Annotated in this window: 44 protein-coding genes and 1 pseudogene; 16 read left to right on the top strand and 29 right to left on the bottom strand. The window is 60.7% G+C overall.

The window, feature by feature from the left end; translation table 11 throughout:
- Window positions 1-81: 81 nt before the first annotated feature.
- Window positions 82-2,145, bottom strand: coding sequence for a transketolase (gene tkt, locus ACODSV_RS24450; protein ID WP_150054241.1), 2,064 nt, complete (start codon window positions 2,143-2,145; stop codon window positions 82-84).
- A 173-nt stretch (window positions 2,146-2,318) separates the two neighbouring features.
- Between tkt and ACODSV_RS24445 the strand changes: the two genes are divergently transcribed.
- Complete coding sequence (locus ACODSV_RS24445) at window positions 2,319-2,543, top strand: HP1242/YdcH family protein (protein WP_150054242.1); 225 nt, start codon at window positions 2,319-2,321, stop codon at window positions 2,541-2,543.
- A 163-nt stretch (window positions 2,544-2,706) separates the two neighbouring features.
- Here ACODSV_RS24445 and solA read toward each other — a convergent pair whose 3' ends face one another.
- The 6 genes from solA to hglS form a co-directional block, all read right to left on the bottom strand.
- Complete coding sequence (gene solA, locus ACODSV_RS24440; RefSeq protein ID WP_150054243.1) at window positions 2,707-3,876, bottom strand: N-methyl-L-tryptophan oxidase; 1,170 nt, start codon at window positions 3,874-3,876, stop codon at window positions 2,707-2,709.
- Between the two features lie 13 nt (window positions 3,877-3,889).
- Window positions 3,890-4,789 carry an EamA family transporter gene (locus ACODSV_RS24435; RefSeq protein ID WP_150095405.1) on the bottom strand — a complete coding sequence of 300 codons (900 nt, stop codon included), beginning with the start codon at window positions 4,787-4,789 and terminating at the stop codon, window positions 3,890-3,892.
- A 2-nt stretch (window positions 4,790-4,791) separates the two neighbouring features.
- Window positions 4,792-5,649, bottom strand: a complete 858-nt coding sequence (locus tag ACODSV_RS24430; RefSeq protein ID WP_150054245.1) for a methyltransferase — start codon at window positions 5,647-5,649, stop codon at window positions 4,792-4,794.
- Window positions 5,650-5,651: 2 nt separating this feature from the next.
- Complete coding sequence (locus ACODSV_RS24425) at window positions 5,652-6,080, bottom strand: pyrroline-5-carboxylate reductase family protein (RefSeq protein WP_190300970.1); 429 nt, start codon at window positions 6,078-6,080, stop codon at window positions 5,652-5,654.
- Window positions 6,081-6,262: 182 nt separating this feature from the next.
- The gene (locus tag ACODSV_RS24420; RefSeq protein WP_150054247.1) at window positions 6,263-6,460 is read right to left on the bottom strand and encodes an NAD-binding protein; all 198 of its coding nucleotides are present in this window, start codon (window positions 6,458-6,460) and stop codon (window positions 6,263-6,265) included.
- A 189-nt stretch (window positions 6,461-6,649) separates the two neighbouring features.
- Window positions 6,650-8,026, bottom strand: coding sequence for a 2-oxoadipate dioxygenase/decarboxylase HglS (gene hglS / locus ACODSV_RS24415; protein ID WP_150095404.1), 1,377 nt, complete (start codon window positions 8,024-8,026; stop codon window positions 6,650-6,652).
- 289 nt (window positions 8,027-8,315) lie between these two features.
- On the opposite strand from hglS, the gene ACODSV_RS24410 reads away from it, so the two are divergent.
- Both ACODSV_RS24410 and ACODSV_RS24405 read left to right on the top strand, forming a co-directional pair.
- A complete protein-coding gene (locus ACODSV_RS24410; protein WP_150054249.1) occupies window positions 8,316-9,725 on the top strand; it encodes an OprD family outer membrane porin in 1,410 nt (469 codons plus the stop codon).
- A 68-nt stretch (window positions 9,726-9,793) separates the two neighbouring features.
- Window positions 9,794-12,430, top strand: a complete 2,637-nt coding sequence (locus ACODSV_RS24405) for an MGH1-like glycoside hydrolase domain-containing protein (protein WP_150054250.1) — start codon at window positions 9,794-9,796, stop codon at window positions 12,428-12,430.
- A gap of 127 nt (window positions 12,431-12,557) precedes the next feature.
- On the opposite strand, the gene ACODSV_RS24400 is transcribed toward ACODSV_RS24405, so the two are convergent.
- Window positions 12,558-12,872, bottom strand: coding sequence for an SCP2 sterol-binding domain-containing protein (locus ACODSV_RS24400; protein WP_150056565.1), 315 nt, complete (start codon window positions 12,870-12,872; stop codon window positions 12,558-12,560).
- Between the two features lie 56 nt (window positions 12,873-12,928).
- Window positions 12,929-13,639 (bottom strand): histidine phosphatase family protein, encoded by a 711-nt coding sequence (locus ACODSV_RS24395; protein ID WP_024075066.1) that lies wholly within the window; start codon window positions 13,637-13,639, stop codon window positions 12,929-12,931.
- A gap of 195 nt (window positions 13,640-13,834) precedes the next feature.
- On the opposite strand from ACODSV_RS24395, the gene sohB reads away from it, so the two are divergent.
- On the top strand, window positions 13,835-14,860 hold the full coding sequence (gene sohB, locus ACODSV_RS24390) for a protease SohB (protein ID WP_024075067.1): 1,026 nt from the start codon (window positions 13,835-13,837) through the stop codon (window positions 14,858-14,860).
- A gap of 111 nt (window positions 14,861-14,971) precedes the next feature.
- Here sohB and ACODSV_RS24385 read toward each other — a convergent pair whose 3' ends face one another.
- Window positions 14,972-16,480 carry an MFS transporter gene (locus ACODSV_RS24385; protein ID WP_150095264.1) on the bottom strand — a complete coding sequence of 503 codons (1,509 nt, stop codon included), beginning with the start codon at window positions 16,478-16,480 and terminating at the stop codon, window positions 14,972-14,974.
- Between the two features lie 150 nt (window positions 16,481-16,630).
- On the opposite strand from ACODSV_RS24385, the gene ACODSV_RS24380 reads away from it, so the two are divergent.
- Entirely contained in the window at window positions 16,631-17,527 is an 897-nt protein-coding gene (locus tag ACODSV_RS24380) for a LysR family transcriptional regulator (protein ID WP_024075069.1), read from the top strand.
- On the opposite strand, the gene dhaL is transcribed toward ACODSV_RS24380, so the two are convergent.
- From dhaL to ACODSV_RS24345, 7 genes are all read right to left on the bottom strand, one after another.
- Window positions 17,484-18,131, bottom strand: coding sequence for a dihydroxyacetone kinase subunit DhaL (gene dhaL, locus ACODSV_RS24375; RefSeq protein WP_024075070.1), 648 nt, complete (start codon window positions 18,129-18,131; stop codon window positions 17,484-17,486). The genes ACODSV_RS24380 and dhaL overlap by 44 nt on opposite strands.
- Before the next feature lie 3 nt (window positions 18,132-18,134).
- Window positions 18,135-19,136 (bottom strand): dihydroxyacetone kinase subunit DhaK, encoded by a 1,002-nt coding sequence (locus tag ACODSV_RS24370; protein WP_069076368.1) that lies wholly within the window; start codon window positions 19,134-19,136, stop codon window positions 18,135-18,137.
- Between the two features lie 65 nt (window positions 19,137-19,201).
- Window positions 19,202-20,317, bottom strand: coding sequence for an MDR/zinc-dependent alcohol dehydrogenase-like family protein (locus tag ACODSV_RS24365; RefSeq protein ID WP_150055435.1), 1,116 nt, complete (start codon window positions 20,315-20,317; stop codon window positions 19,202-19,204).
- A gap of 26 nt (window positions 20,318-20,343) precedes the next feature.
- A complete protein-coding gene (locus ACODSV_RS24360; RefSeq protein ID WP_069076369.1) occupies window positions 20,344-21,099 on the bottom strand; it encodes an SDR family oxidoreductase in 756 nt (251 codons plus the stop codon).
- A gap of 149 nt (window positions 21,100-21,248) precedes the next feature.
- Window positions 21,249-22,256: a substrate-binding domain-containing protein gene (locus ACODSV_RS24355; RefSeq protein WP_024075074.1), complete on the bottom strand. Its 1,008-nt coding sequence runs from the start codon at window positions 22,254-22,256 to the stop codon at window positions 21,249-21,251.
- A gap of 36 nt (window positions 22,257-22,292) precedes the next feature.
- A complete protein-coding gene (locus ACODSV_RS24350; RefSeq protein ID WP_024075075.1) occupies window positions 22,293-23,270 on the bottom strand; it encodes an ABC transporter permease in 978 nt (325 codons plus the stop codon).
- The gene (locus ACODSV_RS24345; protein WP_150054445.1) at window positions 23,267-24,754 is read right to left on the bottom strand and encodes a sugar ABC transporter ATP-binding protein; all 1,488 of its coding nucleotides are present in this window, start codon (window positions 24,752-24,754) and stop codon (window positions 23,267-23,269) included. The genes ACODSV_RS24350 and ACODSV_RS24345 overlap by 4 nt, the downstream gene beginning before the upstream one ends.
- Before the next feature lie 283 nt (window positions 24,755-25,037).
- On the opposite strand from ACODSV_RS24345, the gene rpiB reads away from it, so the two are divergent.
- The 3 genes from rpiB (at window position 25,038) to ACODSV_RS24330 (ending at window position 28,390) form a co-directional block, all read left to right on the top strand.
- Window positions 25,038-25,499: a ribose 5-phosphate isomerase B gene (rpiB, locus tag ACODSV_RS24340; RefSeq protein ID WP_016969738.1), complete on the top strand. Its 462-nt coding sequence runs from the start codon at window positions 25,038-25,040 to the stop codon at window positions 25,497-25,499.
- 63 nt (window positions 25,500-25,562) lie between these two features.
- Entirely contained in the window at window positions 25,563-26,543 is a 981-nt protein-coding gene (locus ACODSV_RS24335; protein WP_024075078.1) for a sugar-binding transcriptional regulator, read from the top strand.
- 278 nt (window positions 26,544-26,821) lie between these two features.
- Window positions 26,822-28,390, top strand: a complete 1,569-nt coding sequence (locus ACODSV_RS24330; RefSeq protein ID WP_024075079.1) for a TerC family protein — start codon at window positions 26,822-26,824, stop codon at window positions 28,388-28,390.
- Between the two features lie 19 nt (window positions 28,391-28,409).
- Here ACODSV_RS24330 and ACODSV_RS24325 read toward each other — a convergent pair.
- Window positions 28,410-28,700, bottom strand: a pseudogene (locus ACODSV_RS24325) (thioredoxin family protein); the annotation flags it as partial.
- A gap of 451 nt (window positions 28,701-29,151) precedes the next feature.
- On the opposite strand from ACODSV_RS24325, the gene ACODSV_RS24320 reads away from it, so the two are divergent.
- The 8 genes from ACODSV_RS24320 (at window position 29,152) to ACODSV_RS24285 (ending at window position 35,883) form a co-directional block, all read left to right on the top strand.
- The gene (locus ACODSV_RS24320; RefSeq protein ID WP_024075081.1) at window positions 29,152-30,000 is read left to right on the top strand and encodes a transporter substrate-binding protein; all 849 of its coding nucleotides are present in this window, start codon (window positions 29,152-29,154) and stop codon (window positions 29,998-30,000) included.
- Window positions 30,001-30,052: 52 nt separating this feature from the next.
- Window positions 30,053-30,715: an amino acid ABC transporter permease gene (locus ACODSV_RS24315; RefSeq protein ID WP_150054446.1), complete on the top strand. Its 663-nt coding sequence runs from the start codon at window positions 30,053-30,055 to the stop codon at window positions 30,713-30,715.
- Between the two features lie 11 nt (window positions 30,716-30,726).
- Window positions 30,727-31,389 (top strand): amino acid ABC transporter permease, encoded by a 663-nt coding sequence (locus ACODSV_RS24310; protein ID WP_069076372.1) that lies wholly within the window; start codon window positions 30,727-30,729, stop codon window positions 31,387-31,389.
- The gene (locus ACODSV_RS24305) at window positions 31,386-32,168 is read left to right on the top strand and encodes an amino acid ABC transporter ATP-binding protein (RefSeq protein ID WP_102624555.1); all 783 of its coding nucleotides are present in this window, start codon (window positions 31,386-31,388) and stop codon (window positions 32,166-32,168) included. Before ACODSV_RS24310 ends, ACODSV_RS24305 begins: the two co-directional genes overlap by 4 nt.
- A gap of 26 nt (window positions 32,169-32,194) precedes the next feature.
- Window positions 32,195-32,584, top strand: a complete 390-nt coding sequence (locus ACODSV_RS24300; RefSeq protein ID WP_012723821.1) for a RidA family protein — start codon at window positions 32,195-32,197, stop codon at window positions 32,582-32,584.
- A gap of 291 nt (window positions 32,585-32,875) precedes the next feature.
- A complete protein-coding gene (locus ACODSV_RS24295) occupies window positions 32,876-33,640 on the top strand; it encodes an IclR family transcriptional regulator (RefSeq protein WP_024075084.1) in 765 nt (254 codons plus the stop codon).
- Between the two features lie 9 nt (window positions 33,641-33,649).
- On the top strand, window positions 33,650-34,858 hold the full coding sequence (locus ACODSV_RS24290; RefSeq protein WP_150055363.1) for an amino acid deaminase: 1,209 nt from the start codon (window positions 33,650-33,652) through the stop codon (window positions 34,856-34,858).
- A 116-nt stretch (window positions 34,859-34,974) separates the two neighbouring features.
- Window positions 34,975-35,883, top strand: coding sequence for a sugar kinase (locus ACODSV_RS24285; protein ID WP_150056588.1), 909 nt, complete (start codon window positions 34,975-34,977; stop codon window positions 35,881-35,883).
- A 124-nt stretch (window positions 35,884-36,007) separates the two neighbouring features.
- On the opposite strand, the gene ACODSV_RS24280 is transcribed toward ACODSV_RS24285, so the two are convergent.
- The 11 genes from ACODSV_RS24280 to ACODSV_RS24230 all read right to left on the bottom strand — a co-directional run bounded on the left by ACODSV_RS24280 (window position 36,008) and on the right by ACODSV_RS24230 (window position 51,074).
- Window positions 36,008-36,283: a peptidylprolyl isomerase gene (locus tag ACODSV_RS24280; RefSeq protein ID WP_010564624.1), complete on the bottom strand. Its 276-nt coding sequence runs from the start codon at window positions 36,281-36,283 to the stop codon at window positions 36,008-36,010.
- A 43-nt stretch (window positions 36,284-36,326) separates the two neighbouring features.
- Complete coding sequence (locus ACODSV_RS24275) at window positions 36,327-38,864, bottom strand: PAS domain-containing hybrid sensor histidine kinase/response regulator (protein WP_150095491.1); 2,538 nt, start codon at window positions 38,862-38,864, stop codon at window positions 36,327-36,329.
- A gap of 143 nt (window positions 38,865-39,007) precedes the next feature.
- Window positions 39,008-40,960, bottom strand: coding sequence for an acetoacetate--CoA ligase (locus ACODSV_RS24270; protein ID WP_024075088.1), 1,953 nt, complete (start codon window positions 40,958-40,960; stop codon window positions 39,008-39,010).
- 192 nt (window positions 40,961-41,152) lie between these two features.
- Window positions 41,153-41,926 carry a 3-hydroxybutyrate dehydrogenase gene (locus ACODSV_RS24265; protein ID WP_150056522.1) on the bottom strand — a complete coding sequence of 258 codons (774 nt, stop codon included), beginning with the start codon at window positions 41,924-41,926 and terminating at the stop codon, window positions 41,153-41,155.
- 7 nt (window positions 41,927-41,933) lie between these two features.
- Window positions 41,934-43,325 carry a GntP family permease gene (locus tag ACODSV_RS24260; protein ID WP_024075090.1) on the bottom strand — a complete coding sequence of 464 codons (1,392 nt, stop codon included), beginning with the start codon at window positions 43,323-43,325 and terminating at the stop codon, window positions 41,934-41,936.
- Between the two features lie 291 nt (window positions 43,326-43,616).
- Window positions 43,617-45,014 (bottom strand): sigma-54 interaction domain-containing protein, encoded by a 1,398-nt coding sequence (locus ACODSV_RS24255; protein ID WP_102625545.1) that lies wholly within the window; start codon window positions 45,012-45,014, stop codon window positions 43,617-43,619.
- Window positions 45,015-45,136: 122 nt separating this feature from the next.
- Entirely contained in the window at window positions 45,137-46,708 is a 1,572-nt protein-coding gene (locus tag ACODSV_RS24250) for an ABC transporter ATP-binding protein (protein WP_024075092.1), read from the bottom strand.
- A 10-nt stretch (window positions 46,709-46,718) separates the two neighbouring features.
- Window positions 46,719-47,741 (bottom strand): ABC transporter permease, encoded by a 1,023-nt coding sequence (locus ACODSV_RS24245; RefSeq protein WP_024075093.1) that lies wholly within the window; start codon window positions 47,739-47,741, stop codon window positions 46,719-46,721.
- Window positions 47,741-48,802, bottom strand: coding sequence for a microcin C ABC transporter permease YejB (locus ACODSV_RS24240; protein WP_150053898.1), 1,062 nt, complete (start codon window positions 48,800-48,802; stop codon window positions 47,741-47,743). Before ACODSV_RS24240 ends, ACODSV_RS24245 begins: the two co-directional genes overlap by 1 nt.
- Window positions 48,802-50,661, bottom strand: a complete 1,860-nt coding sequence (locus tag ACODSV_RS24235; protein WP_024075095.1) for an extracellular solute-binding protein — start codon at window positions 50,659-50,661, stop codon at window positions 48,802-48,804. The genes ACODSV_RS24240 and ACODSV_RS24235 overlap by 1 nt, the downstream gene beginning before the upstream one ends.
- A 131-nt stretch (window positions 50,662-50,792) precedes the next feature.
- Window positions 50,793-51,074: a peptidylprolyl isomerase gene (locus ACODSV_RS24230; protein WP_069075821.1), complete on the bottom strand. Its 282-nt coding sequence runs from the start codon at window positions 51,072-51,074 to the stop codon at window positions 50,793-50,795.
- Window positions 51,075-51,311: the final 237 nt, after the last annotated feature.

The following is a 51,311-nucleotide window of genomic DNA, read 5'->3' as shown; positions in this document are numbered from 1 at the left end:
TCGCAGCCCAACGCGGGGCAAGCCCGCTCGCCACAACAAGCCCGCTCGCCACAGGAGGTCGTGGGGCCGCCCACATTTTGCTCAGCGTTGCGTCAGTTGGATCTGCGCCCTGGCCTGTTTCACCACGTTCTCTGTAGTAAACCCGAACTTCTCCTGCAACTTCGCCAGCGGTGCCGACGCGCCGAAGCTGTTCATCACCACCTTGGCGCCGGTCTGGCCGACATAGCGATCCCAGCCCAGGGGGCCGGCCTGTTCCACCACGACCCTGGCCTTCACGGCCGGCGGCAGCACGCTGTCGCGATAAGCCTGGTCCTGGTCTTCGAACAGCTCCCAACTGGGCATTGAAACCACTTGCGCGGCAATCCCTTCAGCCTTGAGCTGTTCATAAGCCTCCACGGCAAGGCTGACTTCACTGCCCGTCGCGATCAGGATGACATCCGGCGCTTCAGCCCCCGCCAACACATACGCGCCTTTGGCCGCGCCGGACGCCGCCGCATATTTACTGCGATCCAGCGTCGGCAGTGGCTGTCTCGACAACACCACGCAGCTCGGCCGATGGGTTTGCGCCAGGGCGACTTTCCACAGCTCCAGGGTTTCATTGGCGTCACCCGGGCGCAGGGTCAGCAACCCCGGCGTGGCGCGCAGTTGGGTCAGATGCTCGATGGGCTGGTGGGTCGGGCCGTCTTCACCGACGCCGATCGAGTCATGGGTAAACACGAATATCACCGGCAATTCCATGATTGCCGCCAGGCGGATCGGCGGTTTCATGTAGTCGCTGAACACCAGGAATGTCGAGGTATACGGCCGCAAATACGACAGCGCCATGCCATTGGCAATCGCGCCCATGGCGTGTTCGCGGATGCCGAAATACAGGTTGCGCCCGCTGTAGTCGTCGGCACTGAAACGCCCGGCACCGTCGAAGGTGAGGTTGGTCTTGGTCGACGGCGACAAGTCCGCCGAGCCGCCGAGCAGCCAGGGGATTTGCTGGGCAAACGCATTCAATACTTCGCCGCCGGCGGCACGGCTGGCGATGCCCTTGGCATCGCTGTCGAAGTGGGGCAAGTGCTTCTGCCAGTGTTCCGGCATTTGCCCGGCACGCATGCGGTGCAATTCATCGGCCAGCTCGGGCTCATACTGTTCGAGCAGCGAAAGGTGTTCGAGCCATTTTTCATACAGTGGCTCGCTGCGCTCAAGCAACGCATCACGCAACGCCGTGCAGGCTTCATCGGGTACCAGGAAGCTTGCATCCTGTGGCCAGCCATAGGCGGCCTTGGTCAGGCGGATTTCCTCCTCACCCAAGGGTTCACCATGGGCGGCGGCGGTGTTGTGCTTATGGGGCGAGCCATAGCCGATCACACTGTCGACCACGATCAGGGTCGGCGCGCCCCGGTTGCAATGGAAGGTCTCCAGGGCACTGGTCAGGGCTTGCAAGTCATTGGCATCGGTCACGTGCAGGGTATGCCAGCCATAGGCCTGGAAGCGCTTGATCACGTCTTCGCTGAATGCCAGCTCAGTGTGGCCCTCGATGCTGATGGTGTTGTTGTCATAGATCCAGCACAGCTTGTCCAGCTTCAAATGCCCGGCCATCGATGCCGCTTCGCCACTGATGCCCTCCATCATGTCGCCGTCGCCACACAAGGTGTACACGTTGTAATCGAACAGTGTCTTTTCTTCGCGATTGAAGCGCGTGGCCAGCCAGCGCTCAGCCATTGCCATCCCGACACTGTTGGCGCAGCCCTGGCCCAGGGGGCCGGTGGTGGTCTCGACCCCGGTAGTCATACGGTATTCCGGGTGCCCAGGGGTCTTGGAGCCCGCCTGCCGAAACTGCTTGATATCGTCCAGACTGATCGCGGCCTGCCCGGTACGCTTGCCCTCGGCATCCATCTCCACCACGCCCGCCAAGTGCAGCAATGAATACAGCAACATCGATGCATGGCCGACGGATAACACAAAGCGGTCACGGCTGGGCCAGTCGGGGTGCTGGGGGTGATAGCGCAGGAAGCGGCTCCACAAGGTATACCCGACCGGCGCCAGGCCCATGGGCGTGCCCGGATGGCCGGAGTTGGCCTTTTGAACGGCGTCCATGGCCAGGGTACGAAGGGTGTTGATGCATTGGGTGTCGACAGCGCTGGCAGCTTGATTCATGAACCGGTCTCCCTCAAGTGGCGATCTACAGTGGAGGGCAGGGCGCGGCAAAGGTTTGATCCCATTGCCCAGGTTGCGACGAACGGGACTGGTTTGCCGGCAAACATGACAAGACCCCTTGGAATGGGCTAGCTTCAAGGGCGTAGCCATTGATCAACTTGCGGAGGTAGGCCATGCCAGTGAAACACGACCTGTATCAGGACTTGGGGTTGAGCAAGGACGAAGTCGACGGGCGCCGGGCACAAAATGCCCGTTTGAACGCGCTGTTTGATAAATACAACGATGTTGACGAATTGGTGGTGAACGCTGAAAAGGCAGCCGGCAGCGATGACGAGATAAAGAAGCTGAAGGAAAGACGCTTGTTGGTTAAAGATGAGATCAAGGATTTGCTGAAGTAACGGGCGATCCGTTCAATGAGGGAGCGAGCCAATCGCTCCCTTGCACATTTTTTCAGAATTGACTGGAAGACACCCCGATCCCCGCTACCTATGATGCCCTCGCCCTCCCGGCTCCGGGGACCGTTGCGGCGCAGGATTGCGCTGATGGGCCGGGTGGGCACTTTCAGGGTTTATTCGATGTCAAGTCGAATCGGTCGGCGGAAAACGCTTCTAATGAGACATGTGGCTGTTGCCCAACGGCCATGTTTGCAAGGGCATCCCCAATAGCAGGTGCAAATTTGAATCCGTGCCCTGAGCAAGCGGATGCAAAATAAGTTGATCTCAAAGCTTTGGATTTTCCGATCAGGAATGACTCATCAGGGCTAAGTGTATAGAAGCAGTTTTTTGCTTGTATCGGTGAGCGCTCTAGATTCGGGAATAAATTTCCAACGATCTCAGATATTTCTTCTAAATACTTTGTTTTCACGGGAATGTTTTCCCATTGAGGGTTGGCAGGCGTTTGCTGTCTGTTGTGAAAGCCAATTTTCACTCCAGGTTCGTTGCTGATGATTGAGGGTACGCCATAAATAAGACTTTCATCTTGGTGTTCGTATAAAAAAATTGGAAAATGGTCTGGGGAGAATAGCTTCTCGAAATCGTTTTTCGGTTTGAACCAATATATCGGGACTTGACGGGGTTCTATACAGTGCTTGATCTCCCGCAAGAGGTGGGTGGCAATCCACGGCCCCGCTGTGACGATCACCGATTTGGCAAAATAAGTGCGCCCGCTTCGGGTGCCTAGACGCATCTGCGGCCCATCATTCTCAAGAGTTAAGACGCTGTTACCAAATTCAATAGTCGCGCCACCGCGAACAGCCTCGTTGAGCATCCCCAATCGGGCATCGCAAGCGGATATTGCGTATGCCCCGGGCTCGAATACCGTCTGCATCTTATTCGGCAGATTAAATGCTGGAAAGTGATGCTTGGTTTTAGACTCACTCCATACTTCATGCTCTATTCGTCCTTCCCTGGCGGTATTAATGCTTCCTGCGACCACTCGGCTGGACTGAGGCCCGACGAAAATTCCTGCTGTTCGAAATAGCAGTTTTCTCTGAATCAACCGCTCTAGCTCATGCCATAACACGTCGGATTGGTTAAGTAGCGGAAGATAGTTTTTGCCTTCCCAATAAGCACGACGAAATATTCGGGAGCCTCCTTGTGACGATCCATAGCTATGAGTGGGGCCTGAAGCGTCAATTCCCAATACACGAGTACATTTTGGAGTGACTCTCCATAACGCGGCAGTCCCCATAATGCCAAGACCGATCACGATGACGTCGTAAGTGTTTCTCATGTTGAAGGTCTCTTTATTTTTTGGGTCGGCGAGCCACAGTCATATCGTAAACAAGAGGTGAGGCTAGTATGCCCGCAGTCGTAATGATTAATGTCAGCGATAAAGTGGGCAGGCTTTTTTCGTCGGAAAGCCAGCCAATAGTGAGCAGTGTGAGGGGGAGTGTGAATTGTAAAAGGCCAGTGAGGGATAATGGTATTTTTCCCGTGGCGAAGGAAAATATTAATAAAGGTATGACGGATACTAAGCCTGCTAGCCAGATTAGCGGGGCCGCGCGGGAGGGGAGTTCATTTGGCCATATAATAGAGAGGTCAAATACCCAGATGGCGAATGCCAGGCAGGTGGTTAGAAAAACTGTCTCCACAAACAAACCGTTGACTGCGTTTAATGAGGTGGATTTTTTGATGTATGTGTACAAACCCCATGTCGCCGCAATCAATAAATAGATCCAATGGTTTAAGTCTTTACTGAAAATCATCAAAAAAGCTATTGCGCTCAACGCGATGAGGACGGAGAGGGCTTTATGGGGTGTCATTCGCTCATGGTAAACCAACGCTCCCAATGCAATTGATATGAAGGGGGCTAGTAGATAGCCAAGTCCGCTTTCTAAGATGTATCCGTTGATTGAAGACCAAATGAAAACTCCCCAGTTGATGAGAATGAAAAAAGAGGCGATGCAATGTGTTGCAATTAGTCTTGCTGTGAATATTTTGGTTTGGTTGAAACGTCGAAAAATCAAAAGAAGTAAAGTGAGGATGGCGCAGGACAGTGCGACCCTGTATGCGACCAATGTGGTAGGTTGTATGTCGTTAAGCGCTCTCCAGTACAGAGATGATGCCCCCAGAAAGAGATTTGCCAGCCCAGACAAAGCTATCGCCAGGCAATGTCTTGAAGGGGGCGTTAGTTGTGTTTTCATTTTTATTTTGTACGATGAAAAAATTCAATGATTTCATATGACCAGAAAATTTCGCCATTTTTATCTATGGAGTAGGCGGCCATGTCCTGCTTTGACCAATGCTCAAACTCTTTATTCAGGGCGTTGCTTATCATGCGCCAATGATCGGAATAATAGAGGAGTGGAAGTGTATGACGTTCCATTAATCTGTAAGCCAGCGGAGGAGTATCCTGGTGGCTTTGGTTGTACTTGCTCAAGACATCACTTATTCCTACCATTGAGTTGAATCCCACAACAGCTGTGCCGGTGGGACTAAGATATCTGGGAAGGTCATGGAGAAATCGCCTGATGACTTCCTCACCATAAAACATCGATTGAATAGGCATCTCTCCTTCCTGTTCAATGGATTTCAATCTTTGAGTGAGCGAAGCGGAGGGCGTTCGCCACCCGGGCGGGTTAAAAATGATTGTTTGGAACTGTCTTTCAGGGAGGCTGCTGAATAGGTCGCTTGTCAAAAAGGAGATCGCATGTTGATGGAAGTTCATGCGTTCATGCATTTTGGCCTGCTCAATAGAGTGTTCGGATATGTCTGTGGCCGTAATGTCATGGTTTCCAAGTTTTCGCATCAACAAGGCATGAACGCCACTGCCCGTACCGACGTCCAGAATACGTTTGTCTGAAAAGCTGGAATCGAATTTTCGCATTAAGTAATGGCCAAGCCTGATACCTGCAAGGCTTACTTTAAAAACGTTAGGTGAGTGAATAAAGTCTAGGCTTTGGCCTAGGCCAAAGTAAATTTTATAGGTGTCGTCCAGATGTTTCGGATTGTCACTGTTCAGAGAGTGTCGTCCTACTAACCCGTGATCAATAAGTCCTAGCATCTCTATTCTCTCCGTCCTAGTTCTATCGAGCGAATGCAGGAGCGTTTAAGTCCCTCGACGATAGTGTCGCGCAGCTGCATGTGATTAAAAAACTCAATTGCTCGCTGTGTCGTTCCTCCTCGTGTCATCACCCTTTCACAAAGCCTCATTGGTGGTTCCTTGCTGTGCTCCAGTAACGCGCAAGTGCTGCGCAATACTTGGAGTGTTATTGATGTGGCGCTTGCTTTATCAAAACCTGCAGTTATAGCGTACTCAATAAGCGCTGCTGCAAAATATGAAGTGTATGCCGGGCCGCCGCCGACCAAAGCAGTTGCGCTATCAAGGAGTTTTTCATCATTCACTGAAAGTGAGTTGCCAAGTTTGGAGAATAAGTCGTTAGTTACAGTGTCGTTTGCATGCGTGGTTTTAAGGGCGGAGATCAAGACGGTCATGCCTTGGTTGAGACTGCACCCAAGGTTAGGTATTGCTCGATATACTTGTGAGCTTTCTAAGTGGGTTGTGAGTTCTTGGATACTGATCCCGGCCATGACTGAAATTATGATGCCTTGATACTTTACAATAGCGGGGTTGCTTTCTACGAACTTCAAGAAAGTCTGGGGCGGGATCGCTAGGATTACGACGTCTGATGTATTGGGGGGGGTGGTTGATTTTCCAGTGTTGGAATGCTTGCCTCTATCAATTCGGCGCGGCGACGGGGGTCAGGTTCGACGACTGTTATCGACATGTCCGGACTGGATCGTTTTAACCCTCGTGCGATTGCACTGCCCATAGGACCGCCACCGACGATCACAATATTCGTAGCTGCTGGCATGATGTTTTCCGTCCGGCACGATTAGCGCTGTTGTATTGGCTACCTATTTTCAGCTTACGTGTCGAATTGGATTTATATCAAACCATAGACTTCCTAAAACAATGTAGGTCGTTTCCCATGGCGATATTGTTAGGCCGCACCCGACTCTGAGGGGAGGTGGAGTAATGTGAGCCGGGTGGGCATCCTATTTCATGCCAGCAGCGTTCCTATGCACTCATCCACGGAACGCTGCTGCGTCTCCTCATACAACTTCAACTCATCAATCGTCTGGCGCCCCAGTGCCTTCTCGAATTCAGCCTGGTTCGAATTAGCCGCGTAGTGACTCTGCGCCGCATCCCCCAGGTTTGATTGAAAGATCCCCGCCGCACTCACTGGCAGAAAATCTTCATATACCAACGGCTCTACCGCCACGTGACCGGCGCTGGCCAATGCTTCCAGCGTGCGCGGCTGGTCGGCCTGGCCGCGTGCCGCCAGGCCCTTGTCGGTGACGAAGTAGCGGAAGTACGCGAGGCCTTGCTCGCGCATCTGCGTGTGGTCATCGGGGAAGGCCTGGAAGTGCTGCTCCATCAATTGCACATAACGCTCGGCGTTGGACTCGTTCGGGAATGCGCCGAGTTCATCGCGGGCAGCGTTCAGCAGTTGGTCGTACAGGGCGCGACCTTTGGGCGTCAGCGCGACGCCGCGTTGTTCAATTTCACCGAAACGCGCGCTGTGGCTGCCTTGGGCGTCGGTGAACGCGATGGCTTCATCGAGGGCCTTGAAGCTGGTCTGGCGCAGCAGGATCGGGCAGCGGCGGCGCGGCGGGCCTTCGATCACTGCCTTGGGGGTAATGCCCTTGCCAGGCATGGCGGCCTGGACCTGGTCGATGTCCAGGGTGCGCGGGGTCAGGTGGTTGATGTGCGGGCCCTTGAACGCCACCACGTCGGCGATCAGGCGGTGCTGGTCGCTGAGTTGCTGGTACTGCGCGGCGGTCACGGTGGCGGTGTGGTGCCAGCGGAAGGTCTCCAGGGCCTCGCGGATGAATGCGTCGGCATCCGCTGCGCCGAGGCCACCGTCCTGTTCCGCTTGCTCGATCAGGGCGAGGGCCGCGGGGGTGAAGATCGAACGCTTGGCCAGGGCACTTTCGGCGAAGGCGCGCAGGTCGGGATTTTCGATCAGCTCCAGGCGCAGCAGCGAGGTGAACACGCGGAACGGGCTGGTTTGCAGCGCGCTTTCATGCACCGCGCGAAACGCGGTGGAGTACACCGGCACGCCGGCCGGGGTCAGGTCGTAGTAACCCACCGGCTGCATGCCCATCACCGCGAACAGGCGGCTGATGGTGGCCAGTTCCTCGGCGGTGCCCAGGCGGATGGCACCGTGGCGCTCCATGTCCAGGCGCTGGATTTCCCCGGTGCGCTGCAATTGCTGCGCCAGGCCCGGGTCGCTGTCGAGCACGCGGGCGTTGATCTCGGCCACCAGCGTCATCAGCGCGCCGTACAGCGGAACTTCATCTCGGTACATATCGGACATGGCCTTGGAAAAGCCCTTGCGGATCTCGTCGGGGCTGACATGTGCGGTGGTGTGCATAGAAAAATTCCTGATGGCTATGGCGATGAGGGTGGCCTTCGCCTGGATTTTGTTGAGCGGCAGGCGCGCTTGCAAACGAAGATTCCTCTGGACTTCATTCTGCAAATGAATGAGATGACGTGAATATGACAAAAATCAGCAACGGATAAATTTCATTTTCCAGGGTTTTTCCTAACTAATTCTTCACGGAGTCCGCCCCGGCCGGCGTGAAAGAATCGTCACGTTTGTAAGGATGAAAACGTCATTTCGCACATCGCACATATAAAAAAACATTTAGGGGCCGCAGTTAATGAAAATTTCTACACTGGCGCTGTCGATCACCGCCGCCGTTCTTGCACAACAGGCATACGCCGATGATTTTGGACTCGGTTCCCTGGGAACCGGCAATGGTCATAGCGGCTTTCTCGAAGACAGCCATGCGTCCGTCAGTTCGCGGACCATGTACTACAGCGCGGATAACCGCTCGGGGACCAACAACGATCTGCGCGAAGCCGCGACAGCGCTGCGCTTTGACTACAAATCCGGTTTCACCCAGGGCACCGTTGGTGTGGGTTTTGACGTCATGGCCTTCGGCGCCCTGCGCCTGGACGGTGGCGACGGCCACACTGCGGGCGCCGGCCTGTCGGGTAACGGCAACAGCTTCTTCCCGACCAAGAACAACGGCACCGAGCCTGCCGACTCATTCGGTCGTGCCGCGGGTAACGTGAAATTCCGTATCTCCCAGACCGAGTTGCACGTCGGTGGTGGCTTGGCGCCGATCCTGCCTATCTTGGTGTCGAACGACAGCCGCGTTGCCCCGCAAACCTTTGACGGTGGCATCCTGACCTCGAACGACATTCCCAACGTGACCTTCACCGGTGGTGAGCTGAACCGCGTCGAAGGCCGCGCTTCCAGCAACTCCACGGGCCTGAGCGTGGCCGGTGGGACACGCGACAGTGACAGTTTCAAATTCGGTGGTGTGGACTACAAACCGTTTGGTTCGTCCGATAACGTCATCGCAAAAAACCTGACGCTTCAGTACTACTACGCCCAACTGCAAGACTTCTACAAACAGAACTACGTCGGCCTGGTCCACGTGCTGCCCTTGGGCAATGACCAGTCGTTCAAGACCGACCTGCGCTACTTCGACAGCTCCAGCGACGGCAAGAACGGCGAGACCGGCTATCAGTTCAACAACAACGGCGGCTACGCCAGGCACGCCGGCGAAGTGGACAACAAGACCTACAGTGCGGCGTTCACCTATCAATTGGGCGGCAGCAGCCTGATGCTTGGGCACATTGGTGTGGGGGATGACGGCGGCTTTGTGTGGGTCAACCAGGGCAGCCTTGCCGACCCACAGGCGCAAGGTGCCGGTGGCAGCGACTTCTATCTGTTTACCGATGCGGTGGTTGGCCAGTTCTCCCGTGCGGGCGAGCAGGTCAACTTTGGCCAGTACTCGTATGACTTCAAGGCCTACGTGCCTGGCTTGCGAGCGTCCGTGGCTTACCTGGACGGTTCGGATATCAAGTCGAAGGTTGCCGGTGGCCCTGACCAGAAAGAAAACGAAGCCGACTTCCGTCTGGACTACGTCGTACAGGCAGGTCCTCTGAAAGGCTTCGGTACCACCTTGCGTACCGGTACCTATCACGGCAAGAACACCGGCACCGCCGACCAGGACCAAACCCGCCTGATCTTCAACTACACGTACGCCATCTTCTAAGTCTTCATGTGCCCTGGGCGTCGTTGGGTTCTACACTGCTGTGCACCTGGCAGGCGATGGAGGACCCAATGACGGCGACACCCGGCACCCGGATACTTGAAACGACTGAAGGCCAGCGCCTGGCGACGCAGGATGCCGAGCGTTGGCGCGAGTGGGGCCCTTACCTGAGCGAACGCCAATGGGGTACGGTGCGCGAAGACTACAGCGCAGACGGCGACGCCTGGGCCTACTTCCCCCATGAACATGCCCGCAGCCGCGCCTACCGGTGGGGTGAGGATGGCCTGGCCGGTTTCAGCGACAAGGCACAACGCTGGTGCCTGGGCCTGGCGCTGTGGAACGAGCACGACGCCATCCTCAAGGAGCGGCTGTTTGGCCTGAACAACGCCGAGGGCAACCACGGTGAAGACGTCAAGGAACTGTACTTTTTCGTCGATGGTGTACCGAGCCATGCCTATATGCGCATGCTCTACAAATACCCCCATGCTGCCTTTCCCTATGCCGACCTGATCGCCGAAAACGCGCGGCGCGGGTTGGGCGATGCCGAGTATGAAATCCTCGATACCGGCGTGTTTGAAGACAACCACTATTGCGACATCAGCGTCGAATACGCCAAGCACCAGCCCGACGATATTTTCATGCGCGTCACCGTGCATAATCGCGGCGACCAACCGACACGCCTGCACGTGTTGCCGCAGGTATGGGCACGCAATGACTGGAGCTGGACCTTGGGTGCGCCCAAGCCAAGGTTGACGCTGGACGGTGACCGTGTGCTGGCCCGTCATCATGAGCTGGATGACCGGCATCTCAGTGCGTGGGGCCGGGATGGCGTCGAATGGGTGTTTTGTGAGAACGAGACCAACGTTTCCAAGCTGGACGGACAATCGGCGGCGGGGCCATTCAAGGACGGCATCAATGATTACGTCGTGAATGCTGTGCAATCGGCGATCCGCCGCGACTCGGGCACCAAGGTGGCCGCGCGTTTCATTCTCGAACTGGCAGGGCTGGAAAGCCAGAGCCTCTACCTGCGTTTTGCCCCCACGGATGCGCCCGAGGTCAACGCCCGCAAGCTGTTCGAGCTGCGGCGTCAGGAGGCCGACGACTTTTATGCCGCCTTGCAGCATGGCATTACCGATGAAGACGCGCGCAACGTGCAGCGCCAGGCCCTGGCCGGGTTGCTGTGGTCCAAGCAGCTTTACTATTTCGACGTGAACCAATGGCTCGACGGCGACCCGGCCCAACCCGCGCCGCCGCCCGAGCGCCTGCATATCCGCAATACCCATTGGCGGCACCTGTCCAACTTCGACATCCTCTCCATGCCCGACACCTGGGAATACCCGTGGTACGCCTCCTGGGACCAGGGCTTTCAGGCCGTGGCCATCGCGTTGATCGATCCGGGGTATGCCAAGCAGCAGTTGTTGTTGCTGGTGAAGGACCGCTTCATGCACCCCAACGGCCAGTTGCCGGCCTACGAATGGCGCTTTGATGATGCCAACCCACCGGTGCATGCCTGGGCCAGCTGGCGCGTGTATCAGCAGGACAAGGCGTTGAGCGGCGTCGGCGACATGGACTTCCTGGAACGGATCTTCCACAAGCTGCTGTTGAATTTTTCCTGGTGGGTCAACCGCAAGGATGCCGAGGGGCGCAACCTGTTCCAGGGTGGGTTCCTGGGGTTGGACAATATCGCCTTGTTCGATCGCTCGGCCACGCTGCCGCCGGGTTACCAGCTGGACCAGGCCGATGGTACGGCATGGGTGGCCGCTTATGCGCTGGACCTGATGCGGATCGCGCTGGAGCTGGCCAAGCGCAATGGGGTGTACGTAGACATCGCGGTGAAATTTTTCGAGCACTTCCTGTATATCGCCGGTGCCATCAACCGTGTCGATGACAGCGCCGAGGGCCTGTGGGATGAGCAGGACCTGTTCTTCTACGACGTGCTGCACCGCCCCGACGGCCAGAACGAACCGGTGCGCCTGCGCTCCATCGTTGGCCTGATGCCGTTGTTCGCCGTGCTGGTGCTGGAGCAGCGTGAGCATGAAGGTCTCGAAGGCTTGCGCGAGCGCTTGCTGGGTTTCATGCGCCATCGGCCGGACCTGGCCAAGCTGGTGTCGCGCTGGAATGAACCGGGGCAGGGCAATCGGCTGTTGCTGGCGTTGCTGCGCGGTGAGCGTACCAAAGACCTGCTGCGGCGCATGCTGGATGACGATGAATTTCTCTCGTCGTTTGGCGTGCGCTCCTTGTCCAAGGCGTTCGCCGAACAACCCCTGGCATTGAAGATGAATGGCAACACGCTGTGCGCCCGTTACCAGGCGGGCGAATCCGATTCACGCTTGTATGGCGGCAACTCCAACTGGCGCGGGCCGTTGTGGATGCCGGTGAACTACATGCTGATCGAATCGCTGCGCGAATTTCATCGGTACTACGCGGATAACTTCTCGGTGGAGTACCCGACGGGCAGTGGTTACCTGTCATCCCTGGAGGACGTCGCCGACAGCCTCAGCCAGCGGCTGACGCGCTTGTTTCTGCGTGACGAAAACGGTTCGCGGCCCTCGATGGTCGGGTACGCGCAGCTGGAGGCGGACCCGGCCAGCCGTGACCTGGTGTTGTTCCATGAGTATTTCCATGGCGAAACCGGGCGTGGGTTGGGCGCGTCCCATCAGACGGGGTGGAGTGCGTTGGTGGCGCTACTGCTGCAACCCAGAAACTAAATACCACCGCAGACCCAATGTGGGAGGGGGCTTGCCCCGATAGCGGTGTGACAGTCAACTGAGAGGCGACTGAAAACCGCTATCGGGAGCAAGCCCCCTCCCACAGGGATTCAAGATTGCCCGTGAATCAGGAAGGGAACAGCTCGCTCAGCTTCATGGCCAGCATCATGTCGCCTTCGGTACGCAGCTTGCCGCTCATGAAGGCCTGCATGCCGTCGGTGGAGCCGTTGACGATGCCTTCCATGGTTTCTCCGTCCATGACCAGGGTCACTTGGGCGTCAGGGTTTTCGCCTTCCAGCAGTTCGCAGGTGTTGTTCTTCACCACCAGCGAGAAGTTCTGGGTGTCGTCGATACGGAAACCGAATACCAGGTCCAGGCCGTTGGCGGCGTCTGGGTTGAATTTGGCTTTCATTGCTTCTACGGCTTTAGCTACTTCAGTCATGGTTTCGATCCTTTAGGGTAGAGTCCAGTGACCTTGGGGTCACGGTGGGCCACAACTCATCGGAAGGTGATGAGCTGCGGCGCCTTCAACAGTTGCAAGTGGGTATGACTGTTGAAGGAAGCCAGTGCCACCTCGCGCCCGCGGAATTTCAGCTGGTTGAGCGAGGTGTTAACAATTTGCCAGTTCAGTTCGAACGCCTGGGCGGCAGGCATCCGGGTAATCAGGTGGAGCAGGGCGGTGATGGTGCCGCCGGAGGTGAACACGGCGATCTTCTGCGTGTTGTCCGCGGCTTCAAGAATGCGTTGCAGGCCTCCCTGGACGCGCTCCACGAAGCCCAACCAGCTTTCCAGCCCCGGCGTGTCATAGGTGCCGGCCAGCCAGCGCTCGATGATCAGGGCGAAGATGCGTTGGAACTCGCTGCGGTTCTGTGCCGCGTTGCGCAGGATCTCCAGGGCGTCGGGTTCGCTGCCGAGCAGGTCGGGCAGCAGGGCACGGATGATCGCGTCGGCGTCGAATTCGTTGAAGGCGCTGTCGGTTTCCACAGCAGGGACAGGCAGGCCGAGGGTGCTGTATTGATCGAAGGCAGCAGTGGCCGTGTGCTGTTGGCGGCGCAGGTCGCCGGCTATGCAGCGGTCGAACACCAGGCCCATGTCCGCCAGGTGGCGACCGAGTACTTGCGCCTGCTCCACGCCGACGGGCGACAGCACGTCATAGTCGTCTGCACCGAAGGAGGCTTGGCCATGTCGAATCAGATAGATGCTGCCCACGTCCGTTTTCCCGGTACGTTGAAAGTCTGGCGAGGTTATGAGGATGGCTTCGAGCTGTCAATGAAAAAACATACGCTTGTTTTAAAAGTGCGTTAGAGCACCGCGCTGCTGGCGGTTTGAGCACTGGCTCCCCGGCGGTCCCGTCGGTATGCTTGGGCAATCAGCGCCTGGCGCAGTGCATTTTTAAGGAGACACATGGATTTTCTGGCTGAATACGCAAGCTTTCTGGCGAAGACCGTCACCCTGGTGGTCGCGATCCTGGTGGTACTGATCAGCTTCGCGGCACTGCGCAGCAAAGGCCGTCGCAAGTCCGCCGGCCAGTTGCACGTCAGCAAACTGAATGATTTCTACAAGGGGTTGCGTGAGCGCCTGGAGTCGACCCTGCTCGACAAGGACCAGCTCAAAGCCCTGCGCAAGTCCGAAAGCAAAGCCGAAAAGAAGAAGGGCAAGAAGGCCCCTGAGGCTAAGCCACGGGTATTCGTGCTGGATTTCGACGGCGACATCAAGGCCTCGGCCACCGAGAGCCTGCGCCATGAAATCACCGCATTGCTGAGCCTGGCCACGCCCAAGGACGAAGTGGTACTGCGCCTGGAAAGCGGCGGCGGCATGGTACACAGCTACGGCCTGGCGTCGTCGCAACTGGCGCGGATTCGCCAGGCGGGCGTGCCGTTGACCGTGTGCATCGACAAGGTTGCGGCCAGCGGCGGCTACATGATGGCGTGCATCGGCGAGAAGATCATCAGCGCCCCCTTTGCCATCCTTGGCTCCATCGGTGTGGTGGCGCAGTTGCCCAACGTCAACCGCCTGCTGAAAAAGCACGACATAGACTTTGAAGTACTGACCGCCGGCGAATACAAGCGCACCCTCACCGTGTTTGGCGAAAACACCGAGAAGGGTCGCGAGAAGTTCCAGGAAGACCTGGACATCACCCATCAGTTGTTCAAGAACTTCGTGTCGCGCTATCGCCCGCAACTGGCGATTGATGAAGTGGCGACCGGAGAGGTGTGGCTGGGTGTTGCCGCGCTCGACAAGCAGTTGGTCGACGAGCTGCAAACCAGCGACGAATACCTGGCGACCAAGGCCAAGACGGCCGAGGTGTTCCACTTGCACTACGCCGAGCGCAAGAGCCTGCAAGAACGCGTCGGCCTGGCCGCCAGCGGCTCGGTGGACCGTGTGCTGCTGACCTGGTGGAACCGCCTGACCCAGCAACGTTTCTGGTAAGCCTCTTAGGGGATAGGTAATACCTGTGAGGGGGCTTGCCCCCGATGGCGGTGGTTCAGTCACAGTTGCATTTACTGACACACCCTCATCGGCGGCAAGCCCCTCCCACATTCAGTTCGGTGTGGGTATCGGCTTGCGCATCAACCTTCCTACCACCAGCGCCCCGAGCAGCCCCAATAACCCTGCCACCCACAACACCTTGCTGAACCCACCCACAAACGCCTGCCGCGCCAGCGGTTGCACCGCCACCCGTGCCGCCTCCGGCAACCGGCCCAACGCCGCTGACATATCCCCGGCCACCACCCGTGAAGCAATGTCGGCTGCCTGGCCTTGCCACTGTGCGTCGAGGCTGGCGCGCAACAACTGTTCGCTATGGCTGTTCAACAGCGCTCCGTACACGCCGATCGCCAGCATGATCGCGCTGAACCGCATGGTGGTACTCATGCCCGAGGCCATCCCCGCGCGATCCCGTGGTACGCAGGCCATGATGTTTTTCTGTGTGTCGCCATTGAGGAACCCTGCTCCCGCGCCGGTGACCGCAATGGCCAGGGCGAAGGGCAGGTAGCCGCCCACATTCACCGCCCACGCGCTCAACAGGTTGCCGCTGCCGACCAGCGTCAAGCCGGCCGCCATCATCGTCGCCGGCGCAAAGCGGCCTGCCAGGCGCGCACCGATGCGTGGGCAAATCAGCATGGTCAGGGCAAATGGCAACATGCCCAGGCCCGAGGCAATGGCGGAGAACCCCAGGCCGTTTTGCAGGTAAAACGGTAGCAGCGTCATCATCACCTGGGCGCAGCCGGCATAGGCGAACATGCCCAGCAAGGCGCCAATAAAGCGCGGGTGACGCAGCAGTTGCAGGTCGACCATCGGCCGCCGCTGCACGCGCTCGACCCACACAAACACGCCCAGCAACAGTGCGCCAGCGCTCAGGCGCGCAAAGGTCAGCGGATTGTCCCAGCCGATGCGGTTGGCCTCGATCAAACCCCAGATCAAGCACAGCAGGCTGGCACTGAAGGCCAGGCTGCCCCATGGGTCGAGCCGTGCCGACTGGGTGTCGCGAGATTCCGGGATGGCACGCAGCACCAAGGCCATCAGCCCCAGGCCCACGGGCAGGTTCAGGTAGAAGATCCAGCGCCAGCCCAAGTACTCGGTGATCAGCCCGCCGAGGGTCGGCGCGGCGGTCATCGCCACGCCCATGCACGCCCCCCAGAACGCCCAGGCCTTGGCGCGTTCTCCTTCATCGTGGAACGTGTGGCCGATGGACGCCAGGGCCGAGGTCAGCAACAGCGCCGCGCCGACGCCTTTCAGTGCGCGGGCGATATCGAGGAACAGCGCGTTGGGTGCGGCGCCGCAGCCGAGGGAGGCCAGGATGAAAATGCCCAGGCCCCAGACCAGGGTTTTCTTGCGCCCGAAACGGTCGGCAACGCTGCCTGCCGGCAACAACAGGGCGGCGAAAGCCAGCATATAGGCGCTGACCACCCACTCGATATCAGCAAAGTTCGCCCCCAGGTCACGGGCGATGCTCGGCAGGGTCACGGCGACGATATTGGTGTCGAGCACGATCAGCGAACAGACGCCAGAGGCGGTCAGTAACGTGAGGCGCTGGCTGGCCGGTTTCATAATTAAATTACCTTACGGGTAATATGGAAATAGCAGTTGATGGGCATCGAAAGGTCTCTCTAGTATTGATCTGCTGCAAGCTTATCTGCGCCACGCAATGGTCTTGTTAGCCGTTGTGGAGCACTTTGTTACCTTTGAGCTAATCCTGTGATGGAAATACGCCACTTTCGCTACTTCCTGGCGGTTGCCCGGCAGCGCAATTTCACCCGCGCCGCCGAGCAACTGGGCATCGCGCCACCGACGTTGAGCCGGCAGATCCAGGACATGGAAACCAGCCTGGGCACGCGCCTGTTCATTCGCCGGCAGCGCGAAGTGAGCCTGACCGAGGCCGGTTCCGCCTTGCTGGGCGAGGCCGAAGCCACCGTGCGCCAGTTCGAATTTGCCCAGCGCAACGCCCAGCGTGCCGGGCGTGGGGAGATCGGCCACCTCGAGTTGGGTTACGTCGCTTCGGCGGTGTATTCGGGGTTATTGCAGCGGCAAATGCAGGCGTTCAGCCAAACGTTTCCCGATGTGAGCGTGAATGTGCGCGAATGCCCCATGGCCACCTTGCCAAGTGCGGTGGCCGATGGACGCTATGACATTGGCTATATCCGCTCGCCGATGACCCTGCCCGAAGGGGTCGAGGCGGTGCGCCTGGACAGTGAGGGCTTTGTGTTGGCGCTGCCCCAGGCTTCCTGGCTGCTGGGGCTCAAGGCCATCGGCTGCGAACACCTGCAAAACGAGACGTTTATCCTGCCGGAGCAGATCAGCGGCACCTTGCAGGTGGCGGCGCAAGGCGGCTACGCGCCGCGCCTGGGGCCACAGCCCGGTGGGTTGGTTGCGGTGTTGGCGTTAGTGTCGTTGGGCCAGGGTGTCGCGGTGGTGCCGACATCGGTGATGGGGCATGTGAGTTTGCCGGGCGTGGTGTACCGCAGCATCCAGGGCAGTGATGCGTCGTCGTGGCTGTCATTGATTCACCGGCGCTTTGAGCAGGCGCCGGCGGTGGCGCGGTATGTCCAGCAGGTCAAGCACTCAGTCGCGGCTGCACCGAGTCCGCCAGGCGCGTAAGGATCAGGCAGCACGACACCGCCCCGGCATCCAGCACGCCCAGTGAGCGCTCGCCCAAGCGACTGGCGCGGCCGATCTTCGCCACCAGGTCCTTGGTCGAATCGCGCCCTTGGGAAGCGGCGGCTTTCATTGCCTCGAGCGCATCGTTGAAGGACGACCCCGCGGCATGCGCCTGCTCGAACGCTTCGACCGCCGGGATCAAGGTGTCCATCAGGCATTTGTCGCCCACGCCGGCTTCAGTGATGTCCTGCAACGAGGTCAGGCCGCCGCGCAGCAAGTGGGCGAAGGTGGCCGCGTCAATCTCTTCACAGCCGCGCACTTCGTCGGCCATGCCGATAAACAGGCTGCCGTACAGCGGCCCCATGGAGCCGCCAATCCCTTCCATCAGGCTCAGGGTCAATTCATCCAGTGCTTCGGCCAGGCTCAGTTGGCGACCTTCGATCGTGCGCCCGCAATGGGCAAAGCCCTTGGCCATATTGATGCCGTGGTCGCCATCGCCAATGGCGCCGTCGACTGCGCTGAGGTATTCACGGTTGGCCACGATCACACTGACCAGGTCGGTGACGATGGCGCTGCCATCGCGGGTGGAAAAATGCTGGCTCATGGTTCACTCCGCCTGGGTCATGCCGATGGAGCGGCAGGGTTGGTCGATCAGGGTTTTCAGCTCGGCGTCGAGGCCGAGCAGGGTCAGGGTCACGCCCATCATTTCCAGGGAGGTGAAGTAGTTGCCCACGTAGCAACGGTGGATCTTCAAGCCCTTGGCCGTGAGTTGGCGTTCCACCTCGGCGTAGAAAATGTACAACTCCATCACCGGCGTGGCGCCAAGACCGGAGACCAGCACCACCACACTGTCGTCCTGGCTGAAATCGCGGTCGGCGAGGATCGGCGCGAGCATGCGTTCGGCCATGGCGGCGGCAGATTCGATGGGGATCACTTCGATGCCCGGCTCACCGTGATGGCCGATGCCCAGTTCCATCTGGCCGTCGGGGATCTGGAAGTTCGGCTTGCCCACGGCGGCAATGGTGCACGGCGTGAGGCCGATGCCAATGGAGCGGCAATGGTCGACGGCTTTTTGTGCGACGCGGATCACCCCGTCCAGGTCGTAATGCTGGGCGGCTGCGGCCCCGCCGATCTTCCACATGAAGATTTCCCCGGCCACGCCGCGCCGCTTGGCAATCTCAGCCTTGGGCGCAGAGGCGACGTCGTCGTTGGCGACCACGGTACGGATGCGCATGTCTTTGCTGGCGGCCATTTTCATCGCCAGCTTCACGTTCATGTTGTCGCCGGCATAGTTGCCGTACAGGCAGGCCACGCCCGCGCCGTGATCGGCGGCGCGGAAGGCATCGAAGAAACTTTTGGCGGTCGGTGAGGAAAAAATCTCACCGACAGCCACGGCGTCGACCAGGCCGGGCCCGACGTAGCCGAGGAAGGCCGGCTCATGGCCCGAGCCGCCGCCCGTGACAATGCCGACGCGGCCTTGCGCCGAAGGCCTGGCTTTGACGATGACCCGTGGATTGGTTTCGTATTGACGCAACTGCGGGTGCGCGACGAGGATGCCGCGCAGCATGTCCTCTACCACTTGGTCTGGATCGTTGATGACTCGATTCATAACGCGGGTTCCTGTGTTCTTGTTCTATGGATTCACAGCCATTCAGTGTGGGAGGTGTGATGTGCCTAAGGTTGCAGTACAACTTTGAGCGACTTGTCGCCACGCTCCATCACCGCAAACGCCTCCTTGAAATCCGCCAGGGCGAACGTGTGGGTCACCACGTCACGCATGTCGATCTTGCGGCTGCCGATAAAGTCGATGGCCCTCGGGTACATATACGGCCCCAGGTGCGAGCCGAGTACATCGAGTTCCTTGCGGTCGCCAATAATCGACCAATCCACCGTGGCCTCGTCGTTGAACACGCTGAACTCAACGAAGCGCCCGAGTTTGCGCAGCATCGCCAGGCCCTGGTTGACGGCCTTGTGATGACCGGTGGCCTCGATATAGATGTCGCAGCCGTAGCCCTCGGTGATCTCGCGGATCTTCGCCAGCACGTCCACCTCGGCGGGGTTCCATACTTCGTCGGCGCCCATGCGTAGGGCGAGGGCGGCGCGTTCGGGTTTCATGTCCAGCACGATCAGCTTTTTCGGGTTGCGCATGCGCACCGCGCCGATGATGCCCAGGCCCAGGGTGCCGGCGCCGGCAACCACCACCACGTCATCGAAATCCACGTTGGCGCGCTCGGCCGCATGCAGCGAGCAGGCCAGCGGTTCGATCAGGATGGCTTCGTCCGGTGCTATCGAATCCGGCACTTTATGGATGATGCCTTCCTTGGTGAAGATCATGTATTGGGCCATGGCCCCCTGCACGTTGTTCTGGAAGCCATACAGGTCATGCTTCTGGCACATCCAGTACTGGCCGTGATTACAGAAACGGCAACCCCAGCACGGCACGATCTGCTCGGAGATCACCCGGTCGCCGACCTTCACTCCGCGTTTCTCTGCGCCGGGGCCGAGGGCGACCACGCGACAGACGAACTCATGCCCGGGAATCATCGGTGGTTTCACATAGCGCGGTTGCTCGGCATCGCCCCAGAATGACGGTGCGCCGCGGTAGGTCTTGATGTCGCTCATGCAAATACCGCACAGCTCGACCTTGGTGAGGATTTCCTCGGGGCCGGGGGTGGGCACCTCGACCGTTTCCAGGCGATAGTCTTCCGGGCCATGGCAGACCACGGCCTGCATGGTTTTCGGGATGCTCGGGGAGAGTTGTTCAGGTGTGCGTTCGATGACGGTGGACATGACAAAACCTCACGACAAAAAATGAATTACTGAATGCTGTAGCCGCCGTCGATCACCATGTTCGCGCCGGTGATCATCTGGGCGGCGTCGCTGAGCAGGTACAACGCCAGCCCGGCGATTTCTTCCGGCTGGGCAAAGCGGCCCGCCGGGATCTGCAATTTGGCCCGCTCACCCACTTCTCCGGCCCACGCCTTCTTGCCCAGGGCGGTCTCGACGATGGTGGGGGAGATGGCGTTGACGGAGATGTGCGGTGCCCATTCCATGGCCAGCACCTTGGTCATGCCGACGATGGCTGCCTTGCTCGCGCAGTAGGCGACATGACGATCCAGGCCGATTACGGCGGCCTGGGAGGCGAGGTTGACGATACGCCCGCGGCCTTGGGCGAGCATGTGCCTGGCGCAGGCCTGGGCCACGAAGAAGCTGGCCTTGAGGTTGATGTCCAGGGTGGTGTCCCAGGCGCTTTCGCTGACATCGACAGCCTTGTCCAGCAGGACGACACCCGCGCTGTTGATCAGGTAGTCCAGGCGCTGGAAGCGTTCGACGACCTGGTCGATGGTGTGTTGCACCTCGCCGATCCGGCTGAGGTCGACGGCAATGCCCAGGTGCCCGGCACCGAGGCTGGCGGCGACGTCGACCACCGCCGGGTCGCGATCCAGCAATGCTACGCGGGCACCACGCTCCACCAGCAGGTTGGCACAGGCCAGGCCGATCCCGGCGGCACCACCGGTGATCACCGCGCAACGGCCGCTGAGGTCGAAGGCTTGGTTCCAGAATCCAGACATGCATGACTCCATTTTTGAATAGGGTGGAGATCAACGTGTGGGAGGGGGCTTGCTCCCGATGGCGGTGTGTCAGTCACCTGATCTACCACTGTTACACCGCCATCGGGAGCAAGCCCCCTCCCACATTTGACGGTATTTCAAGTCAATAACTACTTGCCGCCGCTGACTTGCTTGTACAGCGCATCGGCGTTGGCGTTAGTCACTGGCACCCACGGCAGGATGTAGGTCTTGGCGGTGCCATCACCCCATTTCACGTCCTTGGCATAGCGCTCCCAGATCACCGACTGCGGCTTGTAGTCCTTGCCGGCAAGCGCACGCAGGGCCACGTCCAGGGCGCCTTGGGACTGGGCCTGGGCGTCCTGCAGGAAGGTGGTGACTTCGTCTTTCTTCGCGGCCTGGATCGCATCCGGCATGCCGTCGATGGAGGTGACGGGTACGTCCTTGGAGGTCAAACCATGGGACTTCAGGGCCTGTACGGCGCCGAGGGCCATGTCGTCGTTCTGCGCGATCACGCCGTTGATGCCTTTGGGGTGAGCGTTGAGCCAGTCTTCAGTCAGTGCCAGGGCCTGGGCGCGGTCCCAGTTGGCGGTCTTTTTCTCGATGATCTTGATGTCGGGGTGTTTGCCCAGCACTTCCAGCTCGCCTTTTTCCCGGTCGATCTGCGCCGACTGGCCAATCGGCCCCTGGATGATCACCACGTTGCCCTTGCCGTTGAGCTTGTCGACCATGGCCTGGGCCTGCAGGCGGCCGCCTTCCACATCATCGTTACCCACGTAAGGGACGGCGGCATCGGCTACTTTCGTATTGGAGGCGATGACCACTACGTCGTTGCTCATGGCCTGTTTCACCGTACCGACGCCGGCCTTGGTGTCGATCGGCACGAACAGGATGGCGTCGTAGTGCTGGGTCACCATGTTTTCGATCTGGTTGTTCTGGGTCAGGGCATCGTAGTTGCCGTCGAATACGGTCAACTGCACGGTGCCATCCTTGACGGCCGGGTGCTCCTTGAGCTCGCGGACCCAGTTCTGCATGAACTGGCCCTTGAGCCCGTAGACAGCAGCGCCGACCTTGTAGGTCTTGCCATCGGCGGCCAGGGCGATACTGCTGGCGAGCAGGGAGAGCGCCGCGACCGCGGCGAAGGGCATACCAATTTTCATGAGTTGAACTCCGTTATTGTTGTAGTGGTTCGTTCTCTAGCGTTTTTTCTTGCGCCACACGTCGATCAGTACTGCAAACACGATGATCAGGCCCTTGGCGACCTGCTGGTAATACGAGGACACGCCGAGCAGGTTGAGCCCGTTGTTGATCACGCCGATCAACAGCGCGCCGAACAGCGTGCCGACAATGCTGCCAGTGCCGCCGGACAGGCTGGTGCCACCGATCACCACTGCGGCAATCGCGTCCAGCTCATAGGAAACCCCGGCCTGGGGCAGGGCAGAGGTCGTGCGTGCCGACAGCACCACGCCGGCCAGGCCGGCGAGCAGGCCCGAGACCACGTACACCGAAAACATCACTTTGCGCACGCCAATGCCGGAGGTGCGCGCGCTCTTTTCATTGCCGCCCACGGCGTACACATAGCGGCCGTAGGTGGTGTAGCGCAGCACCATCCAGAAGATCAGCGCGACCACCGCGAAGATGATGATCGGCACGCCAATCGGGCCGATCTTGCCGATACCCAGGGCGAGGTAGGCGTCGGGCAGGTCGGTGATCGGGCTGCCGTCATTGAGGATGAACGTCATGCCTCGCGCCACGCTGAGCATGCCGAGGGTGGCCACGAACGGCGGGATCGACAGGTTGGCGACCATGAAGCCATTCACCACGCCGAGCATCGCCCCGGCGAACATCCCGGCGCTCACCGCCGCCAGCAGGCCGTAGCCTTGGGTTGCGACCATCGCGCTGCACAGCCCGGCAAACGCCAGGATCGAGCCCACGGACAGGTCAATGCCCTTGGTCAGGATCACGTAGGTCATGCCCACGGCAAGGATGCCGTTGATGGAGGTCTGGCGCAGGATGTCCATCCAGTTGCGCCAGGTCATGAAGTATTCGCTGGAAAACGCCATCACCACACACAGCAGGATAAACACCAGCGGCAGGCCGAAGCGGTCGAGGGTCAGGCGCAGGTGGCTGCGTGGCGCGGCAGTGATGGGGGCGGCTATGGTTTTGGCATTCATGAGGCAAGACTCAACAAGGCTTCCTGGGAAAGGGCGGTGTCGGTGCTGATGGTCACCAGCCGGCCGCCTTTGAATACAGCGATGCGATCACTCAGGTGCAGCAGTTCCGGGGCCTCCGACGACACCACGATGGCGGCGCCGCCGGCGCGCACGAACTGGTCGAGCAGGTGGTAGATCTCCTGCTTGGCGCCTTCGTCGATGCCGCGAGTGGGTTCGTCGCACAGCAGGCATACCGGTTCGGTCGACAGGCACTTGGCGAGCACCACCTTCTGCTGGTTACCGCCGCTCATGGAGGCCACCGGCAGTTCCAGGGAGGTGGTCTTGATCTGCAGGCGCTTGACCATGTCCTGGGCCAGTTGGGTTTCCTTGCGTGCGTTGATCAGTGACCAGCTCGACAGGCGCTTGTAGGCCGACAGTGCAATGTTGGAAAGAATGCTGGAACTGAGCACCAGGCCGCTGTCCTTGCGGTCTTCGGTGACTAGTGACATGCCCGCGTTGATCGTCGCCTTGGGCAGCCCGATCGGCAGGGGCTTGCCTTGCAGGGTGACGCTGCCGGAATCGGCGACCGTCAGCCCATAGATGCAATTGAGGAACTCGCTGCGCCCTGACCCCATCAGGCCATAGATGCCGAGGATTTCACCCTGGCGCAGTTGCAGGCTGATGTCATGGAATTCGCCGGCGCGGCTCAGGTTGTCGACTTGCAGGCAGGTGTCGGCGGCACATTCGCGGCCGACCTTGTGGTCGATGCGTACCAGCTCCTGGCCGACGATGCCGCGTACCAGGTGCTGTCGGTCAATATCGGCCATGCGCCCACTTTCGACAAAGGCGCCGTCGCGGAAGATGCTGTAGTCATCGGCGATCTGCGCCAGCTCGCTCAACCGGTGCGACACATACACGATGCCGGCGCCACGCGCGGTAAGGCGGCGGATCGCCTTGAACAGGGTTTCGGCTTCGCGCTCGCCGATGGCCGAGGTGGGCTCGTCCATGATCATCACCTGGCAGTCATGGCTGAACGCCTTGGCGATTTCCACCAATTGGATTTGCGCGACGCTGAGGCGATGCATGGGGCTGGTGGCCTCGACGTCGAATTCCAGGCTGTCCAGCAGTTCGCGGGTGCGCCGGTTCAGGGCCTTGCTGTCGACGATGCAGCCGGCACGGCGCGGTTCGCGGCCCAGCCAGATGTTTTCGGCAACGGTCATGTAGGGGATGGGTTCCAGCTCCTGGGTGATCATCGCGATCCCTGCCGCGAGGGCTTCACTCGGGCGATTGAACTGCACCGGGGTGCCATTGAGCAGGATGGTGCCGGCGTCGCGCGGGGTGATGCCCATCAGGATGCTCAGGAAAGTCGACTTGCCTGCGCCATTACCGCCGCACAGGGCGTGGACGCTGCCGGACCGCAGAGAGAGGCGCCCGTCACGCAGGGCGGGAACCCCGGCGTAAGCCTTGGCGACGTGTTCAGCCTGGAGCAGTAATGGCGTAGCCATCGGCGTGTCCTCGTGCTGTGAATTCTTATTAGGTCGCACAGTCATGTTTCGCTGTGATCATATGTGTATCAAATGAAATTCTGATCAGTCAATATCTTTCATGTAAAAGCGCTGATTCTCATCTTTAGCCTCAATAATGGCTTTTTAGGCGGCTTTGACTGGCGAGTCAGTTAAAACATGCTTGACAGAAAGGGTGTGATGTCAGAGAAATGGCTGAGCAAAATTTCACTGTCTGATCATATGATCGGTCATCAGTACAATCACGGCAGCGGAGCCAGACGCCATGAACACACCTTTTCCGGTGGCTATCGGATGCGATGAAGCGGGTTTTGAACTCAAGGAGTTGTTAAAGCGCCATATCGAAGCGCTGGGTTACCCGGTGACCGACTTCGGCACCCATTCCACCGCGCCGGTGCTGTACCCGGACATCGCCCTGGCGGTGGCCACCGCGATCAATGCCGGGCAACAGCGCCTGGGCGTACTGGTGTGCGGTACCGGGATCGGCATGGCGATTTCCGCCAACAAGGTGTTGGGCATTCGTGCGGCCCAGGCCCATGACACCTATTCGGCCGAGCGTGCACGCAAGAGCAACGATGCGCAGATCCTGTCCATCGGCGCACGGGTGATCGGCGCCGAGCTGGCGAAAAGCATCGTCAAGTCGTTCCTGGAGTCGGAGTTCGAAGCGGCACGTTCCGGGGCCAAGGTCGAGCGCATCAATGCGATCGAGCGCGATGGGCATCAGTAGTGGACGTGACGGGGCAAGAGTCGGGAGAATGCGCCTTTGACGCCGAAACGGAAGCCCGTCCCCATGAGTGACAGCACCCAGCGCATTGCCAGCGATATCGATCAGATGACCGAAGTGGCGATGCTCTATTACCTCGAGAACGTCACTCAGGAAGCGATTGCCAAGCGCCTCGACCTGTCCCGCGCAAAAGTCAGTCGCTTGCTCAAGCGCGCGCGGGATGAAGGGATTGTCGAGGTGCGCGTGTTGCAGCACCCGGCGATGAACAGCGAGCTGGAGCGAGCGCTGGTGGAACGCTTCAAGCTCGACCGGGCCTTGATCGCCGTCGACCACAGCGACCCCGACACCCAGCGCTCGGCGGTTGCCAGCCTGGTGGCCAATTACCTGAACAAAACCCTGAGCGACGGCATGATCGTCGCCGTGGGCATGGGGCGCAACGTGGGAGCGGTGGCCGATAATGTATTTTTACCGGTGACGCGCAATTGCACATTTGTCTGCGCCATCGGCGGTTCGCTCAAGGCTGGCGAATATATGAACCCGGACCATATCTGCCGGCGCCTGGCCCTGCGCTTTGGCGGCGAGAGTGAAAGTCTGTATGCCCCGGCCCTGGTGGCCAACCCGGAACTGCGCGGCGTGCTGATCAATAACGACACGGTGCGCTCGACCTTGGATCGAGCGCGGCGGGCCGATATTGCATTGATTGGCATCGGCGATATGAGCGAAAACAGCAATATGGTGCGCATGGGCTGGTTCTCGCCCCAGGAGATCGCGCAGGCGCGGTTGTCCGGTACGGTGGGCGACATGATGGGCTACGACTTTATCGATATTCATGGCCAGCCGGCGGTCAACGCCATTCAAGGGCGAGTGATCGGGTTGACGGTGCAGGAGTTGTTCCGGATTCCGGATGTGGTCGCGATCGCGAGTGAGAACACCAAGGCGGCGGCGACGCTGGGCGCGTTGCGGTCGGGGGTGATCAATACGTTGGCGACTACGGTGACGAATGCCCACACCATCCTGGCGTTGGATGATGCGACCAGAAAGTCCTGATTCAACACAGGTCAAAATGTGGGAGGGGGGGAGGACAGGTTTTGTAATAGTTTTGCGTTGTGGGAAATTTGTATTTCAATTGTAGGATTCAAGTCCTTTTGTGACTTCAGGACTTGCATGAACACCCTCTCGGAGCCCCCCAGTCGTCTTTCCCCAAGACAACCGCTGCCGCTGTTCCCTTCCAAGCACCCCGTATTTCGATTGCTAACCGTGTTCCGGTCCACCGACCGCGCTTTGCCGTGCCCGGCATTCTGAAATCTAGATAGAGACTTTAATAAATGGAATGGTTAGCGGATCCAACGGCCTGGCTCGGCCTGTTGACCTTGATTGTGCTGGAACTGGTGCTGGGCATCGACAACCTGGTGTTTATTGCGATCCTGGCGGACAAGCTGCCGCCGGAGCAGCGCGACCGTGCGCGGTTGATCGGTTTGTCCTTGGCGCTACTGATGCGCCTGGGCTTGCTGGCGAGTATTTCCTGGCTGGTGACGCTCACCCAGCCGCTGTTTGAGGTGTTCGACAAGAGCTTCTCCGGGCGTGACCTGATCATGCTGTTTGGTGGTGTGTTCCTGTTGTTCAAGGCCACCATGGAATTGCATGAGCGTCTGGAAGGGCACATGGCGCAGCGCACGGGGAATGTGGCCTACGCGATGTTCTGGCCGATCGTGGCGCAGATCGTCGTCCTCGACGCGGTGTTCTCCCTCGATGCGGTGATCACTGCCGTCGGCATGGTGGATGAGCTGGCGGTGATGATGATCGCGGTGATCATTTCCATCGGCTTGATGATCGTCGCGAGCAAACCGTTGACCCGTTTCGTCAACGCGCACCCGACGGTGATCATGCTGTGCCTGGGCTTTTTGATGATGATCGGTTTCGCCCTGACCGCCGAAGGCCTGGGCTTCCACATTCCCAAAGGCTACCTGTACGCGGCCATTGGTTTTTCGATCCTGATCGAGGTGTTCAACCAGATTGCCCGGGCCCGGCGCAAGAAGTCGGCGCAGGGTGCGTTGCCGGTGCGTGAGCGTACGGCCCATGCGGTGATGCGCTTGCTGGGCGGGCGCAGCCTGGCGGTGGAGGAGGTGGGCGAAGACGTGGCTGACCTGCTGGGCGAACCGGATGCCAGCCAAGGCCCGTTGTTTGATCGGCGCGAGCGCGTGATGATCAGTGGTGTGCTGCAGTTGGCCGAACGGCCGATCCGCACCTTGATGACGCCGCGGGCCAAGGTCGACTTTATCGACTTGGCGGATGATCCCGACACGATTCGCCTGAAATTGATGCATTCGTCCTATTCGCGGCTGCCGTTGATCCGCGACGGTGCCGTTGATGAGCCCTTAGGCTTTGTGCACAAGAAGGAATTGCTCAAGGAATACCTGGCCGGCAACGAGCCGAACCTGGAGCACCTGGCTCGCCGGGCGATCAACCTGCTGGAGAGCTTTTCGATCCTCAACGCCCTGGAGCAGATGCGTCAGGAGTCGACCCACATCGCCTTCGTGATCAACGAATTTGGTGACTTCATGGGGGTGCTGAGCATGACCGACATCCTCGAATCCATCGCCGGTGAATTGCCGGACGCGAGTGAAATCGAGGGGCCGGACATCGTCGCGCAGGGGGATGGCTTCTGCGTCAACGGTGCCTTGAACCTCAACCAGATTCGTCAGCGCACCGGCTTCAATGCTGCGGCGACCGAGGATTACCAGACCCTGGCCGGTCTGGTAATGAGTCTGCTCGACCGCCTGCCGATGGTGGGCGATAGCCTGGAGCATGCGGGCTGGCGCCTGACGGTGGCGACGGTGGAGGAGCGGCGGGTGACGCAGGTGCTCTTGCGCCCTTGCGACGGGCATAGCGCTTGAAGGTGTCCTCGAGAAACTGCGCTTGCTGGTCTTCGGGGCCAAAGCCTTTGAACTTTTCCATCAGCGTGCCGTTGAGGAAGATCAGCAGCGTCGGGGTGCCCGTAACGTCGGGGTGCCTCGGCGTCTTGGCGCAATCGAGCACCAGGCTGACAACGGAGGGGTACTTGCCAGCGATCAGCTCAAATAATGGCCCTGAGCACGCACAGGCTGGGCAGTGATCGGAAACAAACAGCATGAATACCGGGCGCGAGGTGCTCAACGCGCGCCGGTAATCCTCGGCATTGGCGATGGTTGCGGTGGCAATCCCCATGAGGGCCTCCCTTTGGATGATGCGGGTTTTTGCCAACGCTACGACCAGGAATCAGTGTCGTCTACTGTCAACCTTCACAGGTAGCCAGGGGGGCAAGCGTCGTCCGCACGCTCCCCCCATTTGCGCGCCTGGTCGGCGGTGATGTGCCAACGCTGGCCACAGCACGGTGGTTTTTCCATGATTGAAACGTGCCCGGTGTTGGTGCGCGGTAACACCGTTGTGGCGCATGTGCAGGGGACCGTCGCGGTCGGATGGGGCCCTGGGTAGCAAGCTGATTTCAGCTGCTGGCGTAACGCCGTTAGCCAGAAGGCTGTTTATCCGTCTGATTTATAAACCATTTATTCCCCGCATATTTTTCCGTTACTGCCTGTGGCACACTTTCTGCTGTCTATTCCGTTGTTACATACTAAGTTCCGGTATAGCGGAATACACAACTCCTGGAGTGCTTGTCATGCATCACCGACCTTCCGTGTTTAAAGCGTGTGTTTTTCTTTTCGCCGCATCGGCATCCCTCGCAGGCCTCGTGCAGGCGGCGGACAGCAAGCTCGATAACGTGCTCAAGCGTGGGCACCTGATCGTGGGTACAGGCAGTACCAATGCGCCGTGGCACTTCCAGGGAGCGGATGGCAAGTTGCAGGGGTTTGATATTGATATTGGCCGCATCGTGGCCAAGGGGCTGTTCAACGACCCGAGCAAGGTCGAGTTTGTGGTGCAGTCGTCCGACGCCCGGATTCCCAACCTGCTGACCGACAAGGTCGACATGAGTTGCCAGTTCATTACCGTCACCGCCAGCCGCGCGCAGCAAGTGGCCTTTACCTTGCCGTACTACCGCGAAGGCGTGGGCCTACTGCTGCCCAACAACAGCAAGTACAAGGAAATCGAAGACCTGCAAGCCGCCGGCGATGGCGTCACCGTGGCGGTGCTGCAAAACGTCTACGCCGAAGAACTGGTGCACCAGGCACTGCCCAAGGCCAAGGTCGACCAGTACGACAGCGTCGACCTGATGTACCAGGCCGTGAACTCCGGTCGCGCCGATGCCGCCGCCACCGACCAGTCTTCGGTCAAATACCTGATGGTGCAGAACCCTGGCCGCTATCGCAGCCCGGCCTATGCCTGGAGCCCGCAGACCTATGCGTGCGCGGTCAAGCGTGGCGACCAGGACTGGCTGAACTTCGTCAACACCGCGCTGCATGAAGCCATGACCGGTGTGGAGTTCCCCACCTACAAGGCTTCGTTCAAGCAGTGGTTCGGTGTGGACCTGCCAGAACCTGCCATTGGTTTCCCCGTCGAGTTCAAGTGATTCGTGAAAACCGGGGCGCCGCGCCTGGCGCCCCCATCAGGTACCGTTGACCATGAACTATCAGTTGAACTTTGCCGCCGTGTGGCGTGATTTCGACACCTTGCTCGCGGGGTTGTGGCTGGGCCTTGAGCTGGCACTGCTGTCGATCGCCATCGGCTGCGTGATCGGCCTGTTGATGGCGTTTGCCATGCTGTCCAGGCACCGGGCGTTGCGTATCCTCGCCTCGGTGTACGTGACGATAGTACGCAACACGCCGATCCTGGTGCTGATCCTGTTGATCTACTTCGCCTTGCCCAGCCTGGGCATCCGCTTGGACAAGATCCCCTCGTTCATCATTACCTTGTCGCTGTACGCCGGTGCTTACCTGACCGAAGTGTTCCGTGCCGGGTTGTTGAATATTCCCAAGGGGTTGCGTGAAGCCGGGCTGGCGATTGGCCTGGGCGAGTGGCGAATCCGTGCCTACATCACCGTGCCAGTGATGCTGCGCAACGTGCTGCCCGCGCTGTCCAACAACTTTATCTCGCTGTTCAAGGACACCTCACTGGCGGCCGCGATCGCGGTGCCGGAGCTGACCTATTACGCCCGCAAGATCAACGTCGAAAGCTACCGGGTGATTGAAACCTGGCTGGTCACGACCGCGCTCTATGTGGCTGCCTGTTACCTCATTGCCATGCTGCTCCGTTACCTGGAACAGCGTCTGGCGATCCGTCGTTAAGGAAGGTTTCCATGTACGAATCCCCCAGCTGGTTGCATGAGTTGTGGATCGCCCGGGACACCCTCTGGGCGGGTTTCCAGACCAGTGTGTACGTGTCGGCGCTGGCAATTATCTTCGGCACCCTGATCGGCATCGTCGCCGGGTTGATCCTGACCTACGGCAAATTCTGGATGCGGGCGCCGTTTCGCGTGTATGTCGACTTGATCCGTGGCACGCCGGTGTTTGTGCTGGTGCTGGCGTGTTTCTACATGCTGCCGGCGCTCGGCTGGCAAATCACCGCGTTCCAGGCCGGTGCCGTCGGGTTGACGCTGTTCTGCGGTTCCCACGTCTCGGAAATCGTGCGCGGCGCGCTGCAAGCCATTCCCCGTGGGCAACTGGAAGCGGGCAAGGCGATTGGCCTGACGTTCTACCAGTCCCTGGGCTACGTGCTGTTACCCCAGGCGCTGCGGCAGATCCTGCCGACCTGGGTCAATTCCTCCACGGAAATCGTCAAGGCCTCGACCCTGTTGTCGGTGATCGGCGTGGCCGAACTGCTGTTGAGTACCCAGCAGGTGATCGCGCGCACCTTCATGACCCTGGAGTTCTACCTGTTCGCAGGCTTTATGTTCTTTGTCATCAACTACGCCATCGAGTTATTCGGGCGCTACATTGAAAAGCGGGTGGCCTTGCCATGAACCAACCTCAAACAACCGAACCGCTGCTGAACATTCGCGGCCTGCGTAAACAATACGGGCAGGTCGAAGTGCTCAAGGGCGTCGACCTGTCCATGCAGCGCGGCAACGTGGTGACGTTGATCGGCTCCAGCGGCTCGGGCAAGACCACGTTGTTGCGTTGCGTCAACCTGCTGGAAGAATTCCAGGGCGGGCAGATTACCCTCGACGGTGAGTCCATCGGCTACAGCGAAATCGCCGGCAAGCGTGTACGTCACCCTGAACGGGTGATTGCCCAGCACCGCGCGATGACCGGCATGGCGTTCCAGCAGTTCAACCTGTTCCCGCACCTGAGCGCGTTGCAGAACGTCACCCTTGGCCTGCTCAAGGTCAAAAAGATGGGTAAGGACGAAGCGGTGGCCCTGGCCGAAAAATGGCTGGATCGCGTTGGCTTGCTGGAACGCCGCAATCACTTTCCCGGTCAGCTCTCAGGCGGCCAGCAGCAGCGTGTGGCGATCGCCCGCGCGATTGCGATGAACCCGAGCCTGATGCTGTTCGACGAAGTCACTTCGGCCCTCGACCCGGAATTGGTGGGCGAGGTGCTCAGTGTGATCAAGGGCCTGGCGGAGGAGGGCATGACCATGTTGCTGGTCACCCACGAAATGCGCTTTGCCTATGAGGTGTCGGACAAGATCGTCTTCATGAACCAGGGGCGTATTGAAGAGCAGGGTTCGGCGAAGGACATCTTCGAACGGCCGCAATCGCCGCGCCTGGCGGAATTTCTGAAAAACATTCGTTTTTAAATGGTCAGTCAGCAGGAGAAACAGTTATGAGCATTACTCGTTACGGCGCCGGCAGCACCGCCGGCGGTGGTCAGCCGCGTCCTTTCGCCCGCGCGGTGGAAGCGGACGGCTGGCTCTACGTCTCGGGCCAGGTGCCAGCGGTGGACGGTGAAATCATCACGGGCGGGATCATCGAGCAAACCCGGCAGACCCTGCGCAACGTGGTGGCGATCCTTGAAGAAGCCGGCTACGAATTGAAAGACGTGGTACGGGTGGGCGTGTGGCTGGAAGACCCCCGGGACTTCTGGAGTTTCAACAAAGTGTTCGGCGAATACTTCACCCCCGAACACGCCCCGGCGCGGGCCTGTGTGCAGGCCAACATGATGGTTGATTGCAAGGTCGAGATTGATTGCGTGGCCTACAAGAAAAAAGGCTAAATTGCCCCACTCTTGAGACCACAGGAAATCCAATGTGGGAGGGGGGCAAGCCCTAATGCCGTTTAGTTAAGCGTACATCGCCTTCTGTAGGAGCGAGGGGGACGCCTAGTTCTTGCTCGCGAAAAACGTCAACGATAACGCGTGTTTCCTGAATGAACGCGGCGCCTGTGAGTTTTTCGCGAGCAAGCTCGCTCCTACAAAAAAGCCTTAACTGAACGGCATTAGGGCTTGCCCCCCCTCCCACAATGGACCTGCGCCAGCCCCACCCTTTCGACCGGATCGAAAATTGCCATGACCGAAGACACCATCAAACGTCGCGCCAAAGGCCTGGACCGTGCGTTCGATATCCTCGACTTTCTCAAGGAAATCGGGCAGCCCCTGCGCCCGAATGATATTGCCAACGGTATCGGCAGCCCCAAGTCCACCGTCTACGAACTGGTCGCGTCCTTGCTGGAACGGCGCATTCTCGAAACCGTGGGCAAGGACGGTCACGTCTACCTCGGCCGCCAGTTGTACTTTCTCGGCCAGGCGCATTTGCGTCATTTCGACCTGACCCGCGAGGCTGACCACGCCTTGCAGGAGATCGTCAGCCAGACCCACGAAACCGCACAGATGTGCCTGCTCAACGGGCGTAAATACACGGTGGCGCTGATGCGCGAAGGCGAGCGGCATTTCCGTATTTCTTCGGATATCGGTGAGAACGCGCCGATCCCGTGGACCGCGTCCGGGCGCCTGCTGCTGGGGCACTTGAGCGATCAGCAGATCGTCGACCTGATCGACCCTGAGGATTTCATCCTGCCGGACGGTCAGCGCCTGCCGCTGGAGACCTTCCTCGCACAAATCCGCCAGGCCACGGTCGATGGCTTCTTTTCCTTCGACAGTGTGGCCGACACCTTCACCCATTGTTTTGCCGCCCCGGTTCGGGACGCGCAAGGCATCAGCATTGCGACCTTGTGCATCGTCGCCCCGAGGGCCGATGCCAGCAATCATTACAACGACTATCGCCGGGTGTTGATCGAAAGCGCCAACAACCTGGCCCGTCGCATCAACGAATAGGAGCTTTCCATGTCTGCCATCAATGCCGTTGAAAAGGGTGCCGCTGCTGTCGGCGCCCACCTGGTCCGTGACGTCAGCCTGCCGGCGCTGGTCCTGCACCGCGATGCCCTGGAGCACAACATCCGCTGGATGCAGGATTTCGTCAGCCACAGCGGCGCGCAGCTTGCGCCACACGGCAAGACCAGCATGATGCCGGCGCTGTTCCAGCGCCAGCTGGCGGCCGGTGCCTGGGGCATTACCCTGGCCACCGCGGTGCAGACTCGCGCGGCTTATGCAGGTGGCGTGCGGCGTGTACTGATGGCCAACCAACTGGTGGGCGCGCCGAACATGGCGTTGATCGCCGACCTGCTGGCCGATGGGGATTTCGACTTCCACTGCCTGGTCGATCACCCGGACAACGTCGCCGACCTGGGGCTGTTCTTCGCCGCCCGTGGCCTGCGCCTGAACGTGATGATCGAGTACGGCGTGGTCGGCGGCCGTTGTGGCTGCCGCAGCGAGCAGGCCGTGCGAGACCTGGCCAAGGCGATCAAGGCCCAGCCGGCCCTGGCCCTCACCGGTATCGAAGGCTATGAAGGCGTGATCCATGGCGAGCACGCCATCAGCGGCATCCGTGACTTCGCCGCCAGCCTGGTACGCCTGGCCGTGGACTTGCAAAACAACGGTGCGTTCGACTTGGCCAAACCTATCATCACCGCCTCGGGCTCGGCCTGGTACGACCTGATCGCCGAGTCGTTCGAGGTGCAGAACGCTGCCGGTCGTTTCCTCAGCGTATTGCGCCCTGGCAGCTATGTGGCCCATGACCACGGTATCTACAAAGCGGCGCAGTGCTGTGTACTTGAGCGCCGCAGCGACCTCAGCGAGGGCCTGCGCCCGGCGCTGGAAGTCTGGGCCCATGTGCAATCGCTGCCCGAGCCAGGCTTCGCGGTGATCGCCCTGGGCAAGCGCGATGTGGCCTACGACGCCGGCCTGCCGGTGCCGCTCAAGCGCTACCGAGCGGGGATCCTGCCAGCGGAAGGGGAGGATGTGAGCGCCTGCAACGTCACGGCAGTGATGGATCAGCACGCGTTCATGACCGTGGCCCCGGACGTTGAACTGCGCATTGGCGACATCATTTCCTTTGGCACCTCCCACCCTTGCTTGACCTTTGACAAGTGGCAGGTCGGTTGCCTGGTGGATGAGCAGTTGCAGGTGATCGAGTCCCTGCATACCTGCTTCTAGACCGTGTCGCGCCTATCGGGGGCAAGCCCCCTCCCACATTTGAAAGGTGTTCACACGTCAACGTGTGGGAGGGGGCTTGCCCCCGATGAGGCCATCAGCCCCCCGAGACAGCAACCATGACCACCCATCCCCGCATCGCCTTGATCGGCGAATGCATGATCGAACTGCAACACCGCGCCGACGGCAGCCTGCAACAAAGTTTCGGCGGCGACACCCTCAACACGGCGGTGTACCTGCGCCGTGAGCTGGGCGACATCGGCAGCGTCGACTATGTCACTGCCCTGGGCGACGACAGCTTCAGCGATGCGATGTGCGCGCAATGGCAGGAAGAGGGGCTTGGCCTGGGCCGGGTCCAGCGCCTGCCTGGGCGTTTGCCGGGGTTGTACTGCATCCAGACGGATGCGAACGGCGAGCGCAAGTTTCTCTATTGGCGTAATGAAGCGGCGGTACGTGACTGCTTTACCACGCCGGCCGCCGCGCCGATCCTGGCGGCATTACCCGGTTATGACGTGGTGTATTTCAGCGGCATTACCCTGGCGGTAATCGGTGATATCGGGCGCGCGCGTTTGCTCAAGGCCCTGATCGAAACCCGTCGGCGTGGCGGCAAAGTGGTGTTCGACAACAACTACCGGCCGCGGCTGTGGGCCACGGTGGACGTTGCCCGTGAGGCGTATCGCACAGTACTGGCCGAGGTGGATATCGCCTTGCTGACCGAAGATGACGAGCTTGCATTGTTTGGGTGCGCCGACAGCGAACAGGTGTTCGCGGCGTACCCGGCGATTGCCGAAGTGGTACTCAAGCGTGGTGCGCAGGCCTGTTTGATCCGTTGCGACGGTAAGCGCTTTGCCGTGCCGGCGCTGAAGGTGGAGACGGTGGTGGATACCACGGCGGCGGGGGATTCATTCAGTGCGGCGTACCTGACCAGTCGGCTCAAGGGGGGCTCGCCGGAGGCGGCGGCGTTGGCCGGGCATCGGTTGGCGAGCCGGGTTATCCAGGTGCCGGGGGCGCTGATCCCCAGGGAGTAAGTGAATGGCCGCCTGCGGCGGATCGGGGGCAAGCCCCCTCCCACAGCTGGCCGCATTCCTCCAGATGAAATGCGGTCAAGTGTGGGAGGGGGCTTGCCCCCGATAGCGGTCTTAAGCCAAAGCCTCAATCGCGGTAAAACACCTGCACCAGGTGATAGCCAAACTTGCTCTTGATCGGCCCGTGAACCACCTTCACCGGCTTCTTGAAGATCACCGCATCGATCACCCCCACCATCTGCCCTGGCCGCACTTCGCCCAAGTCGCCGCCGCGCTTGCCGGACGGGCAGGTGGAGTATTTCTTGGCCAGCACATCAAAGGCTTCGCCCTTGGCGATGCGCTGCTTGAGTTGTTCGGCTTCTTCGCTGGTTTTCACCAGGATATGACGGGCTTGGGCTTTCATGGTTCTCTACCAGGTGTGCGACGGCGCGCGATTATGCCTGAACTCATTCGACCACGCTGATCATGCTGCGGATCTTGGTCGCCAACAGGTCGATGGAAAACGGTTTGGCCACCATGTCCATGCCGTCCTCCAGGAACCCCTGGCGCTCGGCGGCTTTCTCGGCGTAACCGGTCATGAACAGCACGCGCAGGCCCGGGCGATGCTGGCGGGCGATTTCCGCCAGTTGCCGGCCGTTCATGCCGGGCAGGCCAACGTCGGTCACCAGCAGGTCCACACGCAGGTCCGACTCCAGCAGCGGCAGCGCAGCACGGGCGTCCGCCGCCTGGTGGGCGGTGTAGCCCAGCTCGTCGAGCACATTGACCACCAGCATGCGCACGGCGGGGTCGTCCTCGACGACCACGACCGCTTCACCGGCCAGGGCCACTGGCGCTTCGCTCGAGTGCGGCGGCAGGCTGCTTTCCAGGGCGGTGCCGTGCAGCCGCGGCAGGTACAGGCGCACGCAGGTGCCCTGGCCCGGTTCGCTTTGAATGGTCACATGGCCGCCGGACTGCTGGGCAAAGCCATAGATCATCGACAGGCCCAGGCCGGTGCCCTGGCCGATCGGCTTGGTGGTGAAGAACGGATCGAACGCCTTGGCAAGGATCTTCGGCGCCATCCCGGAGCCGTTGTCGCTCACGCCGAGCATCACGTAGTCACCGGCCTTGACCGGTTCGAGGGTGGTGATGTCGGTGCCGTCCAGGTAGCTGTTGGCGGTTTCGATCAGCAGCTCGCCGCCGTCGGGCATGGCGTCGCGGGCGTTGATCACCAGGTTGAGCAGGGCGTTTTCCAGCTGGCTGGCATCGGTGTTCACCGGCCAGATATCGCGGCCCAGCTGCACGTTCAGGGTGATATGCGCGCCCTTGGTGCGGCGGAACAGGTCCTCCAGGGAGGCCACCAGTTGATTGGGGTCGGTCGGGCGCCGGTCCAGCGACTGGCGCCGCGAGAACGCCAGCAAGCGGTGGGTGAGGGCGGCGGCACGATGGGCCGAGGCTACGGCGGCGTCGGCAAAGCGGCCGATATCGTCGCTGCGTCCGGCGGCGATATAGCGTTGCATCAGGTCCAGGCTGCCGATAATGCCGGTGAGCATATTGTTGAAGTCATGGGCGATGCCGCCGGTGAGCTGGCCCACCGCTTCCATTTTCTGCGCGTGGCGCAGGGCATCTTCGGCGCGTTCACGCTCGAACATCTCGTTTTGCAGGCGCTGGTTGGCCTCGGCCAGTGCCTGGGTGCGCTGGGCGACGCGTTCTTCGAGGTTCTCATTGAGGTTGCGCAGGGCTTCTTCGGTGAGCTTGCGTTCGGTTTCATCGATCACAAAGATGTAGAAACCGTTGACCGAGCCGTCATTGCTGAAGCGCGGCAGGTACTTCATCAACGCATGGCGCGGCCGGCCATCGTGATGGGGGGTAATGGTGGTGAAACTGCACGCCTTGCCACCCAGCGCGGCGGTGATCATGTCCTCGCGCCCGGCATACACCTCATCGCCGAGCACTTCGCGGATGCTCTTGCCATACAGCTCCTGGGGCGTCATGCCGTACCAGTCGAGGTAGGCACTGTTGTTCAGGCGAAAGCGTTGCTCATGGTCAACGTAGCCGATCAGCACCGGCATGGCGTTGATGATCAGTTGCAGTTCGGTCTGGCTTTGGCGCAAGGCCTGTTCGGTATGCTTGCGTTCGGTAAGGTCCAGCGCGGCACCGAGGAAGCGTGCCGGGCGGCCCTGCGGGTCCTTATAGCAGCGCCCGCGCGCGAATACCCAGCGCACCTGGCCATCGGCTTGCAGCAGGCGGTATTCCTCGGCGTATTCGGTGCCATGGGTGATGCAATGCTTGATGCTGCGCGCCACCGTGCCACGGTCTTGCGGGTGCACGCCTTGCAGGTAATCGCTGATGGGCAGGAGGCTCGCTTCGTTGGGGTCGACGCCATGCAGGAAGGCGAAGTGCGCGTCGGCGATAAAGCGGTCTTCGCCGATGTCCCAGTCCCAGGTGCCCACTGCATCGGTGGCGGCCAGCGCCAGTTGCAGGCGTTGTTCAGTGTTGTGCTGGGCCTTGAGGCTGTCTTCGGAACGCTGTTGCAGTTCGAGGGCCTTGCGGCGGCGTTCGTTGGTCTCGATGGCGGTGACCAGGATGCCGGCCACGGCGCCGCTTTCGTCGCGGATCGGGCTGTAGGTCAGGTCGAGCCAGATTTCAGTGTCGCGATGATCGCGTTGCAGTACGAAACGCTGCTCGGTGAACGTACGCACCTGGCCGCCGAGCACGGCGTCATAGATCGGTGCGGTGAAGTCTTGCAGCTCCGGCCAGGTCGGGTGTGCCGGCTGGCCCAGGGCGCCGGGGTGTTTGTTGCCCGCCAGGCGCGCAAAGCCATCATTGTAGAGCTGGATAAGTTGGTCGCCCCACAGCAGGAGCATCGGCATCGGCGAGTTGACGACGATATCCACGGCGGTACGCAAGCTCTGCGGCCAATCATTGGCCTCACCGAGAGGGCTGCGCGCCCAGTCCAGCCGCGCAATCAATGCAGCGGCTTCGCTGTCGGTGGATGTTCCCTTCATGACAATGCCCTGAGCGTAACGCTTTGAAAATGACAAAGAACAGATTATCCCGTGAGTCGGGAACGGCTGGCTACCCCTCGAAAAGTAGCATGCATTTGGGCGTTGTCTTCAAATGAGTGTCTCAGGGCTGAAACCGTTCAACCTCAAGCCAGCTCAGGACGGTCGCGAAATTGCGCCAGGGCCTGGGGGTTGGCCAGGGCGTCGGTGTTTTTCACCGGCTCGCCATGCACCACGTTGCGCACTGCCAATTCCACGATCTTGCCGCTGATGGTGCGGGGGATATCGGTGACGGCGAGGATCTTCGCCGGCACATGGCGTGGCGTGGTGTTGGCGCGGATCACCTGGCGGATTTGCTGCTCCAGGGCCGCATCCAGTTCAACGCCATCGTTGAGGCGCACGAACAGCACCACGCGCACGTCGTCCTGCCAGCGTTGCCCGATGGCCAGGCTCTCCAGCACCTGCGGGACTTTTTCCACCTGGCGATAAATCTCGGCGGTGCCGATGCGCACGCCGCCGGGGTTGAGCACTGCGTCGGAGCGTCCATGGATCAGCAGGCTGCCATTGGGGCGTTGCTCGGCATAGTCGCCCTGGGCCCAGACGCCCGGGAACTGGCTGAAATACGAGGCGCGCAGTTTTTGCTGCTGCGGGTCATTCCACAGGCCGATGGGCATGGCCGGGAAGTGCCGGGTACACACCAGTTCGCCTTTTTCACCGATTAACGGTCGGCCCTGGTCGTCCCACACTTCGATCGCCATCGCCAGGCTCTTGCATTGCATTTCGCCGCGACGCACAGGCAGTACCGGGTTGCCGATCACAAAGCAGGAGACGATATCGGTGCCGCCAGACATCGACGACAGGCAAAGCTCTGCCTTGATCTCGCGGTACACATAGTCGTAGCTCTGGGGCGACAGCGGCGAGCCGGTGGAAATCAGCCCTTTGAGGCTGCCCAGGTCATGGCTCAGGCGCGGTTGCAACCCGGCCTTTTCCAGGGTGACGAGGAACTTGGGGCTGGTGCCGAATACGCTGATTTTTTCTACGTCGATCAGGTCAATCAAGCGCTCGGGGCCGGGGTGAAAGGGCGAGCCGTCATACAGCACCGCCGTGGCACCCAAGGCCAATACCGAGACCAGCCAGTTCCACATCATCCAGCCGCAGGTGGTGTAGTAAAACAAGCAGTCCTCGCCGGACAGGTCAGCATGCAGGCCGTGCTCCTTGAGGTGGGTGAGCAGCACGCCGCCGGTGCCGTGGATGATGCACTTGGGCACGCCGGTGGTGCCGCTGGAATAGAGGATGTACAGCGGATGGTCGAACGGCACCGCGACGAATTCAGGTGCGCCGCCGGGTTGGTAGAAGTCACTCCACAGCGCGACGCGGGCCTCGGTCCGATAATCCTCGACCCGCGCCTGGGGCCGGGCATACGGCACGATGATCAACTGCTGCAGGGACGGCAGGCGTGCGAGGATCTCGTTGAGTTTGGCGCTCTGGTCGATGTCCTTGCCGGCGTAGCGGTAACCGGCGCAGGTGATCAGCACCTTGGGCTCGATCTGGCCGAAGCGGTCGATCACACCTTGGGTGCCGAAGTCCGGCGATGAACACGACCAGATCGCGCCCAGGCTGGTGGTGGCAAGCATGCCGACCAGGGTTTGCCAGGTGTTGGGCATGCATGCCGCCACCCGGTCGCCCACCCCGACGCCGGCCGCGCGCAGGCTTTTTTGCAGGCCGGCGACGTGGGCGGCCAGTTCGGCGTAGGTCAGTTGTTCGCGCTGGCCGTCTTCGCTGATGGCGACCACGGCGGGGTGATCGTCGCGACGGCGCAGCAGGTGTTCGGCAAAGTTCAGGGTCGCGCCGGGGAACCACTGGGCGCTGGGCATCTCGGCGCCTTCGATCAGCGCCGCGCTGGGCGGGCTGCGAAACTGCACGTCGAAAAAGGCCACGATCGCCTGCCAGAAGTCCGGGCGCTGGTCGATGCTCCACTGGTGCAGGGCCGGGTAGTCGCTGAGCTGCACGCCGTGGCGATCATTGATAAAGCGCCGGAACTGGTCCATCCGGGTGTTACGGATGCGTTCGGGGGAGGGTTGCCAGAGGATCTCGGACATCAGCAAGGTCTCTTGTTCTTGTACAGGTCTTCCAAACGATAGAGTTCCAATGTGGGAGGGGCGGTGCGACGATTCGACTTGCCCACGATAGCGGTGAGTCAGTCACAAATGCATGTGCTGACACTCCCTCATCGGGGGCAAGTCGAATCGTCGCACCGCCCCTCCCACAGTTTAGATCTCCAGTGTCAGGTTTTATTGAGCCAGCCAGCCACCATCGATATTCCACGCCGCGCCCCGCACCTGGGCGCCGGCCTCACTGCACAAAAACAGCACCAGTTCGCCCAACTGCGGCGGTGTCACGAACTCCAGCGACGGCTGCTTCTCGGCCAGCAAATCATGCTGCGCCTGTTGCGGGTCGACGCCACTGGCCGCGCGGTCATCGATCTGCTTCTGCACCAGCGGGGTCAGCACCCAGCCTGGGCAGATTGCGTTGCAGGTCACGTTACCGGTCGCGGTCTCCAGGCCCACCACCTTGGTCAGGCCGATCACGCCATGCTTGGCCGCCACATACGCGGCCTTGCCCACCGAACCGACCAGGCCGTGCACCGAGGCGATATTGACGATACGCCCCCAGCCCTTGGCCTTCATGCCCGGCAGGCTCAAGCGCGTGCTGTGGAATACCGAAGACAGGTTGATCGCAATGATCGCGTCCCAGCGTTCCACCGGGAAGTCTTCCACCGCCGCCACATGCTGGATACCGGCGTTGTTCACCAGAATGTCCACGCCGCCGAATTCGCGCTCGGCATAGGCGATCATGTCGGCGATCTGCGCCGGGTCGCTGACGTCGGCGGGGTGATGCCCGACCTTGCCGCCGAACGCCTGCACCTGGGCGATCACCACGCTGGCGTCGCCAAAGCCGTTGAGGATCAGGTTGGCGCCGGCCTTGGCCAGGCTCAAGGCGATGCCCAGGCCGATACCGCTGGTGGAGCCGGTGACCAGGGCGGTCTTGCCGTTCAATGTCGTCATGAAAACCTCACACAATGCCGGTGGCATAGAAAGTACCGATCACCACGAACACCGCGAGGGTCTTGATAATCGTGATGCCGAAAATGTCCTTGTAGGCTTCGCGGTGGGTCAGCCCGGTGACCGCCAGCAGCGTGATCACCGCGCCGTTGTGGGGCAGGGTGTCCATGCCGCCGCTGGCCATGGCCGCGACCCGGTGCAGCACTTCAAGGGGGATATTGGCCGCATGGGCCGCTGAAATAAAGCTCTCGGACATGGCCGCCAGGGCGATGCTCATGCCGCCGGACGCGGAGCCGGTGATACCCGCCAGCAGGGTCACGGTAATCGCTTCGTTGACCAGCGGGTTGGGGATGCCCTTGAGCCAGTCCGCCAGCACCAGAAAGCCCGGCAGCGAGGCGATCACCGCGCCAAAGCCGTATTCCGAGGCGGTGTTCATCGCCGCCAGCAGCGCACCGCTGACCGCGCTTTTACTGCCTTCGGCCAGCTTGCTTTTGATTGCCGACCAGCCAAACACCAGCACGATCACGATGCCCACCAGCAATGCCGCCTGCACCGCCCAGATCGCGGTGAGCTTGGCGATTTCGGTCGTCACTGGCGTACTCATGCCCGGCAGGCTGAGGCTGTGGGTCTTGCCGTACCACAGTGGAATCCAATGGGTGAACAGCAGGTTCATCACCCCCACCAGGATCAGCGGCGACAGCGCGATCCACGGGTTGGGCAGGGTCAGGTTTTCGGCGGTTTCCGGCTCGTTGCGCAGCTCGGTGCCGTAGCCTTCGCCGGCCCGTTGCGCTTTGTTGCGTTGGCGGGCGAGGTAGAGCATGCCGGCGCAGAACACGAAGATCGTACCGATCAGCCCCAGCCAGGGGGCTGCCCAGGCGGTGGTGTTGAAGAAGGTGCTGGGGATGATGTTCTGGATCTGCGGCGTGCCGGGCAGGGCGTCCATGGTGAATGAGAACGCACCGAGGGCGATGGTCGCCGGGATCAAGCGCTTGGGGATATTGCTTTGGCGGAACATCTCTGCCGCGAACGGGTACACCGCAAACACCACCACAAACAGCGACACGCCGCCGTAGGTGAGCAGGGCGCAGACCAGCACGATCACCAGCATCGCCTGGCGCGTACCGAGCAAGCGGATCGCCGCGGCCACGATCGAGCGCGAGAAGCCCGACAGCTCGATCAGCTTGCCGAACACCGCACCGAGCAGAAATACCGGGAAGTACAGTTTGATAAAGCCAACCATTTTTTCCATGAACACCCCGGTAAACGCAGGGGCGACAGCGGATGGGTCGGTGAGCAGGACAGCGCCGAGGGCGGCGATGGGGGCAAACAGGATAACGCTATAGCCACGGTAGGCAGCCAGCATCAGCAGCGCGAGGGCTGCCAGGGCAATGATCACACTCATGGTGTGTCTCCATCGGATTGTTATTGTTGTGGGTAAAGCTGTGGGGAGGGCTATAGCGAGATGTATGCCAATTATTTAACTTGTTGAAATATATGGGTATTTTTGAATTTTTCGGGCGGGGCTCCAGATTCTGTCTCAATCTGGAGACAAACACAGCTCAAATGTGGGAGGGGCTTGCCCCCGATGAGGGAGTGTCAGTCACTTATTTGTTAACTGATCCGGCGCTATCGCGGGCAAGCCCCCTCCCACAGGGATTGTCTTTGTTTGGAGAATCAAGTCTCAAATTTGAGACTAGGCGATTCCCAGTGCGACCATCTTCTTGTACAACGTCGACCGCCCGAGCCCCAATCGCTTGGCCGCCTCCACCACATTCCCTTCACAGGCCTCGAGCGTCGCCGCAATCAGCTGCCGATCGAACCGCGCTCGCGCCGCCGCGAACGTCTCGCCTTCGACCGTTTTCACTTCGTTGCGCGCTACCGGGCTGAACGTGCCGATCGCCGCGCGAATCTCGGCGGCATTCAATACCAGGTCATCGCTCAACAAGGCTGCCCGCTCCAGCACATTGCGCAGTTCACGGATATTCCCCGGCCACGCATGCTGCGCCAACAACACGAGGGCTTCACGGTCCAGTTCATGCTGGCTGTGCAGCTCTTCGAGGATCGCTTCGCTCAGCGCAGGAATATCCTCCAGGCGCTCACGCAATGGCGGCACCTGAATGGGCAGCACATTCAGGCGGTAGTACAAATCCGCGCGAAACTCTCCGCGCTTGATCGCCGCCTCCAGGTCCATGGAGGTGGCGGCGATGACCCGTACATCACTGTGCAGCATCTCGTTGGAGCCCACCGGTTCGAATTCTTTTTCCTGCAACACCCGCAGCAGCTTGCTTTGCAGGGGCAGGGGCATGTCACCAATTTCATCAAGGAACAGCGTGCCGCCCTGGGCGATCTGGAATTTGCCGGGCCGGCCCTTGCGGTCGGCACCGGTAAACGCGCCGGGGGCGGTGCCGAAGAACTCGGCTTCCAGCAGGTCGTGGGGGACGGCCGCGCTGTTGATGCTGACAAACGCCTTGTGCGCACGCTTGGATGCGCCGTGGATCGCCTGGGCCAGCAGCTCTTTGCCGGTGCCGGTTTCGCCGAGCAGCAACACCGGCGACTCGGCACTCGCACTGCGCCGCGCCCGGCGTTTGACGTCGAGGCTGGCGGCGCTGGTGCCGATAAAGTGTGCAAAGTTGTACTTGCTCTGCCGCGAACGCAGCAGCGAGCGGGTGGAGGCCAGTTCCGCCTGCATGCTCAGGTAACGCTCGATCAGCGGCGACAGGTTGCGCAGCTCATCGAACAGCGCAAAGCCAATCGCGCCAATCACCGTGCCGGCATTGTTGTGGATCGGCAGGCGCATCACCACCAGCGGGCCTTTGGGCGTGTCTTGGATATCCAGCAGAATCGGTTGGTCGTTGCGCACCACCTGGCGCAACAGGCTGTTGGAGATCACCTGTTCGCAGGGCTGGCCGATGGCTTCATCAGCGCTTTTGAGGCCGAAGCGCTTGGCGTAGCGCTCGTTCATCCACACGATATTCGCGTCGCGATCGACAATCACCGTGCCTTCGCTGGACTGCTCGATGATCTCGAACAGCGACTGGATCGCCAGGCCGCGAACCTGTTCGTAATCCTTGAGGTTTTCGGTGATGTTCATGCCGGCAGAATCCTGTAGGAGCGAGGCGGACGGCTAGTCCTTGCTCGCGAAGGTCGTCAACGATAACGCGGTACATCTGGAAGAACGTGGCGTACTTGGATTCTTCGCGAGCAAGCTCGCTCCTACAAGGGGATGTGCGCGGCGGCCAGCAGTTCCTTGGTATAGGGATGTTGTGGCGATTCAAATACCGCATGGCTCGGCCCGCGCTCCACCACCTTCCCATCCTTGATCACGATCATGTCATGGGCCATGGCGCGCACCACCGCCAGGTCATGGCTGATAAACAGGTAGGTCAGGCCGTATTTTTCCTGCAACTCGCGCAGCAATGCCACCACTTGCTTCTGCACCGTGCGGTCCAGGGCCGAGGTGGGTTCGTCGAGCAGTATCAGCGCCGGCTTGAGCACCAGCGCGCGGGCGATGGCGATGCGTTGGCGCTGGCCGCCGGAAAACTCGTGTGGGTAGCGATGCCGGCTGGCGGGGTCGAGGCCCACCTCCTTGAGCACCTGGATCACCTGCGCTTCGCGGTCGGCCAGGCTGCACGGTGCATGCACTTCCAGGCCTTCGCTGATGATCTGCTGCACCGACATGCGCGGGCTGAGGCTGCCGTAGGGGTCCTGGAACACCACCTGCATCTGCTTGCGCCACGGGCGCATCTGGTGGTGGTTTAGCGGGTCGAGGGCTTTACCCTGGAAGCGGATGCTGCCGGTGGAGTCGAGCAGGCGCAGGATCGCCTGGCCCAGGGTGGATTTACCCGAGCCCGACTCACCGACGATGCCCAGGGTCTTGCCGCGCTGCACGCTGAGGCTGATGCCGTCCACGGCGCGCAGGTAGGTCTTGCGCTGGAACAACCCACCGCCGAGAGGAAATTGCACGGTCAGGTCGTCCACCTGCAACACCGTCTCGCGCTCCTCGCCGCACAACACGTCGCCCGCCGGCTCCGCATCCAGCAGCAGGCGGCTGTAGGGATGCTGCGGCGCGGTGAACAAGGTCTCGCAGGCGGCCTGCTCGACAATCTCGCCGGCATGCATCACGCACACCCGCTGGGCGATGCTGCGCACCAGGTTGAGGTCGTGGCTGATCAGCAGCATCGACATGCCCAGGCGTTGTTGCAGGGACTTGAGCAGCAGCAGGATCTTGCGCTGCACGGTGACGTCCAGCGCGGTGGTGGGTTCGTCGGCAATCAGCAGTTGTGGCTCGCAGGCCAGGGCCATGGCGATCATCACCCGTTGGCGCTGGCCGCCGGACAGTTGGTGCGGATACGCCTTGAGGCGTTCCTGGGGTTTCTGGATGCCCACCAGGCCCAACAGTTCCAGGATGCGCGCCTGCGCCGCCTTGCCGCCCAGGCCCTTGTGCAGCAGCAGGGTTTCGCCGATCTGCTTTTCGATGCTGTGCAGCGGGTTGAGCGAGGTCATCGGCTCCTGGAAGATCATCGCGATGCGATTGCCGCGCAGCTTTTGCAGGGTGGTCGCCGGCGCGCCGATCAGTTCCTGGCCGCGATATTTCACCGAACCGGTGGTTTGCGTACCGGCCTCGGGCAACAGTTGCAGGATCGAGTGAGCGGTCACCGACTTGCCCGAGCCCGACTCGCCCACCAGTGCCAGGCACTCGCCGGGGCGCACGTCCAGGCTCAGGTTGTGCACCACGGTCTGGCCACTGAAGGCGACGCACAGGTCACGAATTTCGATCAGGTTCATCTGCAGTCACTCATGAACGGGGGTCGAAGGCATCACGTAATGCCTCGCCGATAAAGACCAGCAGCGACAGGATCAGCGCCAAGGTGAAAAACGCCGTCAAGCCGAGCCACGGCGCTTGCAGGTTCTGCTTGCCCTGGGCGATCAACTCACCCAGCGACGCGCTGCCGGCCGGCATGCCGAAGCCGAGGAAGTCCAGGGCGCTCAAGGTGGAGATCGCCCCGGTCAAGATAAACGGCAGGTAGCTCAGGGTGGCGGTCATCGCGTTGGGCAGGATATGCCGGCGGATGATCTTGCCGTCGCCCAGGCCCAATGCCCGTGCGGCCTTGACGTACTCCAGGTTGCGCCCGCGCAGGAACTCGGCGCGCACCACGTCCACCAGGGCCAGCCAGGAAAACAGCGCCATGATCCCCAGCAGCCACCAGAAATTCGGTTCGACAAAGCCCGACAGGATGATCAGCAGGTACAGCACCGGCAGCCCGGACCAGACTTCGAGGATGCGCTGGCCAAGCAAGTCGACCCAGCCGCCGTAGTAACCCTGCAAGGCGCCGGCGGCGATGCCGATGCTCGCGCTGATCGCCGTGAGCGCCAGGGCAAACAGGATCGACACCCGTGCGCCAAAGATCACCCGAGCCAGCACATCGCGCGATTGATCGTCGGTGCCCAGCCAGTTCACCGCCGAGGGCGGGCTCGGGGCAGGGCGGGTCAGCTCGTAGTTGGGCGTGTCGTCGCTGAACGGGATCGGTGGGAACAGCATCCAGCCGCCGTCCTGCTTGATCAGCTTCTGTACGTAGTCGCTGCGGTAGTCGGCCTGGAACGGCAGTTGGCCACCGAACTGCTGCTCGGTGTAGCGTTTGAACACCGGGAAATACAGCTCGTTTTTGTAGCTGAGCACCAGGGGCTTGTCGTTGGCGATCAACTCGCCGCCCAGGGTCAGGATAAACAGGCCGATGAACAGCCACAGCGACCACCAGCCGCGCCGGTTCTGCTTGAACCGCTCGAAGCGTCGGCGGGCCACGGGAGACAGGTTGAGCATCAGGCGTTCCTCGCGGCGAAGTCGATACGCGGGTCCACCAGGGTGTAGCAGAGGTCGCCGATCAGTTTTATCAAGAGGCCGAACAGGGTGAAGATGAACAGCGAACCGAACACCACCGGATAGTCGCGGGACACGGCGGCTTCGTAGCTCATGCGCCCGAGCCCGTCGAGGGAAAAGATCACCTCGATCAGCAGCGAGCCGGCAAAGAACACGCTGATAAACGCCTGGGGAATCCCGGAGATCACCAGCAGCATTGCATTGCGAAACACATGGCCGTACAGCACGCGGCGTTCGCTCAGGCCCTTGGCACGGGCGGTGACCACGTACTGGCGTGTGATTTCATTGAGAAACGAGTTCTTGGTCAGGATGGTCAAGGTGGCAAACCCGCCGATCACCAGTGACGTGACCGGCAATACCAGGTGCCAGAAGTAGTCGGCGATCTTGCCCACGGTGCTCAGCTCGTCGAAGTTTTCCGAGACCAGGCCCCGCACAGGGAACCAGTTCAACGACGTGCCGCCGGCGAAGACCACGATCAGGAACATGGCAAACAGGAACGCCGGCATGGCATAGCCGATGACGATGGCGGTGCTGCTCCACACATCGAAGTTGCTGCCATGGCGCACCGCCTTGCGAATGCCCAGGGGGATCGACACCAGGTAGGTGATCAGCGTGGCCCATAGGCCGAGGGAGATGGTCACCGGCATTTTTTCCAGGATCAGGTCGATCACCGTTGAACCCCGGAAGAAGCTGCTGCCGAAATCCAGCTGGGCGTAGCTCTTGAGCATCAACCACAGGCGTTCCGGGGCCGGCTTGTCGAAGCCGTACTGTTTTTCGATGTCCTTGATCAGTTTCGGGTCCAGGCCACGGCTGGCCCGCGAGCCGCTGCTGAGGCCTTCGCCGGAGGAACCCCCGACGGCACCGCCGCCGATGCCTTGCAGGTGGGCAATGGCCTGTTCCACCGGGCCACCGGGCGCCGCCTGTACGATCACGAAATTCACCAACAGGATGATCACCAGGGTTGGGATGATCAGCAGCAGGCGCCGCACGATATAGGCAAACATCAGCGCGTCCCCCCGCGTTTTTTCAGCTCGGCATTCATCTGTTCATTCGTCAGTGGCGTGGGGCTGATTTCCCACCAGGTTTCCAAGGCCTCGTCGTTCTTGGCCTCGATGGCCGGGCGCCCGAAGCGGTTCCACCACGCGGCAGAGGTGCCGGGCGGGTAGTAGTTGGGAATCCACAGGTAATTCCATTGCAGTACGCGGTCCAGGGCGTGGGCATACGTGAGCATCTGCGCCTGGGTGTCGGCCTTGACCAGGCCCTTGATCAGTGTGTCGACGGCCGGGTCCTTGAGCACCATGTAGTTGTTCGCGCCAGGGTCGAACGCAGCGCTGGAGCCGAAGTAGTTGTACAGCTCCATCCCCGGCGAGGTGGTGACCGGGAAACCGGTGACGATCATGTCATAGTCGCGGGTCATCAGGCGGTTGACGTACTGCGAGGAGTCGATGCGGCGGATATTCAGGGTGATGCCGATCTGCGCCAGGTTGCGCTTGTAGGGCAGCAACAGGCGTTCCAGGCCGGCCTGGGCATTGAGGAAGGTGAACTCCAGCGGCTCGCCTTCGGCGTTGACCAATTTGTCGCCTTCGGGCTTCCAGCCGGCCTCTTCCAACAGGGCCAGGGCTTGCAGCTGCTTGTCGCGGATCATGCCGCTGCCGTCGGTGACCGGCGCCTTGAACACCTGGGTGAACACTTCGTCGGGCACCTGGCCGCGCAGCGGTTCGAGGATTTTCAGTTCTTCCTGGGTGGGCAACTGGCTGGCGGCCAGCGGGCTATTGGAAAAGTAGCTCTGCTGGCGGATGTACAGGTTGCGCATCATCTGCCGGTTGGCCCATTCGAAATCCCAGAGCATCGCCAGGGCCTGGCGCACGCGGCGGTCCTTGAACATCGGTTTCTGCACGTTGAACACATAGCCCTGGGCCGGTTGCGGCATTTCCTTGGCCAGGTGTGCACGTTGCAGGCGCCCGTCATCCAGGGCCGGGCCGTTGTAGCCGATGGAGTAACCGGTGGCGGAGAATTCGCGGTTGAAGTCATAGGCGCCGCCGCGCAATACCTGGCGCGCCACTTCGGTGTCGCCGAAGTATTCCAGGCTCAGGTGATCGAAGTTGTACAGGCCGCGGCTGACGGGCAGGTCCTTGCCCCACCAGTCTGGGTTACGGGTAAAGGTAATGGTGCTGCCCGAGTCGATCTTGCCGACCTTGTACGGGCCACTGCCCAGTGGCGCTTCGTAGCCGCCGCCATTGGCGAAGTCGCGGGTCTTCCACCAGTGCTCGGGGAACACCGGCAGGGTGGCGATATCCAGGGGCAGGGTGCGGTTTTCATTGCTGGAAAAATCGAAACGCACCTGGCGCTCGCCTTCGACTTCGACGTGTTTCACGTCTGCGAACAGGGTACGAAAGCGCAGGCTGCCCTGGGTCATCAGCAAATCGAAGCTGTAGCGCACGTCTTCGGCGGTGATCGGCTTGCCATCGGCAAAGCGCGCCTTGGGGTTGAGGTAGAAACGCAACGACAGGCCGTCGTCGGCCCGCTCCATCTTTTCGGCCACCAGGCCATAGACCGTGTAGGGCTCGTCGAGGGAGCGCAGGGCCAGGGGCGAATACAGCCAGCCGTCGACCTGGGACACGCCGATACCTTTGTCGATATAGGGCAGCACATGGTCGAAACGCCCGATCTCGATCGCCGAGCGCCGCAGGCTGCCGCCCTTGGGCGCGTTGGGGTTGGCGTAGTCGAAATGGGTGAAGCCGGCAGCGTACTTGGCCGGTTCGCCGTACACCGTCAGGTAGGTTTGCGGGGCCGCGATCACGGCCGTGCTGGCCAGCAGCAGGGCCAGGGCGGAGCCAAACAGAGTCGAAAAAGCCAGTCGCATTATCAGCCTTGAGCGCCGGGTGAAGAAGAATAGGGATTTGTACGCTAACGGCCAGGGCATCGCCAGTCATCCCATGCACAACGGCCCACCAAAAAGGCGGGCCGTTGTTTCAAGCATCAGCGCGGACGGGATCAGTCCTGACGGCTGGTCACTTCCAGCAGGTGATAACCGAACTGGGTTTTCACCGGGCCTTGCACGGTGTTGACCGGGGCGCTGAACACGACGGTGTCGAATTCCTTGACCATCTGGCCTGGACCGAACGAACCCAGGTCGCCGCCTTGGCGGCTGGACGGGCAGGTGGAGTTGGCTTTGGCGATTTCTGCGAAATCGGCGCCGCCTTCGATTTGGGCCTTGAGTTCGTTGCACTTGTCTTCAGTGGCAACCAGGATGTGACGGGCGGTGGCTTTGGCCATGGGAGTAACTCCTTGAATAAAAAGGTGAGCGTACCGGATTCAGGTGGTTATTTGTTGGCAAAGTTCCCTTGGGGTGGTGTTCTCTTGGTGGGTGGGTGGGTGGGTGGGTGGGTGGGTGGGTTGGTTGGTGGGTTGGTTGGAGGTTTGGGGGCATATCCGTTGCTGCGGTAACGGCGGCTGGCGGTTCCGCTCTTACAGCGGGTCACTTTTGGAGGGACCTGTATGGACCGGACACAT

It is taken from the genome of Pseudomonas sp. FG86, from assembly GCF_057808775.1.
Note: the sequence above shows the minus strand (reverse complement) of the source record. Positions and strands in the feature narration are given on the sequence as shown.

What these genes read in the sequence shown, in the direction of transcription:
- tkt (WP_150054241.1), bottom strand. Translation starts at nt 2,145, where the DNA reads ATGAATCAAGCTGCCAGCGCTGTCGACACCCAATGCATCAACACCCTT.
- ACODSV_RS24445 (WP_150054242.1), top strand. Translation starts at nt 2,319, where the DNA reads ATGCCAGTGAAACACGACCTGTATCAGGACTTGGGGTTGAGCAAGGAC.
- solA (WP_150054243.1), bottom strand. Translation starts at nt 3,876, where the DNA reads ATGAGAAACACTTACGACGTCATCGTGATCGGTCTTGGCATTATGGGG.
- ACODSV_RS24435 (WP_150095405.1), bottom strand. Translation starts at nt 4,789, where the DNA reads ATGAAAACACAACTAACGCCCCCTTCAAGACATTGCCTGGCGATAGCT.
- ACODSV_RS24430 (WP_150054245.1), bottom strand. Translation starts at nt 5,649, where the DNA reads ATGCTAGGACTTATTGATCACGGGTTAGTAGGACGACACTCTCTGAAC.
- ACODSV_RS24425 (WP_190300970.1), bottom strand. Translation starts at nt 6,080, where the DNA reads ATGACCGTCTTGATCTCCGCCCTTAAAACCACGCATGCAAACGACACT.
- ACODSV_RS24420 (WP_150054247.1), bottom strand. Translation starts at nt 6,460, where the DNA reads ATGCCAGCAGCTACGAATATTGTGATCGTCGGTGGCGGTCCTATGGGC.
- hglS (WP_150095404.1), bottom strand. Translation starts at nt 8,026, where the DNA reads ATGCACACCACCGCACATGTCAGCCCCGACGAGATCCGCAAGGGCTTT.
- ACODSV_RS24410 (WP_150054249.1), top strand. Translation starts at nt 8,316, where the DNA reads ATGAAAATTTCTACACTGGCGCTGTCGATCACCGCCGCCGTTCTTGCA.
- ACODSV_RS24405 (WP_150054250.1), top strand. Translation starts at nt 9,794, where the DNA reads ATGACGGCGACACCCGGCACCCGGATACTTGAAACGACTGAAGGCCAG.
- ACODSV_RS24400 (WP_150056565.1), bottom strand. Translation starts at nt 12,872, where the DNA reads ATGACTGAAGTAGCTAAAGCCGTAGAAGCAATGAAAGCCAAATTCAAC.
- sohB (WP_024075067.1), top strand. Translation starts at nt 13,835, where the DNA reads ATGGATTTTCTGGCTGAATACGCAAGCTTTCTGGCGAAGACCGTCACC.
- ACODSV_RS24385 (WP_150095264.1), bottom strand. Translation starts at nt 16,480, where the DNA reads ATGAAACCGGCCAGCCAGCGCCTCACGTTACTGACCGCCTCTGGCGTC.
- ACODSV_RS24380 (WP_024075069.1), top strand. Translation starts at nt 16,631, where the DNA reads ATGGAAATACGCCACTTTCGCTACTTCCTGGCGGTTGCCCGGCAGCGC.
- dhaL (WP_024075070.1), bottom strand. Translation starts at nt 18,131, where the DNA reads ATGAGCCAGCATTTTTCCACCCGCGATGGCAGCGCCATCGTCACCGAC.
- ACODSV_RS24370 (WP_069076368.1), bottom strand. Translation starts at nt 19,136, where the DNA reads ATGAATCGAGTCATCAACGATCCAGACCAAGTGGTAGAGGACATGCTG.
- ACODSV_RS24365 (WP_150055435.1), bottom strand. Translation starts at nt 20,317, where the DNA reads ATGTCCACCGTCATCGAACGCACACCTGAACAACTCTCCCCGAGCATC.
- ACODSV_RS24360 (WP_069076369.1), bottom strand. Translation starts at nt 21,099, where the DNA reads ATGTCTGGATTCTGGAACCAAGCCTTCGACCTCAGCGGCCGTTGCGCG.
- ACODSV_RS24355 (WP_024075074.1), bottom strand. Translation starts at nt 22,256, where the DNA reads ATGAAAATTGGTATGCCCTTCGCCGCGGTCGCGGCGCTCTCCCTGCTC.
- ACODSV_RS24350 (WP_024075075.1), bottom strand. Translation starts at nt 23,270, where the DNA reads ATGAATGCCAAAACCATAGCCGCCCCCATCACTGCCGCGCCACGCAGC.
- ACODSV_RS24345 (WP_150054445.1), bottom strand. Translation starts at nt 24,754, where the DNA reads ATGGCTACGCCATTACTGCTCCAGGCTGAACACGTCGCCAAGGCTTAC.
- rpiB (WP_016969738.1), top strand. Translation starts at nt 25,038, where the DNA reads ATGAACACACCTTTTCCGGTGGCTATCGGATGCGATGAAGCGGGTTTT.
- ACODSV_RS24335 (WP_024075078.1), top strand. Translation starts at nt 25,563, where the DNA reads ATGAGTGACAGCACCCAGCGCATTGCCAGCGATATCGATCAGATGACC.
- ACODSV_RS24330 (WP_024075079.1), top strand. Translation starts at nt 26,822, where the DNA reads ATGGAATGGTTAGCGGATCCAACGGCCTGGCTCGGCCTGTTGACCTTG.
- ACODSV_RS24320 (WP_024075081.1), top strand. Translation starts at nt 29,152, where the DNA reads ATGCATCACCGACCTTCCGTGTTTAAAGCGTGTGTTTTTCTTTTCGCC.
- ACODSV_RS24315 (WP_150054446.1), top strand. Translation starts at nt 30,053, where the DNA reads ATGAACTATCAGTTGAACTTTGCCGCCGTGTGGCGTGATTTCGACACC.
- ACODSV_RS24310 (WP_069076372.1), top strand. Translation starts at nt 30,727, where the DNA reads ATGTACGAATCCCCCAGCTGGTTGCATGAGTTGTGGATCGCCCGGGAC.
- ACODSV_RS24305 (WP_102624555.1), top strand. Translation starts at nt 31,386, where the DNA reads ATGAACCAACCTCAAACAACCGAACCGCTGCTGAACATTCGCGGCCTG.
- ACODSV_RS24300 (WP_012723821.1), top strand. Translation starts at nt 32,195, where the DNA reads ATGAGCATTACTCGTTACGGCGCCGGCAGCACCGCCGGCGGTGGTCAG.
- ACODSV_RS24295 (WP_024075084.1), top strand. Translation starts at nt 32,876, where the DNA reads ATGACCGAAGACACCATCAAACGTCGCGCCAAAGGCCTGGACCGTGCG.
- ACODSV_RS24290 (WP_150055363.1), top strand. Translation starts at nt 33,650, where the DNA reads ATGTCTGCCATCAATGCCGTTGAAAAGGGTGCCGCTGCTGTCGGCGCC.
- ACODSV_RS24285 (WP_150056588.1), top strand. Translation starts at nt 34,975, where the DNA reads ATGACCACCCATCCCCGCATCGCCTTGATCGGCGAATGCATGATCGAA.
- ACODSV_RS24280 (WP_010564624.1), bottom strand. Translation starts at nt 36,283, where the DNA reads ATGAAAGCCCAAGCCCGTCATATCCTGGTGAAAACCAGCGAAGAAGCC.
- ACODSV_RS24275 (WP_150095491.1), bottom strand. Translation starts at nt 38,864, where the DNA reads ATGAAGGGAACATCCACCGACAGCGAAGCCGCTGCATTGATTGCGCGG.
- ACODSV_RS24270 (WP_024075088.1), bottom strand. Translation starts at nt 40,960, where the DNA reads ATGTCCGAGATCCTCTGGCAACCCTCCCCCGAACGCATCCGTAACACC.
- ACODSV_RS24265 (WP_150056522.1), bottom strand. Translation starts at nt 41,926, where the DNA reads ATGACGACATTGAACGGCAAGACCGCCCTGGTCACCGGCTCCACCAGC.
- ACODSV_RS24260 (WP_024075090.1), bottom strand. Translation starts at nt 43,325, where the DNA reads ATGAGTGTGATCATTGCCCTGGCAGCCCTCGCGCTGCTGATGCTGGCT.
- ACODSV_RS24255 (WP_102625545.1), bottom strand. Translation starts at nt 45,014, where the DNA reads ATGAACATCACCGAAAACCTCAAGGATTACGAACAGGTTCGCGGCCTG.
- ACODSV_RS24250 (WP_024075092.1), bottom strand. Translation starts at nt 46,708, where the DNA reads ATGAACCTGATCGAAATTCGTGACCTGTGCGTCGCCTTCAGTGGCCAG.
- ACODSV_RS24245 (WP_024075093.1), bottom strand. Translation starts at nt 47,741, where the DNA reads ATGCTCAACCTGTCTCCCGTGGCCCGCCGACGCTTCGAGCGGTTCAAG.
- ACODSV_RS24240 (WP_150053898.1), bottom strand. Translation starts at nt 48,802, where the DNA reads ATGTTTGCCTATATCGTGCGGCGCCTGCTGCTGATCATCCCAACCCTG.
- ACODSV_RS24235 (WP_024075095.1), bottom strand. Translation starts at nt 50,661, where the DNA reads ATGCGACTGGCTTTTTCGACTCTGTTTGGCTCCGCCCTGGCCCTGCTG.
- ACODSV_RS24230 (WP_069075821.1), bottom strand. Translation starts at nt 51,074, where the DNA reads ATGGCCAAAGCCACCGCCCGTCACATCCTGGTTGCCACTGAAGACAAG.